The sequence below is a fragment of the Planococcus sp. S3-L1 genome, assembly GCF_030063085.1.
Taxonomy (GTDB): domain Bacteria; phylum Bacillota; class Bacilli; order Bacillales_A; family Planococcaceae; genus Planococcus; species Planococcus kocurii.
Genome location: NZ_JASISN010000009.1, coordinates 1 through 57,671 on the forward strand (window position 1 = coordinate 1; position 57,671 = coordinate 57,671).

The following is a 57,671-nucleotide window of genomic DNA, read 5'->3' on the forward strand; positions in this document are numbered from 1 at the left end:
CATGTATTAGGCACGCCGCCAGCGTTCGTCCTGAGCCAGGATCAAACTCTCCATTATAGAGTAGTGTTGATTGCTCAATACTGCTGGCGTATCGCCGTCCGAAGACGCACGATTCGCTTTGATCTGCTCAATGCTGATCAGTAAGTTGTCGTCACGAACACCGAGAAGGAAAACAACTTTGCTCTGGTTGCCAAAGGCAACCTTCGCAAAAGCCGTTCTCGCACCGAAGTGCTCGTGACGTCTTTCGTTGACGTTTTGCTGTTCAGTTTTCAAGGTTCAAGGTTCAAGTTGTTGTTTTTTTAGCCGCGCTCATTGGCGACTTAATTAATATATCTCATCCCAACTTCGTTGTCAATACTATTTCAAAATATTTTTACGAGTTGTCTTAAGGACATATATAAATATAAACCGCCACGAGCAAAAAATCAAGCCTTTATTTTTAAAAAGTACATTTTAATTTTTTGGTAGTCTGCAACGAATAGCGTTATCCCCGCTAACACTACACTTCCACCAACAATTTGAGATACACTTAAATATTCTCCGAGTATGAAATACGCTAGTATAGCTGCTCCTATCGGCTCAAAAAGAATAGCAATTGATATAACATTCGTGCTTACCCATTTTAAAGCCCAGTTAAATAATGTATGCCCTAACAGATTCGGAATAATCGCTAACAACAAAAACCACATCCACTCAGAGGCTGGGTAAGGACCAAAAGATTCTCCTTTGAATACAATATAGAAGAATAATGTTATTGTGCTAACTCCGTAAACCACAAATGTATACGTGACCAGTGATAACCTCTTTCTGACATCTTGACCAAATAATAAATATGCCGTAATTAAAGCACAAGCTATTAAAGCCAACAAATCTCCGTAAAGAGCACTTCCACTCACTTTGAAATCACCGTAGCCAATTAAAACACTTCCCGCAATTGCAATAGCTCCCGCAATAAGCGTCTTAATAGATACTTTCTCTTTAAAGAAGAAGTATGTACCAGCAAAAGCGAACAGCGGTTGCAAGGTTACAAGGACAGTCGAGCTTGCAACTGACGTATAATTAAGCGATTCAAACCATAAAATAAAGTGAAAAGATAAAAACACACCCGCAATTGACGCAAAAACCCAATCTCTTTTGCTTAGCTTTTTGATTTCGTGGGTATATTTTAAAAAGAAGACTGGGCTCATGATCAACACCGAAAACAACATCCGGTAAAAAGCTGTCACTCCTGAATCGGCAGATGTCATCTTAACAAAAATAGCCGATAACGCTACTGAGAATACTCCTATCATAATAGGGATATATGGATGAATAGCCGGTTTTTCCATACCTACACCTCTTCTTCTATATTAACTTCACCGACGACACACTTAACAAGTTTGCCACGTTCGCTAAAGAGAATCAATACAAGACAAAAAAATGGAGGTTTTTTTATGGAGTTTTTCAGCGCAATGCAAATTTCTTCATATGAAACTTTCTTTAAACTTGTCATAGCCGCTCTCTTAAGTTTAGCAATCGGACTGGAAAGGGAATTAAAAAGAAAGCCTGTCGGATTAAAAACGAGTATCGTTATCTCTACGTTCAGTTGTTTACTAACCATCATCTCGATTGAATCTGCCTATATTGCACAAGGTAGCGAGTATGCTAATGTTAATATTACAATGGATCCCTTGCGTCTTGCCGCACAGATTGTTTCAGGTATTGGTTTTTTAGGGGCTGGCGTAATTTTAAAACGTGGCAACGATTCTATTTCAGGACTTACGACTGCGGCCATGATTTGGGGAGCTGGAGGAATTGGGATTGCAGTTGCTGCTGGCTTTTATATCGAAGCCGTAACTGCGGTCTTACTCGTCCTGATTGGAATAGAAGTTTTGCCTCACCTACTTTTTAAGTTTGGGCCAAAACGTTTGAAGATGGTTGAAGCAAATTTAAAGGTAGTTGTCACTGATCGAACATCCATACGGGAGGTGCTAAATGAATTAAAAATAAATGGGTCCGTGATCGAAAGCATTTCAATCGCCTACTCAGATGAAGTAGGTTCTTCTTTCTTTCATGAACTTCGGATTCGTATGTCTGTCCCTCACGACAAAGACACCATTGATTTGTACCAAGAAATATCAGACATGAAAAATGTTGTGCATGTTGAAATCGAATTAATTTGACCGAGGAGGATTTTTATGAAAGAGTTTTTCGGATTATTGAAAAATGGCAATAAGCCGTCTTTGACGGCAGCAGTCATTAATACGTTTATCGCAATTATGAAAGGTGTGGCGTTTTTCTTCACAGGGAATGTCGCCATGTTCGCTGAAACAATGCACTCTATCGGAGACGCAGCGAACCAGTATTTCGTTTTTATTGGCTCTGCACTCTCTAAGAAGGCGCCGACCAAGCAATTTCCAAATGGTTTCGGGCGTCTATTGAACATCGTTCTCTTAGGTGCCGTCTTGATTGTTGGAATCATGGCATATGAAACTATTATCGAAGGCTGGCATCAAATGACAAAACCAGTCGAAGCAGAAGGATTCATCATCAGTGTTGTGGTATTATCCATCGCAATCATTCTTGAATTTTTTGTTCTTTATAAAGCCGGAAAAGAAATCCTTCACGAAGCAGGCGTTAAAGGTGGAGCTCTAGCTCCCTTGACTACAAGTTTTTCTCACTTGAATCGAGCGAAGCCTGCAACTAAATTAGTGTTTTTAGAAGATTTGGTTGCAACTGCAGGTGGGGTCCTTGCCTTAACCGCTGTATTAATCGCGCATTACACTGGCTTTCTTCAAGTCGAAGGTGCTGCGTCTATTGCGATTGGCTTTATGATGTTCTATGTTGTCGCAAAAGTTTTCATGGATAACGCACGTGGCGCCATTGGTGAAACGGACGAACATATGGTAAACCATATTGCACACTTGTTGAGTGATCATTCAGATGTTCGAGACATTCAAGAGTTAGAAGTTGTTAAAGAAGGAGAATTTCTTCATGTTGAAACTAAAATTGAAGTTGATCCAAATTTAAACGTGATACAGGCCGATGCTTTACAAGAGCGTTTAGCCGAGCTTATCCTCAGCCAACCAAGTGTTGACGACGTCATTGTTTCTCTCGATGCAGATGATGGTGAAACACATTGGAAGCATTTAAGTAAACGACCAAAAAAACTTAATCCAAATTAAAAAAGGATTGGCGCTCAGCGCCAATCCTTTTCTTATAGTGATGCTTGTAAAATTTCTTTCACATCTTCATCTTTTAGTTTTGCAAAGTTACCGAATTCTCCATAGACCATCGCTTTCTCTACCATTGCATCAATTTTTGAATCATCGATGTCGTAGTAGTCCAAACGAGTTGGTGCTCCTAATGAAGTCCAGAATGCAGATACGCGATCGATTCCTTCATAAGCGATTTCTTCCTCAGACTTACCTGCTGAATCTACGTCAAAGACACGAACTGCCATTTGAGCAAAGCGAGCTGGATTTACGTTTACGTTATGACGCATCCATTGCGGGAATAAAATTGCCAATCCACCAGCATGTGGAATGTCATAAACTGCAGACACTGCATGTTCAATGTTATGCGAACCCCAGTCTCCTCTATAGCCCATTTCAAGGAATTTGTTCAATGCCATTGTTCCTGCGAACATGATTGTTTCGCGGTGTTCATAACTTTGAAGATCTTCCATTAATTTTGGTGCAGTTTCAATTACCGCTTTTAATACACCTTCACACATACGATCTTGAACCGGTGTGCTCGTCGCATCGTTAAAGTATTGCTCGAAAATATGAGACATCATATCAACAATTCCGTAGACCGTATGGTTTTCCGGCACTGACAATGTGTAAGTTGGATCTAGAATTGAAAATTGCGGGAATGACAACGGGCTTCCCCAGCCGTATTTTTCTTGTGTTTCTTCATTCGTAATAACTGAACCTGCGTTCATCTCTGAACCAGTAGCAGCAATTGTCAAAACTGTACCAAATGGCAGCGCTTCTTGTGGCTGTGCTTTGCGAGATACTAAATCCCATGCATCGCCGTCGTATTTAGCGCCGCAAGCAATCAGTTTCGTGCAGTCAATAACTGAACCGCCTCCAACTGCTAATAGCATATCGATGCCTTCTGTTTTGCAAATTTCGATTCCTTTTTTAGCAGTCGAAATACGTGGATTTGGCTCAACTCCCGCTAGTTCAAAAACTTCAAGTTTCGCTTCAGCCAAAGTTTTAATCACTTCATCGTAGAGTCCGTTCTTTTTAATACTGCCTCCACCATATACAAGTAGAACTTTTTTACCAAATTTAGGTAATTCTTCCTTAACTGCTTCAAGTTGGCCTTGACCAAAAATAAGTTTTACTGGGTTATAAAATGAAAATGCGTTCATCCAATCATCCTCCTCTATTCAAATAATAGTATGTAGTCTCTTATAGAAAAAAGCAAAAGATTGAGACTAAAAAACCGCCTGGAAAGGATTCCAGGCGGTTTTTTCATATCTTATACCCATCCACGGAAGCGTGAAGCTTCAGCAGTTCTACGAGCACCGACCATGTAAGCAGCTAAACGCATATCGATATTACGCGTAGTAGCGACATTATAAACATTTTCAAATGCATCAATTAGCTTTTTGTTAAGCTTTTCGTCCACTTCTTCTTGTGTCCAATAATAACCTTGGTTATTTTGCACCCATTCAAAGTAAGAAACCGTAACTCCACCAGAACTTGCTAAAACGTCAGGCACCAAAAGGATTCCGCGTTCTGTCAAAATTTTAGTAGCTTCAGCAGTCGTAGGACCGTTTGCTGCTTCAACCACAATAGAAGCTTTAATGTTATTCGCATTTTCTACCGTAATTTGATTAGCAATCGCTGCCGGTACCAAAATATCGCAATCTAATTCAAACAACTCTTTGTTTGTGATGGTGTTATCAAATAAAGTTGTAACCGTACCGAAACTATCACGACGGTCCAATAAATAATCAATATCTAAGCCATCCGGATCATGCAAGGCACCGTAAGCATCTGAAATTCCAATTACTTTTGCTCCAGCGTCGTGAAGGAATTTCGCTAAGAAACTTCCTGCATTACCAAAACCTTGAATGACAACACGTGCCCCTTGCATATTTAGGCCGCGTTTTTTCGCAGCTTCGTTAATACAGATAGTAACTCCTTGTGCAGTCGCTTTGTCCCGGCCTTGAGATCCACCAAGAACAATTGGCTTACCTGTAATAAAACCAGGGGAGTTATACTCATCGATTTTGCTGTATTCGTCGTACATCCAAGCCATAATCTGTGAGTTGGTGAATACATCTGGTGCTGGAATATCTTTGTTCGGCCCAACAATTTGACTAATCGCGCGAACGTATCCACGACTCAATTTCTCAATCTCGTGCATGGACATTTCACGTGGGTCGCAAATGATGCCACCCTTCGCTCCGCCATAAGGCAATTCCACAATTCCACATTTTAATGTCATCCACATTGATAAAGCAATTACTTCATCACGATTTACATCCGGATGAAAACGGACTCCACCTTTTGTCGGTCCAACTGCATCACTGTGTTGAGCGCGGTAACCTGTAAAGACTTTTGTTTTGCCGTCATCCATACGCACTGGAATGCGTACTTCTAAAAGCCGCATTGGTTCTTTTAGAAGTTCGTACATCGCATCTTCGTAGCCAAGCTTATCTAATGCAGTTTTAATAACATTCTGTGTAGACGTCAACAAGTTCAAGTTTTCAGCCATTGTATTAGTTCGCCTCTTTATATTTAATATTTACTCATATTCTAGTGTAACACATGTCAAGATTTGTGTGCCATGCAGAAATTAATTAGCGAATACTTTTTGAATGCGTTCAATCGCCCAATCCAATTCTTCTTTTGAAATAATTAGTGGCGGTGCAAAACGGATAACCGTATCATGTGTTTCTTTGCATAAAAGACCTAACTCTTTTAGTTGTTCACAATATGGTCTTGCTGCTTCAGTCAATTCCATACCGATGAACAATCCGCGACCTCTAACTTCTTTAACAGAAGGGTGTTTGATTTCACGCAATTTGCCCATGAAATATTCACCTAGTTCTTGAGAGCGCTCAGAAAGTTTTTCATCAAGCAATACTTCTAAAGAAGCTACTGAAACTGCACACGCAAGCGGATTGCCACCAAAAGTAGAACCGTGTGATCCTGGATTGAATACACCAAGAATGTCTTTGTCAGCTACCACACATGAAATTGGGAATACTCCGCCCCCAAGTGCTTTACCTAAAATGTACATGTCCGGGTTTACATCTTCCCATTCGCAAGCAAACATTTTACCTGTACGAGCAAGTCCACACTGAATTTCGTCAGCAATAAACAACACATTATTTTCACGACAAAGTTCTCTCGCAGCTTTTAAGAAGCCTTTTGGTGGCATGATAATTCCAGCTTCACCTTGAATTGGTTCGATTAAGAAAGCAGCTGTATTTGGTGTAATAGCATTTTTCAATGCTTCTAAATCACCAAAAGGAATTAAGTTGATACCCGGAAGCATTGGTCCGAAGCCTTTACGGTATTCAGGATCCGAAGATAATGAAACAGCTGTCATTGTTCGGCCATGGAAGTTTCCGTCACACGCAATAACTTCTGCTTGATTTTCTGCAACGCCTTTTACATCATACGCCCAACGACGCGCAGTTTTGAAAGCGGTCTCAACTGCTTCCGCACCAGTGTTCATCGGCAACGCCATTTCCTTACCAGAAATATCGCAAATCATTTCATACCAAGGAGCTAATTTATCATTGTGGAATGCGCGTGAAGTCAATGTAACACGGTCCGCTTGATCTTTTAATGCTTGAATAATTTTCGGGTGACGGTGCCCTTGGTTTACAGCTGAATACGCTGACAGCATATCCATGAATTTATTGCCTTCTGGATCTTTTACCCAAACACCTTCTGCTTCTGTAATAACGATTGGTAGCGGATGGTAGTTATTAGCCCCGTATTTTTCTGTTTGTTCAATGATTGTTTGTGTCTGTGTCATGTAATTTCCTCCTTTTAAAAAAAGGCAGACAGTCGTCCGCCTTTTAATGAATGATCATACCCTTTGGTTATAGATTAATACATTTCAGAAGTAGTTTTTGCTTGCATATGAAGACCGATGTAATCAGGTCCGCCTGCTTTTGAATCAGTTCCAGACATGTTGAATCCACCGAATGACTGATATCCTACGATTGCGCCTGTGCAGCCGCGGTTAAAGTATAAGTTACCTACGTGGAAATCTTCACGCGCTTTTTCAAGGTTAGCACGGTTGTTTGTAATTACTGCACCAGTCAAGCCGTATTCTGTGTTGTTTGCAATTTCAATTGCATGATCGAAATCTTTTGCTTTCGTTAGACCCACCACTGGACCAAAGATTTCTTCTTGCATGATACGTGCTTGTGGATCAAGATCAGCAAAGACAGTTGGGTTTACGAAGAAACCTTTAGAATTGTCTCCGTCTCCACCAGCTACAAGACGTCCCTCTTGTTTCCCAATTTCAATATAGCTCATGATTTTATCGTACGAGTTGCCGTCGATAACTGGGCCCATATAGTTTGATTGATCAGTTGGGTCACCAATCGTCAATTCTTTTGTCAATTCGATAACGCGTTCAAGAACTGTATCGTATACATCTTCAACGATGACTGCACGTGATCCAGCAGAACATTTTTGTCCACTAAAGCCGAATGCTGATTTTACAATTGATTGTGCTGCAAGTTCAAGGTCTGCTTCTTTATCTACGACCATTGTGTTTTTGCCGCCCATTTCAGCGATCAAGCGTTTCATCCAAATTTGTCCTTCGTTCACTTTAGCAGAACGTTCTGCAATGCGAAGACCCACTTCTTTTGAGCCTGTGAACGAGATAAAGCGAGTGTTCGGGTGATCAACTAAGTAGTCGCCAACTTCAGATCCTGGTCCAGGAATAAAGTTAACAACACCTGCAGGCATACCTGCTTCTTCAAGAACTTCAATGAATTTGTAAGCAACCACTGGAGTTGTTGAAGCTGGCTTCAATAGTACAGTGTTACCTGCTACCATCGCTGCAACAGCCGTTCCAGCCATAATTGCAAAAGCAAAGTTCCAAGGTGAGATTACAACGCCTACACCTAAAGGAATGTAGTCATAACGGTTGTCTTCGCCCGGACGGCTTTCTACATGCATGCCGTCTTTCAGACGTAGCATTTGGCGCGCATAGTATTCCATGAAATCAATTGCTTCAGCTGTATCAGCATCTGCTTCGTTCCAAGGCTTACCTGCTTCTTTAGTCAAAAGTGCTGAGAATTCGTGTTTGCGACGACGCACAATTGCAGCTGCTCTCATCAAAACGTCAGCGCGAATTTCTGGTTTTACTTTTTTCCACGTTTTAAATGCTTCGTCAGCTGCTTGCATCGCTTTCTCAGCTAGTTCTTTGTTTGATTTTGATACTCGACCAATCAATTCTTCTTTGTTTGAAGGGTTGAATGAAATAATTTTATCTTCAGTAGTGATGCGTTCTCCACCAATAATTAACGGATAGTCTTGTCCAAGATAAGCTTCAACTGTTTTCAAGCCCTCTAGGTAGTCTTTGCGATTTTGGTCAACTGAGAAATCTGTGAATGGTTCGTGTTTGTAGGGAATCATGTAAATCCTCCTTGAGTTTTAAGTAAGCGCAAAAAAAATTTGCACTTTCAAACTGTTTCCACTTATAATAATGCAAAAGATTGTTGCATAATTCAAGTGTTTTCGTTTAAAAAATCAAAATAATTTTGGAGTGAGCGTTTTGAAGACTGAAAACATCGACTTATCCCCGTTCTATAAATTTGCTGGAGAGCACGTGGCTATTGGTATTCATGCCATAGATATGAAAGGTAAAACTATTTTATATAATAAAAAGATGCGTGAAATTGAAGGATTCGATTTCGAAGAACTTGCCGATCGTTCACTGCTTGAAATGTTTCGTTTTGATCAACATGAGAGTACGTTACTCCAAGTTTTGCAAAGTGGCACGCCTGTTTTCAACGTCAAACAAACGTATTGGAATCGAAAAGGGCAAGAAATTACGACGATAAATGATACTTACCCGGTAGTTGAGGGAGATGCATTAATTGGGGCAATCGAATTATCACGTGACGTCACTACACTTGAAAAAGTAATTTATCAACCTTTAAGAAAATACGATGAGCCTATTACTTTCTCGGCAATTACTGCTGTTTCTAAGAGTATGAGAAAAGTGATTGATACTGCCGAAAAAGCCGCTACCGCTAAATTACCTGTTCTTCTTGTAGGAGAATCAGGGACTGGTAAGGAACTAATTGCCGAGGCTATTCACTGGGCACAGTCTTCGGTTAGACAGATGTATACGCTGTACTGTCATGGAACAGATGGTACCATCATCGATCAATTAGGCGAAGATATTAAAAAAATGGGCGATGGAACGATTTACTGTGAACGAATTGATTTGTTGCCTTTGTCTTTGCAAGAGCAGTTATTGATTATGGCTGAAGAACGTTCACGAGGAAATACCTATTTTATTGCGAGTGTTGGTGAAGATCCGGTTGAATTGATTACTTCACACAAGTTGCTGAAGGATTTGTATTATTTCTTTTCGTCGATGACCATTAAAGTAGAACCGCTGCGTTCACGGAAAGAGGACATTTTGCCGTTTGTTGACGATTATTTTTCTCGCCACCGAATGAAAGTAGGTTCGGTTGTTCGCGGATTGGATTTAGAAGTGACTGATTTGCTTCATGCTTATGACTGGCCAGGAAATTTAAAAGAACTTGAAGTGCTGCTCGATGAAATAACGTCGATGCTAACAACACAAGAAATTATAACCGTAGACATGCTGCCTTATCACTTTAAACTAAAGACCAATTTGAACGGCGCACAAAATCCTGAAGATTTTATTGTTCAATCCACCACAGAGTTGCTGCCACTTGAGGATTATTTGTTTGAAGCGGAAATGTATTATTTGCAAAAAGCGATGGATTTACATAGTGGCAATGTGACAAAAGCCGCTGCCGCTCTTGGCATGAGCCGTCAAAACTTGCAGTACCGTCTACGTAAAATCAAAAAAAACGAAGCACAGACATGATGTCTGTGCTTCGTTTTTTGTTTATTACTGTTGACCAGAACGCTTGATCCACTCTTCCATTTTTTCTTTCAAAGAGTTAAATCCTTCAGAATCACTTTCGTTCACATGTGACTGAAGAGATTGTTTTGGTTTTTCAGTTTTTTGAGCTGCTACTGGCTGCTCTTGAAGTGCACGGATTGACAAGCTAATTTTTTTAGATTTTTCATCAACTTCCAATACTTTCACGTCAACTTCTTGTCCTACTGCCAAATACTCACTAACTTCTTTTACGTAACCGTGAGTGATTTCTGAAATGTGGACCAAACCTTGTGTTTGATCGTCTAAAGCTACGAATGCGCCGTATGGCTGGATTCCTGTAACTTTACCTGAAACCTTATCGCCTGTTTGGTATGTTTTTGTCATGTTTACCCGCTCCTAGTCATATCTAATTGTCCTGTACACCTATTGGCATCTGTATATTATAGCACAACTATATGCTGGGAGCAAAATCAGTATTCATTTATATTCGACATTCTCCAGCCATCTTTGGTTTTATCCATGTTAAACATTTCAGGAAACAGATTTCCCTGTGCCGTTGTATAGTATTGTATTTCCACTGTCCCTCCACGTCCCAGTGGATGATTTGGAGTAAAATGGCTCCTAAATGTCAATTGTGCCAATTCAGAAAATGGCCGGAAATTTTTCAATGCTAATAAATCGACAAACTCTTCATCAGTCAAATGGGTTTCTATCATCAATTTTTTCATCATTGGAACGTCTTCATTTTCAACAGCCTTGAAAAACATGGCTGCAACTTCGGATGGCTTAGCCTCCGTTAGAAGTTGTGCTTGGAAATCAGTAGCAAACGATGCATACAAAGACTCAACGGCTTGATTGAATTGTTGATCTTCTCCTTGCAAATCGTAACTTTCATATTGGCGATAGTCGATTTGCCAAATTTGATCTTTTTCTGTAACCAACAGTAGATCCAATTGTTCATCAAACTCATACATGTCAATTCCCGGATATATATAAACCTTGTCTTTTACTCTTTGTGTATATGAACTATTAGAAAGTTCAACCCATCTCGCTGTTTTCGTCAGCTCAGGAATTTTCCTCCACTCTTTAATGAATGTTTCAAGTGTTGGCTTTGACGGACTGTCCGCTAACAGGTGCCATTGCGTGGTTGCATCTTCTTGTTTGTTGGCATAGTGATACATAAACAAGACATCCAACGGCGATACACCTGATAAAAGCTGTAAATCATAGGACGCTTCAAATGATTCATACAAAGATTGGATGCGACTGTAATCAAAATCTTTCAAATCAACAAATTCGTCTTCAAGCTTTAAGTTGCCATTGGGTAATTTGTTGGCCAATTCGCCTGACTTTTCCATCGCTAACGCATCCATCACATGATGAAACTCTAATTCGTCATAGATTGTCGAAGTGGTCCAATCGCTCGCTTCCATTTCTTTTAAAATGGGCAGCATGATAAACGCCATCGGATTAGAAGAAGCGATACTATTCCAGGCAATTCGGTAATCCATTTTTACTTTTCCTTGCTCATCAAAGACCGGCGAATTGTCGCTGCCCTTAACTAATTGCCAAAAAATTTGCTGATAAGCAATTTCGATGTGACTTAACAAAGCCGAACTTGGTCCCTCTTCAAGCAATGCCGCTTCCATAGCAAACAAATGATAAGGAATGCTTTCAAGAGGTAGCAAAAAACCACTATTATCAAAATAAGGTTCACTGCTAAGTAAATGCAAATATTGCCCGGCGTGCAGATCTCCCATAACAGGTTGCTGTTGCGTAAGATTGTCGACATTTCGAACCGTTCTAAAATAACTATTTTTCGGGTGGGCAATTGGCGTTAAATTATATTCTGGTAATGCCTCTACAACTAAACGTAATTCTTCCGGATAACTACTAGCTTGTGCTAACAGTTTTTCGGGTGACAATTGATCCATCACAATCGTTGACTCTAACTCTTGTTGGTATTTTAGGAGCAGGTTGTCTACAAACAAACGTAATTCATCCGTTTTCGCTGCATAATCCAATAAAAAATCTTCCGTTTCAGTGCTCAACATTGGGTTCGGACCAGCTAAAGAGTCAACCATTCCTCTCGGTGTTTCAATCTTCCTAAAAAGACGATCGACAACAACTTGCATGTGAATGGGATCGTCTTTTAATGACTTTTGCATGTTATCGCTGAAAACCCGCTCCATTTCAACGTCTGCCTGTTTAACGTATGCTAATTGTTCAAACTGTTGCGGCGTCATTCCTAAACGTTCGGGAGCTGTTTTCTTAATGGTGTCGTATTGCGACTGCCAATCCGTCATCATCTTATCAGTCACTATTTCAGATTGTTCGAGTTCTGTTGCGCCTGAAGTTTTTGCTTGTTGGTCGTTTACAGTAAAACTGATGCCGATGACGAGCGCTAGAAAAAGACCTGCAGTCCCAAGAAACATCGTTGATTTTTTGCCCAGTGGCTGCGGTGTGGAAGACGTTTTTACACTTTCCAGATTTAGTGTTTCTTCATCTGACCGCTGAATATCTAGTTCTATTGGTGATAGTGGGACAAAACGTTGATAAGATTTCTGGAGCATGGTCAACCTTTGCACCAATTGCGTTTCATTTAAATTCATCGTAAGCCGAATCGTACGCAGTCCCTCATCAATAGCTTGCTGTACTTGTTGCTCTGAAATCTCTAGTATGGCCGCTATGTCACGAAGCGAAAAATGATGAAAATAAAATAAAACGATAGGCACTCGCTGAGGCGGTAGTAAATTTTGTAATTCGTCGTGCAGTTCTTGATCTTCTTGAAAACTAAGAATCATCGGAAGATCCGTGCTTTCACCTCGGATTGGCTGTATTGAAACGCGTTGAATCAGTAACTGATAAAGTTGGATTTTTGCTTGTTCCGGCGTAAGTTGTCCAAGGTGTTTTTGCAGTTCTAGCAAACTAGTTTTTTGGAATTCTGGCAGTGTCGGGTAGCGGACACCCAATTGATAAGCAAAGCGGCCCATGTCAGGAAAAGCACTCTCAACCCAACAATAAAGCGAGGCTGTATCCCCTTTTTGAGCTTGTCTAAAATGATCGTTTGCGGAAGTCATTGCCACACTCCTCTTATAGTTGGAATAATCACTTTTTTACTAATTCTTGTTTATTATACGACTCTTCCTACAAAACGTTTCAAATACTGCTATTTTTTTTTGTGTAGCTCGTGTAAAATGAGGAAATCTATATGAGATAGGAGTGACGAATTTGGAAAAACGCGATCAATGGAGCTCTAAGCTAGGCTTTATCTTAGCGGCAGCAGGAAGTGCTATTGGCTTAGGAGCTATTTGGAAGTTCCCATACGAAACTGGCGCAAATGGTGGCAGTGTTTTTATTCTGCTGTTCATTATAAGTACGATCGCAATTGGATTACCGATTCTACTCGCTGAATTTGTCATTGGCCGCAGAGGTCAGGCAGATGCGGTCACTGGATTGAAAAAACAAGCCCCTGGCAAGCCTTGGTATTTAATCGGCTGGTCTGGATTTATCTTTTCGTTCCTCATTTTGTCTTTTTACAGCGTTGTGGGCGGATGGGTATTGTCTTACCTAGGTCGTTCTATTCTATTCCAATTGTCTGATCTGGGGGACGACGAATTTGCAGAACTGTTCACAGGTATTATTACAAATCCATGGGAAGTGCTGCTTGCACAAGCTGCCTTTATGGGATTGACGGTGTGGATTGTACAAGGTGGCATTAAAGGAGGCATCGAGCGTGCTAGCAAAATTATGATGCCTGCTCTATTGATTTTCTTTGTAGTACTCATGATTCGGTCGTTGACACTTGATGGTGCGATGGAAGGTGTACGCTTTATGTTCGTTCCAGACTGGTCTTTCTTTAACTTTGAAACGGCATTGGTGGCACTCGGTCAAGCCTTTTTCTCACTAAGTGTCGGTGTGGCAGGAATGATTACTTATTCATCCTACTTATCAAAATCAGAAAATCTGACGCGTTCTTCTATTAGTGTTGTGTCATTAAATATCGTTATCTCAATTATGGCGGGATTGATCATCTTCCCAGCTGTTTTCTCTTTAGGCTATACACCTGACCAAGGTCCAGGGCTAGTATTTATCATTCTGCCTGCGATTTTCGATCAATTGTTTATGGGACAATTTTTAATGATCATTTTCTTTATTCTGTTGTTATTTGCAACATTAACCTCTTCTATTTCCATGCTGGAGATTACCGTTTCCATTGGCGTCAAAAACAAATACGATCGCCGTCGTCGTGTTGCGCTAATTTTTGGCTTGATGATTTTCATCGTCGGAATTCCAAGTGCTTTGTCGTTTGGCGTTATGCCGCAAGAAGTTTTCTTCGGTTTCACATTTTTTGACTTCGTCGATACCTTGACTAACCGAATCGGATTGCCCTTAGGCGCTCTATTCACTGCATTATTTGCAGGTTATGTTTTGACAAAAGAAGACGTCCATAACGAACTTCCGCAACAAAAACTATGGGTCGATATCTGGCGAGTAGTAGTTCGCTATATCGCACCGATCGCTATTATTGTTGTTTTCATTCAAGGAATTATTGCCATTTTTTGACTCAGCTGTTTGAAAAATGCCACAACTTGTCCTATCGAAAGTTTTCACGACATGATAGTATATAACTTATAGAAGAAAGTTTCTTATGAGAAGGAGTGCATGATTATGAAAAACGACTTACACGCTCAATTAAAAGCGCTTCGCGAAGAACGCGGGCTATCATTAGACGAACTGGCTTTAAAAACAAGAATTGGTGTTGCTAAACTGCAAGCCTATGAAAGTGGCGAAGAAGTACCATCAACTCAAACAATCATGATTCTTTCAAATGCATTAGAAGTTCCTGCTTCTAATTTAGTAGACGGATTAGAATCTAACTAAAACAAGAAAAGAGCTTTCAGCGAATTCCGCTGAAAGCTCTTTTCTTGTTTTAAATAATGTGTTTGGCTTCGTATTTAACTGCCAGCAGTTTGTAGGAAATGTCCACACATTGCTCTAACGGAATCCATTTTCCAAACGACAATTCGTAGCTAGTTTGAATTGTTTTTGCGAGATCTGAAGGATGGTCTAAAACCTGCAATTGAGCAACCACATCTCCAATTTCTTTACCATATAATTCGGAGCCAATAGCAAAAGGATCCCAATACTTCATGATTGCAACCGCTCTTCTGTTCATTTCACTCGTGTCCATTTGTTTTCACCTGACATTTCTCTATTGTTAAGGGCTATAATAGCACATAAATAGAAAAAGAAAAGCAGAAAAAAACGATTAGACCGTTTTTCGATGCTCTCTTATTGCTGAAGAATTTTAATAGAGTCAATGGTCACATCTGTAACTGGCTTTTCAGCTTCGGTTTCAACTGCTGCGATGGCGTCTACTACATCCATTCCTTCAATCACTTGACCGAATACGGTATGTTTGCCATCAAGCCAAGGCGTGCCTCCTCGTTCTAGGTAAGCGTCTTTAACTTCCTGCGGGTATTCGGTTGCAAACATATCCGCTGTTACTTCTGGTGCTTGGACAATGAAAAACTGGCTGCCATTCGTGCCCGGTCCTCCGTTAGCCATCGCTAAAGCTCCCCGAATATTAAACAGATGGTCGTTAAACTCGTCTTCAAACGGCGCTCCATAAATACTTTCACCACCGCCACCTGTACCCGTTGGATCTCCTGTTTGCAACATGAAATTTTCAATGACTCGGTGGAAAGTCAGACCGTCGTAATAGCCTTCTTCTGCATGTGTCAAAAAGTTTTCCACTGCTTTTGGTGCAATGTCCGGAAACAGTTTGATTTGCATAGCGCCCATGGACGTAGTCACTTCAACAAGCGCTTCGTTGTCTGCAACTTCTGTTGATAATTGCGGATAGCCGTCCACTTCCACTTTCGCACTTTCGGTTGTTGTTGTTGTTGTTGTTGTTGTTGTTTCCTGTTCTTCTTGTCCTGAGCATGCACTTAGGAACAACGCTAATAAAACTGGTGCCACAATTATTTTTTTCATCTTTTTCACCCCGTTTTATTTTAGCATAGTTTCATTCAACAAAAGAACTCGCTTTGTAAGCGAATAGCGTATACTGACAGGAGACAGAACAGTTTGAATTAATCAATAAAACCTAGCTCTTTCTTCGTGTAACGAAGTATTATATAATGAGAACAGATGCTTTGTTCAGAAAGAAGGGTTCTTTATGGACACTCAGAAAAAGAATTTCTTTATTATTATGTTCACTAACTTTTTAGTAGCTGGTAGCACTACCATGATTATGCCATTCTTATCTCTTTATATTGAATCACTCGGGAATTTCACAGATGAATATGTGCAACGTTGGTCTGGTCTAGTGTTTGGCGTTACGTTCGTTGCGGCTTTGATCATGTCGCCTATTTGGGGACGCATTGCTGATAAATACGGCTTTAAGCCTATTTTAATCATTAACGGCTTTGGTATTGCCATTAGTATTTTTTTAATGGGAACCGCTGATTCCGTCTCAGAACTGTTTATGATTCGTTTGTTCATGGGTGTAGTAACTGGATTTATCCCGACTTCCTTGGCTTTTGTCAGCTCTCAAACTTCCAAAGAGACAGCAGGGAAAACTCTCGGCACGCTTCAAATGGGCAGTGTATCCGGCACATTGTTCGGTCCAGTTCTCGGCGGCTTAATGGCAGATGCTTTTGGTTTTAAATATACATTCTTGATTACAGCTACTGTCATTACCATCGCTGCATTGTTCGTCGTGTTTGGCTTGCACGAAGTTAAACGACTGAAAGTAAAAGGTGCTCACGTTTACGCACCGAAAACAATCGTCAACGGAATTTTAAATCACCGTTTAATGCTCAACGTTATGATCATCACAGCATTGATTCAAATTGGGAATTTCAGCATTCAGCCCTTGTTGTCGCTATATGTGGCAGAACTAACAGAAGGAAGTACGCAAGTCGCTTTTCTAGCGGGTATTACTTTCAGTGCCACTGGCGTAGGGAACCTTCTTTTTGCTCGGCGCTGGGGACGACTAGGCGATTCTATCGGTTACGAGAAGGTATTAGGTTTTCTACTTTTGCTGTCTTTTATCTTTATCATCCCGCAAGCTTTTGTCACAGAACTTTGGCAACTCATCATTTTGCGGTTGTTCTTCGGAATGGCAGTTGGCGGAATGATTCCAACGACAACTGCTTTGATGCGTCGGGAAGCGCCAATTGAAATTCAAGGAGAAATAATGGGTTACAATACGAGCTTCCGCTTTCTTGGAAACATTATCGGCCCAATGTTCGGTGGGATTATCAGCGGTGTGATTGGCATCTCTTCTGTCTTCATCGTAACGGGCGTGTTGTTTATCTTCGCATTCATCTTTCTACGGTCTACATTAGCAAAACCGCAGCAAGATTTTGAAGACGTCCTGCTCGAACAAGAATTAAAAAATACGTAAACCAGGTTTCTACTAGAAAACCTGGTTTTTTTGTGTCTTTTTTTGATTTCACAAAATTAACTTAATTGGCTTTCTTCCTATTTCTAAAGTTTGCAAAAAGTAAAGCTGATCTTGGTCCATTAGTAGACGGGCGGTGCAAATCCACTCGATTTGCGTTATAATTTCTAATTAGAAACTCATCACGTTTATGCTGGAAGGAGGATTCATTTGTCATTTGTGTTTTTAATCTTTGTACCTTTGCTTGCAGCCTTGTTCATTCCGCTGTTATTTAAGAAATTCGGAAGGATTCACACCGGCTGGTTTGTTTTAGTCGTTCCCGTTATTTTATTCACTTACTACGTCTCATTGCTTCCCACAACGATTAGTGGAGGCAATTTAGTTTCTGAATTCCAATGGATCCCTTCACTTGATATCGCCTTTGTAGCGTATATCGACGGATTGAGCCTGCTGTTCACGTTATTGATTACAGGCATTGGCGCTTTAGTCGTGCTTTACTCTATTTTCTACTTGGACAAACATCGCGAACAATTACATAACTTTTACGTTTATTTATTGATGTTCATGACGGCAATGCTCGGTATTGTTCAAAGTGATCATTTAATCACTCTTTATCTGTTTTGGGAGTTAACTTCGATTTCATCTTTCCTACTGATTGGTTATTGGTATACTCGTGATCGTTCAAGATTTGGTGCCTTAAAATCAATGATGATTACCGTTTTCGGAGGATTGATGATGCTCGGTGGTTTCGTGCTACTGAGTATTATGGGTGATACATATTCGATACGCGAATTAATTCCACAAGCAGCTGAACTCGTAACGCATGATTTCTTTATTTGGGCGCTCGTTCTTGTGCTGCTCGGAGCATTTACAAAATCTGCGCAGTTTCCATTTTACATTTGGCTTCCAGATGCGATGGAAGCGCCTACTCCTGTTAGTGCGTACTTGCACTCAGCGACTATGGTCAAAGCGGGCTTGTATTTAGTGGCACGACTGACGCCTGTGTTTGCGATATCCGGTACATGGATGTGGCTAGTCGCTGGCGTTGGATTGTTTACCATGTTCTGGGGCTCGTTTTTCGCCTTGAAACAAAAAGATTTAAAAGGGATTCTCGCATTCTCGACCGTTTCTCAACTGGGTTTGATTATGTCGTTACTCGGAGCTTCGGCTGCTGGTTATCATGTTGACAACATTGCTGAGACGACATTCAAGTATGCTGGATTCGCAGCGATTTTTCATTTGATTAACCACGCGGTCTTTAAAGGCAGTTTGTTCATGATTGCTGGTATCGTCGATCATGAAACCGGCACACGGGACATTCGCAAACTTGGTGGTCTCATGAGCCTAATGCCGATCAGTTTTACCGTAGCTATGATTGGGGCTTTCTCTATGGCAGGCTTGCCTCCATTTGGTGGATTCCTTAGTAAGGAAATGTTTTTGACTGCCATGCTGTCATTAACGGAATTTGATTTGTTTTCCATGGACGTTTGGGGCATCTTATTCCCTGTTGTCGCTTGGCTGGGCTCGGTATTTACATTTATCTACAGTTTCTATTTTGTTTTCCACACATTTGCTGGCGAACACAAGCCGGAACAATTGCCAAAACCTGCTCATGAAGCACCCATTGGCATGCTGATTTCACCTGTTTTTTTATCACTTCTTGTTGTGGTCATTTTCTTTATCCCAAACCTTGTCGGTGACTGGCTCGTGAAGCCAGCTGTTTTGGCGATGCAACCGTTTCTTTATACATCGCCGGATGAAATTAACATTCATGTTGAAGCATGGCACGGACCTACGCCTGAGCTGTTTATGACGCTTGGAATTGTTGCTATTGGATTCTTGATGTTCTGGACGTTGAGCAAATGGCAGAAGAGCTATGATCTTTTCCCAGATACGTTAACGTTGAATGCTCTGTATGACAGTGTCATGTTCATGAGCGATACGGGAGCAAACCGTTTTTCAAGACTTTACATGACTGGCTTTATCCGTTCGTATTTGGTGTATATGTTTAGTTTCGTCATATTCATTGTTCTTGGAACTTTATTCTTAACGGATGCTTTTGCTATTGATTTTACGAACCTTGCACCCGTTGGATTTTATGAAGTCGTGATTTTAATCGCATTAGTTGGCTCGACACTTACCATTCTTTTCTCTAAGTCTAGACTGACAGGAATTATCGCACTTGGTGCTGTCGGTTATTCAGTAGCGTTATTCTTTGTTATTTTCCGTGCTCCTGATTTGGCTTTAACACAACTTGTTATTGAAACAATTTCTGTTGCTTTGTTCTTGCTGGCGTTTTACCATCTGCCACAGATCAGTCGGAAAGAAGAACGGATGCGCTTCCGTTTTGGAAATGCACTTGTGGCAATAGGTGTTGGAGTGACGGTAACGTTGGTTGCCTTGTCTTCTCTATCACAAAAAGCTTTGCCTTCGATTTCCGAATTCTATAAAGAAACGGTTTATAAAGAAGCTGGCGGTGGAAATATCGTCAATGTGATTTTAGTTGATTATCGTGGGTTTGATACTTTGTTTGAAATTGCTGTATTAGGTATTGCGGGTATCGGTATTATTACGATGATTAAACTACGCTTGACGAAAAAGGAGGATCAGCATGAGAACAAATGATGTAATGCTTCAAACGGCCACAAAAGTAGTGACCTTCATCATTTTGATGTTTGCTGTCCACATTTTCTTTGCAGGACATTATACACCAGGTGGCGGATTTGTTGGTGGGCTGTTAACTACCAGTGCAATTGTGCTATTAATGCTCGCTTTTGATATTGAAACGGTGAAAAAAATACTGCCGATCAATTATGTAACAATGACAGCAATCGGCTTGCTGTTGGCACTTGCTACAGCTTCTGCCTCTATCATCTTTGATGTTCCTTTTTTCACACATGCTTACGATTATTTTGATTTACCGCTTTTTGGTAAAACTTCTCTGCATTCAGCAATGCTGTTTGACGCAGGGGTTTACCTGGTTGTTGTCGGTGTAACGATGACCATTATTCAAACGATTGGAGAGGATGAATAATGGAAATAATTATGTCGGTTGCCATTGGATTTCTCTTTATGGCAGCTGTTTACTTAATGCTTTCGAAGAGTTTGATACGTATCATTATCGGAACGGGATTGCTGAGTCATGGCGCCCATCTTTTACTTTTAACTATGGGGGGACTTGGAGGAAACTCTCCTCCTGTCGTAGCCGATGGCGTCAGTGTCAGCGATTATGCAGATCCCTTGCCACAAGCTTTGATTTTGACAGCCATTGTCATTTCATTTGCTGTTACATCATTTTTCCTAGTGCTCGCCTACCGCTCTTATCAGGAACTCGGTACCGACAATATGGATTTGCTGAGAGGAACTGAAGATTATGAGTAATTTACTCCTTTTTCCAATCATCATTCCGTTGTTTTTTGCTGCTATCCTGATGATGTTCCCGAAAAACTTGAAACTTCAGCGCACGTTAGCTGCTGTTGGAGCTGGAGCAGCTTTACTTTCTGCTCTTGTGCTAGTAGCAAAAGTTAATACAGCTGGTGTTCAAGCGGTAACGCTTGGCAGTTGGCCGGCACCATTCGGTATTTCTATGGTGTCCGATCCGTTATCTGCCTTACTGGTGGTCACGTCTTCGATTATTACATTGTTTGTTATTTTTTATAGTTTTCCAACTATTGGCATCAAACGCGAACAATCTTTCTATTATCCAGCTGTGTTATTTTTAATGGTTGGTGTTAACGGTGCTTTCACGACTGGAGATATTTTCAACTTATTCGTTTTCGTCGAAGTGTTGCTAATGGCTTCTTATACATTAATCGTTCACGGCGGCGAGAAACCACAGTTGCGCGAGTCCATCAAATACTTATTGGTGAACATCATTTCATCTGCCTTGTTTGTAGCAGCTGTTGCTTTTCTTTACTCTGTTACTGGCACGTTAAATATGGCGGATTTGGCGGTCAAGATTCCACAAATAGAAGAAACAGGCATTTTGACTGTGATTGCTGTGATGTTCCTAGTTGTCTTTGGATTTAAAGCCGCTATCTTTCCCTTGTACTTCTGGCTACCGGGGTCTTACTATGCACCTCCGATTCCGATACTTGCATTATTCGGTGCTTTGCTGACAAAGGTTGGCGTCTATGCCATCATGCGTACATATACTTTATTCTTTACGATGAATATCGGCTTTACGCATGAATTACTTGGCATTATTGCCATCCTGACAATCCTTGCTGGATGCATTGGCGCTCTCGCTTACTTTGATGTTAAAAAAATCATTATCTATAACATCATTATCGCTGTCGGTGTTATTTTGTTCGGAATTGCGCAGTTAAATCAACCAGGTATTGATGGCTCTATTTTTTACCTGATTCATGATATGTTGATCAAAGCTGCCTTGTTCTTCCTTGTTGGAATTGTTGCGGTCCTTTTTGGCACAACAGACTTGCGACAAATGGGCGGATTGATTAAAACTTATCCAGTTTTAGGCTGGGTTTATCTGGTCACTGCATTTGGGTTAGCGGGTATTCCGCCACTCAGTGGATTCCCAGGAAAACTTTTAATTGTTCAAGGTGGATTTGAAGGCCCGCAGTTTTGGGGCAGTATTATTATTCTAGCAACTAGCTTAATTGTGTTGTTGAGTGCTGTGCGTATTTTTGTCTACGCTTTTTGGGGAGAACCGGTTGAAACCGTTCCTCTAAAAAAATCAGTTTTCAATCAAATGTTCATTCCAACAGTTGTCCTTGTGGCCCTGACAGTGGCGTTCGGGGTCGGTGCGGAACTCTTCATGCCGCTCATTTCAGGCGCGGGTGAAGTGCTGCTGAATCCATCCATCTATATTGATGCGGTATTAAAGGAGTAGGTACCCTATGGCTTTACAAATATTATTGAATTTCTTCCTAGCCTTTGTTTGGATGTTTATGACCGTGTCCTTTAGTCCTTCAGGATTTGCAATTGGTTTCTTGGTGGGCCTTGGCATCATCATCTTAATGCGACGATTCTTTTCACACAGACTTTATACAGCAAGAGCATGGGCGATTATCTCGCTATTCCTCTTGTTTCTTAAAGAGCTTTTTCTATCAAGCGTTCAAGTTTTGTGGATTGTTATCAAACCGTCTATGAACTTAAAGCCCGCTATTTTTGAACTAGAAACAAAATTGACGGAGGACTGGGAAATTACTCTCTTATCCGCTTTGATTACGTTAACACCCGGAACACTGGTTGTCGGCATATCCGACGACCAGAAAAGGCTGTACATCCACGCGCTCGACTTTGATGACATCGACAATGCAGTTAACTCCATCAAAGATACATTCGAACGGGCCATTTTGGAGGTGAGCCGCCCATGATAATGTTTTACTGGGTTTCACTAATTATCGTCAGCATCGGATTTACTGGACTGCTTTTTCGGCTCGTCAAAGGACCGACAATCGCAGATCGCGTAGTAGCCCTTGATGCTATTGGAATCTCGCTCGTTTCAATCATCGCTTTGCTGTCATTGATTATCGAAACAGAATTCTTTTTAGAAATCATTTTGCTGTTAAGTATTTTGTCCTTTATCGGGACTACCGCTTTTGCGAAATTCCTTGAGAGAGGAGAGATTTTCGATCGAAACAATCATCATTAACATTGTCATCATTGTATTAATGAGCACAGGCGTCATTTTTAGCGTAGTAACGGCATTGGGACTTATTCGCTTGCCAGACGTTTATACGCGCACGCACGCTGCCTCTAAGAGCTCGACACTGGGTGTCCTTTGTGTATTGCTCGCTGCTTTTATCCATTTTTGGTTAATCGAAGGCATTTTCAATACACAATTGATTATCGCGATTGCTTTCTTGTTTATCACTGCTCCTGTAGGTGGACATTTAATTGGACGTGCTGCCTATATGTCTGGCATTAAAGTTACCGAAGAAACGGTACGTGACGACATGAAGGATGCAGTAAAAGAAGCAAAACAAGAACTAAGAGATCGTAAACCAACAGAATTATAAAACAAGCCTGCAGGCACTTTGTCTGCAGGCTTGTTTTATAATTTATTGTTCGTCTGCCATCTTCTCAACTAACATAGCCAGTGTTCTAACCATGGCACCCGTACCACCTTTTGGTCCAAGATCGTGAGCTCCATCTGCATCAGAAGTACCCGCAATATCCAAATGAATCCAAGGCGTGTCTCCTGCAAATTCTCCAACAAATCCCCCACCGAAAATCATATGACCATCGCGTCCCGGTGAATTATTCAAGTCTGCCACATTGCTTGTTCGTATGCGTTTTTTATCGCTTTCTGTTAATGGCAAGCGCCAAACAAATTCTCCACTTTCCAGCGATGCTTCAAGGAAAGTCTCAAAAAATGATTCATCGTTTGTTAAAGCGCCAGTTTTGTCTTTGCCTAATGCGACAATAACTCCACCAGTCAATGTTGCCACATCCACAATGCGTGTTGCGCCCAGTTGCTTCGCATAACTAACAGAATCTGCTAGTACTAAACGGCCTTCTGCATCGGTGTTGAGGATTTCAATGGTTTTGCCACTCATCGAAGTGATCACATCATCTGGTTTAAAGGCATTACCAGAAATCATATTGTCGGTTGATGCAATAACGGCAATGACGTTTTGCTGTGGCTGCAATTCACCAATAATTTTCATGGCGCCAAGAACTGCAGCAGCTCCACCCATGTCGCCTTTCATCCCTACAATGCCGTCTTTTGGCTTGATTGAATAGCCACCTGTATCAAAGGTAATTCCTTTTCCGACAAGTGCCAGTGGGTCTTCAAAGCCTTCTGTTGCCTTGTACTTCAAAACAATGAGGCGTGGCTCTTCGACTGATCCTTGATTGACCGCAAGAATCGCGCCCATGCCCAGTTCTTCAAGTTCCGCTTTTCCTAAAATGTCGGTTTCAAAGCCATAAGCTTCTCCAAGTTCACGTGCATATTCACCCATTGCTGTTGCAGTCAAAACGTTTGCTGGCATATTAACAAGCGTTCGCGCTTCATTGACAGACTGTCCGAAAATAGTGCCTACAGTAGCTGCTGCTTCGACGTCTTCTTGTACTTCTTCTGCCAATAAAGTCAAAGTTTCTAACTCTACTTGCGTTTCATTTGATGTCGTTTTGTAATCATCAAAGCGGTAGCCACCCATTGTAATGGCTTCTGCTGCTAAAAAGGCAACATCTTCAGTGGTGATTCTTTCATTTTCAAACGATTCCATATAAATTGCCGCATGTTTTATCTTTTTCTTGGCTAATTCTTTGCCGACCAATCCGAAGCATGATCGGAGGTCTTCTTCAGTTAACTTTTTGCGATCATTCAATCCGACAAATAAAACACGTGGAATCGCTCCTGAAAGTGTGGGATAGGTAATTAATGATTTCAAATCAAATGATAGATCTAGTTTGATCCACTGTTCTAATTTGCCATCAAAGCGCTTAGTGAATTCACTCCACCCTTTGCTGTTTTCGGGATGTCGGTTTAGACCGACGATCAGGATATCAGCTTTACTGTCGTGCGAATGTTGCTGTAGATTGATTTGCATGTAATTCCTCCTTTTTACGTTCTCTTCCAGTGTAGCATTTAATTCGAAATTCGAGTAGTTCGTGTAACGAAGGAAAACATGCTACTGTTATTGTCTAGGATACATCAGGACAACACATTACACAGAAAGGCTGTATCACCGTGTTTATGGTTATTACTTTAAAACGTTTTTCACTTACAAACAACAACTTAACACAACCAAAAAATCGCCAATCCGGATGACCAGATTGGCGATTTCTTATTAAAACATTTGGTAACCCATTTTACGCAAAATTTTCATAATGAACCCTGACGTAATGGCTCCTGCCCAACCAGCAAGTAAGACAGCAAGATCACTGCCTGTCATGGAAGTAATGGTATCTCCTAGCATCGAAAAAGATTCACCCGGATTCGTGAAATAATCAAAAATACCGACATCATCCACAACTAGCAAGATAACGACGGGATAAACAATCCCCATCAACCAAGTCATGCGAAGCAGCATGTTCAACAAAAAGCCGATTCCGAAAAACATAACATAAAAAAGCAACATAGAAATAATTAATTGCACAATTGTAAATGAACTGTTCATCAACTCTAACCTCCGTTATTCCTTTCATCAGTTTACCCGAAAAAACAAAGGCTTTCAATCCAACAGAACAGAGTTCATCGCTTTGTCACTTATGACCGAAATGCGGAAGCGGCCGCTTAGCTCCGACAGGCGTTAGTTGAACTGGCCGTGTGGCATTTCTTCAGCCACACTGCTAGTTCGGCTTACGTCCCGAGGAGTTGGCCGGTGGAACTGAACAATGCGAAATGCGGAAGCGGCCGCTTAGCTCCGACAGGCGTTAGTTGAGCTGGCCGTGTGGCATTTCTTCAGCCACACAGCTAGTTCGACTTACGTCCCGAGGAGTTGGCCGGTGGAACTGAACAATGCGAAATGCGGAAGCGGCCGCTTAGCTCCGACAGGCGTTAGTTGAGCTGGCCGTGTGGCATTTCTTCAGCCACACGGCTAGTTCGGCTTACGTCCCGAGGAGTTGGCCGGTGGAGCTGGACAATGCGAAATGCGGAAGCGGCCGCGTGCTCCGATTCTAAAAAAAAGCAATCGGCATGACTCAACCGATTGCTCTTAACGTGCAGCTTATTTTTTTCCTGAACCCGAACAGCAGGAGCACGTTTCTGAACCACCCAGTCGTAATTGAAAATATCCTTGACCTGAGCAATAAGAGCATTGATCAACGTTTGTAGCCTTTTTGAAGATCGTCATTCGAAACACCTCCTTCTGTTCTTGTTTGTAATATTCTGATAATATAGCACGATGCTTATTAGAGTGCAAGCTAAAAAATAAATGTAACCGCTGTCATTCAAAAAAATATTATTTTCTCGATTTACCTGAAGCATCTACTCTTTTTTAAAAAAGAGTTTGTAGTCCGAATAGCCAAATACTTTACCTGGATCTACGTTCTCAATTGGTTCTAACCCATCTTCTAGTACGTAAGAAACCATTTCTTTAAGCATCACAGAAGCCTCTGCATCATTCGATAATTCTGCAGGCATTAACCAATCTGCTGAATACAATTCGGCTAACTGTGCACGAATTGGCTGTTTTTCATTTTTTGCTTTCAATAAAAAAATGGCCATGTTGTCACTAACTTTTCCTTGAATAACGCCTGAACGAAAACCAATCATCCTGACTACTTCACATTCAATGCCCGTCTCTTCTTTAACTTCTCTTAAGGCAGTTTGGTCAATCGTTTCAGTGCCCTCCACAAATCCCGCTGGAAGCGACCACTTCCCGTGCAGTCCGCCATATCTTTTTTTCACGACTAGCCACTGACCTTCGGAATTTACAACAAGTGCAGCCGCTCCTAGCCAAACATTTCCTCGTTTATTAGTTGCCATGACCATTCTCCTTTTTACTTACATTAGACCAGTCTGTGATACAGACTATCTAAAAACACAATAAGCCCTATCAAGGTACAAAAAAAGCTCCCCGCTAAGGGAGCTTAAACTGTTTATCTTATAAAACGTTGAATTTACCTTTTTTCAAAACAAGCATAGGTCCGCCAATCATGAACAATGCGCGGTTATCAATCATTTTTTTCATGAATGACGCTCTTTTACCTGTTACTTTTTTGCCGAAGACAACACCAATTGCATCGTCATCACCAAGTGAACAAACTGTTCCTTTTAGATCTGGAACAAATTCAATCGTTGTTTCACCATTCATCAATGCTTTCAGGTTTTTCGCTACGCTTTCACCTTGTTGCATAGCAATCTGTGCAGTTGGTGGGAATGGACGATTCGTTTCTTCGTTGATCATTAATGCACAGTCACCAATAATGAAAACATCATCGTATCCTGGAGCACGCAAATCTTTATCGACTTTAACGCGAGCGCGCATGTTTTCGATTGGAGTGGCTTCGATCAAACGGTTACCACGGACACCCGCAGCCCAAACGACCGTACCAGCTTTGATGAATTCAAATTCGTCATCGCCTTTTTTAATTTTAACGCCTTCTGGAGTCGCTTCTACAACAGGTGTACCAATTGAGAATTCGATTCCTTTAGACTCTAGATGACCTACTGCATAGTTGACAAGCTCTGGATCAAATCCAGGCAATACCATTGGTGCAGCTTCTACACAAACAACACGCACTTTTTCACGTGGCACGTCAAACTCTTTGCAAAGTTCAGGTACGCGGTTCGCTAATTCACCAAGGAATTCAATTCCTGTAAATCCAGCTCCTCCGACAATAATCGTCAAACGGCTATCATCTTTAACAGGCTCTGCAGACCATGTAGCAAATTGGAATTCAATATGCTCACGAATATAACGTGCAGCTTTTACGTTGGCAATAGATAACGCATATTTATCGAGGCCTTCAATTCCGAAAGTCTCTCCTTCAAAGCCAAGCGCAATAACAATGTAATCATATGTGAATTCACCATTGTCTGTAGAAACTTTTTTACCTACTACATCAATTGCTTCAACAGTTGCTTGTACAAATTTTACTTTCACGCCATCAATAACATCTTTGATATCGTAACGCACTTGTTCTGGAAGCAAAGTTCCTGCAGCAGCTTCATGGAGCCAAGTACTTTCATAATGATATTCATTTTTGTTGATTAATGTAATGTCCGCAGCATCTGTGCCAAGAACTTTTTGCAAGTTTACTACAGTAGTCAATCCACCGTAACCTGCTCCTAATACTAATATTGACGGTCTTTTCAACACAATCGCAACCACCTTCAAGTCATTTTTTAATCGAATATCGACAAAGCCTTTTAGCCTTGACGCCCCGATAAACACCTATCCTCTATACTAGACCTAAACCCTTCTGATTTCAACTGAATAATGTGTTTATACTAATCCTGTCCATAATAAAAAGCCGGTTTGTCACCGACTTTTAACAATTTTCTGGAGTACCTGCTTTTTTAGCTGTTCGGAAGGAAGTTCCACAGCCACATGATGCAATGGCATTGGGATTTTCTATTGTGAATCCACCACCCATTAATGACTGTTTATAATCAACTACTGTACCTTGTAAAATCGGTGCGTCTTCTTTAGCAATTAGAATGGGAATTCCAAATTGCTCATACCGATCATCTGCTTCACTTTTGGTTTTTTCAAACCCCATACCATATGTCAATCCGCTGCATCCGCCGCCTTTAACAGCAACACGCAAAAAGGATCCTTCTTCTTCGTTGTGACGCATCATTTCTTTAATTTGGAATGAGGCTGCTTCTGTAATTTCTACTACTTCTGTCAATCTGATCACCTTCCTCTAACTCTATCATAGCAATCATTTCTATCATTGTTCAAGCCGTTAACCTTAAATTAAAATGCTATCGAACTAAGAATAATTACTTCCATTTATTTATATAGAAAAAGAGACCTAAAAAGGTCCCTTAGCATTAGAATACTTGTTCTACTTCTACAATTCCAGGAACTTCTTCCACTAACGCGCGTTCAATTCCTGCTTTTAATGTAATGGTCGAGCTTGGGCAGCTTCCGCATGCGCCGAGCAGACGAAGTTTTACGATGCCATCCTCTATATCAACAAGTTCACAGTCTCCACCGTCACGCAAAAGGAATGGACGTAATTTATCTAAGACTTCCATTACTTGATCTTCTAGCAAAGCTTCAGTCATTTATATCGACTCCTTTCATTATAATCATTATAATGTGATTAGCAGGAAAAAGCCACTAATGAATTCACAGGGGGTCCAAATTATGAAGAAACAATTATCGATAGAAGTCTACGGAACCGATGTTATTTGCGCAAGTTGTGTCAATGCACCTTCGTCAATTGATACGTATGAGTGGCTAGAAGCCGCCATCTCAAGAAAATACAAAGATCAGCCATTTTCAATTACCTATATCGATATTGAGAAACCAATTGAGCTAGACCACCAAAAAGATTATGCACAACGCATTATGGACGATGAATTTTTTTATCCTTTAGTAGTAGTTGAAGGTGAAGTTGTTGGAGAAGGTTATGTACAACTAAAACCTGTTTATCGTGAACTTGAAAAACATGGTTTTTCAGAAGTTGAATAAAAATGAGTAAAGGGTTTGGAATAGCCATATTCCAAACCCTTTTTCTTTAGCCATTTACTCTCTTTCATAAAAAACTGTAGACAACTCGAACGAGTTAAGTTTGCCTACAGTCAACATGCTTTAATTAGCCGTTATGCCATTTGTACATCCACAATACGCCGGATTTCATTAAACGAGCAATACGACCAGTAACTGTGCGATCTGCTAAGTAAGCAAATCCTTGTTTTTTCCCTAAAGAACCTAGGAAGCCTTTTAGTTTAATTTCAGGCATTGTTTCAGGCAACGCCTCGCCTTTCCATGTTGCTTTCAATATTTTAACGATTTGCTCTGCTTGTTCTTCTGCTAGCTGTGCAGAAGGTGCCATTGGCAAGGCAGCACAGTCTCCTACCACATAGACATTGCTGTTGTTCGGCAGTTGATGATATTGATTGATGACTACGCGTCCACTAGCATCACTTGCCAACCCTAAATCACGGACTGGCTTGACAGGCTGAATGCCTGCAGTCCAAACAACTGCATCAACAGGAATCGTTTCTTCATGATTATGCAGTAACTTTGGTTCTACTTGTGTGATATTCGAATTCGATACCACATCTACGTTATGTTTTTCAAACCATTTTCTAACGAAATCACTCAAACGTTCTGGGAAATCACGTAAGATTCGTGGACTCCGGTCAAACAATTTAATATTCAAGTCTTTCCGACTTTCACGCAGTTCACTGGCTAGTTCAATCCCACTAAGACCTGCGCCTACTACACCAACTACAGCACCAGCAGGCAGTCCTAATAACTGTTGATACGTAGCACGTGACTTACCAATCGTCTGAATGCTGTAAGTAAATTCTTCAGCTCCTGGTACGTTGTGGTATTTGTCTTCGCACCCTAAACCGATTACTAAGTCATCGTAGGCTATGCGTTCTCCATTCTCCATAAAAATACATTTTTCTTGAAGGCCGATTTCCAGTATTTCTCCGTTAACTACTGTTAGGCGTTCGTGTTCTGGAAACGGTACGCGGACTTCATGGTCTGACTCTGTACCAGCAGCTAACGCATAAAATTCCGTCTTCATGCTGTGGAATGGTGTCCGGTCTATCAAAATTATTTCGGTATCCTGTGGAAGGCTTGACGGCAACAAGCGGAGCAAAATCCGCATATTGCCATAACCGCCTCCAAGTAAGACTAATTTTCTCATAAAAATCTCCTTTAACTTTCATCTGTCAGATCAATTTCTCACATATGAGTATAGCTGATTGTGATAACTTTCACAATGCTTTCACCAGAAATCAATTAATTGACTCCGGCCACAAAAAAAGGTAGGATTTCGTTGTAGTGAGGTGACTTAGAATGAAACCAATTGTTGAATTTTGCATTAGTAATATTGCCAATGGTGCACAAGATTCTTTTGAAAAACTCGAACGAGATCCCAATCTCGATGTTTTGGAATACGGCTGTTTAAGCTATTGCACAAAATGTTCCGAGTCTTTGTACGCACTTGTTAACGGAGAAATCGTCGAAGCAGACTCTCCCGATGAGTTGACGAAAAAAGTTTACGAATTCATAGAGGAAAACCCATTATTTTAAGCCGTTCAAAAACGGCTTTTTTCAGTATATGGAGAAATTGGAACACTTAATTTCTTGGCGCTAAACGACTTAACCCGGCGATGCGGCTTTGTGCTGCATCGCCGGGCTTTTTCTTTTGGCAGTTGTTTTTATAGCTCCCAAAACCCTAGATTTTCAATTGTAAAGCTTGGTGGATGTTCTTTTTTCAATACATAATCTGTGCTACTAACACCTGTATTAACGTGAATGGTATCAATGCCAAAGCGTATGCCCGCTTGAATATCCGTATCATAGTTGTCTCCAATCATCACCATTTCGCTTTTTTCAAAACCCGATTCATGTTGGATGGCTTCTAACATATGAATTTCTGGCTTGCCAATAAACACAGGCACTCTATCTGTCGAAGCAGCTACCATTGTTGTGAATGCGCCATTTCCTGGCAAAAATCCTTGTTCAGAAGGAAAAGCCAGATCTTGATTTGTTGATAAAAAAATAGCTCCTTTGCGAATTTCTAAACAAGCGGTTGCTAATTTATCATACGTAACATTTCGATCAAGTCCCATTAATACGATGCCGGCTTGTTCTTCTACTCGTTCAAGCCCTTCTTGATGCAAGGCTTGATCTAAGCCGTGAGAACCAACTGTGTATACAGTCTTTTTTGGATACCACCGTTTAATGTATTTGGCTGCTGCAATTGCGGAAGACATAATACGTTCTTTTTTAGCAGCAATCCCAAAGCCCGCCATTTTGTCTTGGAGTTGCTGTTGCGTCATAGATGCGTTATTCGTAATAAAAAAAGGTTCAATCCCCCGTTGTTGCAGGCGTTTAACAAAGTCTACCGCTCCTTCAACCGCTTCAGTTCCCCGATAAATGGTTCCGTCTAAATCTAGGCAATATGCTTGATAGTGTTTTCTACTTGTCATCATTTGTCTCCGGTATAAACGCTGAAACTGGACCTAATTCATGAACAAGGTAATGCTCGACTCTCGGTCCAAACGCTTTCAATGATTCAAGATTCGCATCAAGTGCTGCGATAATTTCTTGTTGATCTACTTTCATAAACTCTCGAACTAACATTTTTCGCAAAGCAATGACATCCTTAAACGGCTGATCCATGTCTGCTGTAATTACTTTTTCATCAACTAAAATATCGATTATGTCATCATAACTTCCAGGGTCACGCATAATAAAGCCATCAATCATCGAGTTACCGACATCAATGATCGACTCAATAATGTTTGCCCCGACACGTTCTAGCGCAAGTAAGTCATTAAATGACGTCCATTGCTGCTTTTTTTCGTAAAATTCCAATAAAGCATTCATGTACTGAATCGTTTCAGTAATTTTTCTGCGGTCAATAAAATACATAAAAATACCCTCCAATAGGCGTTTGAAAATCCTCAATTTCTTTCTTTATCATATCATATTGCCCCAAAAAAACCCCCTTGCGGATTACACATCCGCTTCGGGGGTTTGCTGTTCGGGTTCTTCAATTAAAGGAGCTGCTTTTCCACCTTTTTTTATAACGAAATAAGCGCAACCAAAATTACAGTACTCGTAAAGATAATCCTGTAAAGTACTAATTTTTGTATCATAGGTTGCTTTGTGGTTCGTGTCTTCAAAAAAGCCTTTCAACCGCAACTGTCCATAGCCCCAGTCTCCCAAAATATAATCATATTTCGACAAAATTTCGCTATAGCGTCCTGTTATGGCCTCCTCTTTGAATCCTTCTCGGTGATCTATTAATATGTCGTATTCCCATTGATCCAATGTAATCATTTTTCCACCATCCATTAGCTGTTTGTAGCAGCTGCTTGCACTTCTCCGAGGCGCTGACGCTCTTTAGCAGCTGCATTGACTTGCTCATCCGCATGGTAGCTGCTTCGAACCAAAGGGCCTGCCTGGCAATGCGAAAACCCTTTAGTCATCGCAATCTCCCAAAATTCTTTAAATTCCTTTGGCGAATAATATTTTTGTACCATTAAGTGTTTTTTCGAAGGCTGAAGGTATTGACCGATTGTCATGATATCGACATCGTTCGCACGTAAGTCATCCATCACCTCAATAATTTCTTCTTTTGTTTCCCCCAAGCCGATCATTAATGAGGATTTTGTTGGAATTTCCGGATGCATTTCTTTTGAACGTTTTAACAGTTCCAGTGATCGGTCGTACTTAGCACGCGCTCTGACTCTTGGTGTTAAACGGCGTACCGTTTCTATATTATGATTTAAAATATCCGGTTTTGCATCCATTAGACGTTCCAGATTTTCATAGACTCCACCCATATCAGACGGCAAGACTTCGACTGTTGTAAATGGATTGGCACGTTTAATCGCACGGATTGTTTCAGCAAAAACAGCTGAACCTCCATCTTTTAAATCGTCTCGTGCAACTGCTGTAATGACTGCGTGTTTGAGATTCATCATTTTTACAGAGGCTGCCACACGTTCAGGTTCTTGAAGATCCAATTCATTCGGTAGTCCTGTTTTGACTGCACAAAAACGGCAGGCTCTTGTACAAACAGCACCTAAAATCATAAAGGTAGCGGTTCTCCGGGTTCCCCAACATTCGTGGATATTTGGACATTTCGCTTCTTCACAGACGGTATTGAGGTTATTTTCTCTCATCATCTTTTTTAAATCTGTATAGTTTTCATTGGTGTTGAGTTTGATCTTTAACCAATCGGGTTTTCTAAGATGCTCTTGTTTTGTTGACATGCACATCGTCCCCTGTCTATCTGATTTGTGAATGGAATCCTATTGTACTCCAAATGTATCATAAAGGTTTGCTCCTCACAAGTTCACGTCTCTCTTTAAAGACATGAAAAAGCCCAGAAACCAAAAGTTTCTGGGCTTGTAAATTATACGTTATTTGCAGCATTTTTCGACTTGTTCTTTTTGCTGCTACTGACTGCGTGAATGATGCTAGCAGCCAAGCCACCCCAAATAATGACCATGCCGATAATCATTACCACAATTGAACTTACAGTCATATGATACTCCTCCTTTTAATTGCGCTCGTCATATTCTCCCTGTTCTTTATGCCATTTTGCAAGAGAGAATAGAACTCCGAAAATGATTGCAGCGGAAGCAACTGCTACGCCTCCTGATAAGGTAAACATATCTGAGTACCCTTCGTAGTTTCCAGTTTCAGTATCAAACTCTTTCAGAATGTTTAGCTTGAGTAAACCGAACATCATATAACCTAAAACGATTGGTGTAATGATGCCGAGACTGAATTTCCACCAGCCACCCAAATGAATATCCGAGATTTCGTTAGCATGTGCTTTAAGTGTATCTGCTTTGCGGAACACCCAAACGACTAGCACCACTTCTACTAGACCGATTGCTGCAACACCAAATTGGTTGATAAAGTAATCTGCAAGATCCAAGAAGAACAATCCGCCTTGTGTTGCAAAGAGAATTGAAATCAATGCTGCAAGTCCGCCTCCGAAAAGAACAGATTTTCTACGAGAAATACCGAACTTCTCAGAAAACCCAGCGACATAAGTTTCAGTAATTGACATCAAAGACGTCAATCCAGCGAGTGTTAACGACAAGAAGAACAATACGCCGAACAATCCGTTGAATCCTGGAAATTCATTGATAATTTGTGGGAATACCACAAATGCCAATCCAACACCGGCTGTTGCTACTTCACTTACTTCAACACCTTGTTGCGATGCCATAAACCCAAGAGCTGCGAAAACACCGATACCAGCTAATAATTCAAAGCTTGAGTTGGCAAAACCTGTGATAAAAGCGTTATTTGTAATGTCCGACTTTTTAGGAAGATAGCTTGAGTACGTAATCATAATGGCAAATGCGACAGATAAACTAAAGAATATATGTCCATAAGCTGCGACCCAAACCGACGGATCCATAATAGCGCTAAAATCTGGTTGGAAGAATGCTTCTAGTCCTACCAATGCCCCGTCCAGTGTAACTGCACGAATAACTACTGCCAAGAAAATGACGACTAAAGTTGGAATGAAAATCCGGTTAGCCACTTCAATTCCTTTTTTCACTCCTGCAAGCAAAATTCCGAGTGTAATGACCCAGACCAGCACTAGAGGAATAAATACGCCCCAAACAATTCCACCTGTTTGCCCTGGGCTAACTGTCAGTTGCAAAAATTCATTGAATAAGAAATCTTGTGTATCTGTGCCCCATGCCTGATTGATTGAAAATATAGTATAGCGCATTGCCCAAGCGATAATAACGGCATAGTACACAGATATAATGAAGGACACAAATACTGCCCACCAACCAAGCCATTCTAGTTTTTTACCACCCATTCTAAAGAATGATAATGGTGCAGAACCTCGGTACTTATGACCAATCGTAAATTCAAGGATTAAAATTGGTATACCGGCAGTTAATAATGCAAATAGATATGGTATGAAAAAGGCACCCCCACCATTTTCAAAGGCAACATACGGAAAACGCCAAATGTTACCTAAACCTACTGCAGAGCCGACAGCTGCCATGATAAAGCCGGCACGTGTACCCCATTGCGAACGTTCCATCACTCTTCCCCCTCTGTATTCCCATTCTATTTACATAAAAATAGGAATTTTGTTTGTTTTCAGATTATTAACTAATCTAAAAATAGTATACCGAGAGAGCGCTTTAATGTAAAGACGATTTCACAATATAATTCGAAAAAACTATTGCAGCAAAAGTAAAAAGACAGAGAAATAGCTTCTCTGCCTTGATTTCATTATATATTTTGTTGTTTTTCAATAATAGTTGTTCGTTGTGACCAGACAACAAAGAGAACGGCTAACACGGCTAAGACTACGCCTAACGAAATCAATAGCGAACCAGTGAAACCTATGACAATGTACCCAATTGCAGCAATACCTGCAGCGGTTAACGCATACGGTATCTGAGTTAAGACATGGTCCATATGATTGCTTCCCGCTCCTGTCGAAGACAAGATCGTCGTATCGGAAATCGGTGAACAATGATCACCAAAAACCGCTCCTGCTAACACTGCTGATAACGCTGGCAATAATAAGGATGGGTCAGCCTCAATCATAATTGTACCGGCAATCGGTAATAAAATACCGAAAGACCCCCACGATGTTCCTGTAGAAAAAGCCATAACACCCGCTAACACAAACAGTAAAACGGGAAGAATAGCTGTCGGAACATTGCCTTCAGACACAACGCCTGCTAAATATGCACCCGTTTCAAGTAACCCGATCAAAGAAGTCAGCGACCAAGCAAAAATCAAAATTAGCACTGCACCCATCATTGATTTGATACCTGCCCAAATGCCTTTGCCAATCCAGCCCACATTAGCTGTTTCGTTCTTTTTCATTTGCATAACGTATAAGATAATGGACGTTAATGCGCCTAGCACACCACCTGTTAATAAGGAAGCTGGCACATCCGTATTTTCAAAAATCAACCAAATATCAAATACTTGATCTGCGTTCTGATAGCCCGTCCAAATCATTGCTCCTACTGTACCAACGATCAACAATAAAATTGGTAGTAATAAATCTCTCACATGTCCATGTGAATGAGTTGGAAAATCTTCTTTCATTTCACCTGGAATGGTTTTGTTAGGATCAAAAAGTTGACCTTCCGTAATCGCAAGCACTTCATGTTTTTTCATTTCACCAAAATCAACATCACGAATAGCAACAAAAAAGACAATAGCTAGAGAAGCGACTACATAAAAGTTCATCGGTGCCATCCATAAGAAAGCTTCTAATGCGGAATATTCAACAAAAGTTTGTCCTGCTAAAATCGTCGCAATAATCCCAATAATTGCAGCTCCCCAACTTGATACGGGAGAAACGACACAAACAGGCGCAGCAGTCGAATCGATAAAGTATGCGAGCTTAGCGCGTGACACTTTGTAACGATCAGTAATTGGACGTGCAACTTGTCCTACAGCTAAAGCATTGAAATAGTCATCGATGAAGATCACAATTCCAAGAACTACTGTCAGAACCTTCGCCCCTCTTCGCGACTTGATACGTGTGGAAGCCCATTCAGCGAAAGCATGACTGCCTCCTGATAAACTAACGAATGCTGTAATAATGCCAAGCAACAACAAGAAAAGAATGATAAAGACGTTATAAGCATTGAAACCTTCATTCCAAAAAATAATCGTAAATGATGTTACAAGCTCTTGTAAGGCATCAAGTGGTGCAAACCATGTCAATATTACAGCTGCTGCTACAATACCGGTACCTAGCGACAATAGCACACGACGCGTTAAAAGTACCATAACGATTGCAATAATCGGCGGCAAAATCGAAAAAATTGTATTCTCCATAAAAACTCCTCCTAATTTTTGATGGGTGAAAAATGAGATAAAAAAAGCCGACCTCTCCAATTGGATAAAGTCAGCCTTCTACAATTCGTCTGTGCATTAGAACATCAAACAACCCTGTAGCTCCCCATTTAAGCTGTTGCTCAAATGACAGTGACATTCTTATTTAGAATGACCCCAATCCATCTTCTTAGACCTAGAAAATCGATTTCGGCAAAACTTCCTTTCAGATGCGTTCAACGCGGTCAAACTCGCGCATCTTACTGATCAGTCCTGCAGCCTCTACCCACCAATATATATTTCTTTATTAGCATAGCCCAAAATCACCATAAAATCAACTGCGTTTATATTCCGAATAGGCCTTCTACTTCAAGGCTTTGCTATGAAAATACTCGCTAAACACATCACGCAGAAACTCTGGCATAAAATATGTCTTAGCCGCTCTTTTTAAGCTTGGGAAAAAGTAGCCAAACGTTAACATGTCTAACGTAACCAACCGGTAAGTTTGATCGTGCACTGCTAGTTGCCCATTGATATAAAACCGGTGATTCATAATTTCCATATTCAAATGAATCATCTTGCCAAATACCGCGCCGCGGAATCCCATTCCTTTTAACTCGAGCTGTGGCCATTCTGAGTTCAAAGACTGCAAATAAATCTCCTTTAACTCTGCTCCGCTTAGCTCGACAAGACAAGGGTTGATTGGATGAGGCAACATTTGATGAAAGTTGTAGCGAGTCATCGCACCTTTTGCCATATCTTCCATAAATATTCCGGCATTAAATAACGCACAATCGGCTTCTGTAAATTCAATCAGCGCTTGTCCAAACAAAGTTGCCAGCTCTGAATCTTTAAACCACTTTGCTTTTAGCGTCTTGTCGCTATGAAAAACTAACTCGTTCATTTGTATTTTTCCCTGCTCGATTAGCAGTTCATCAAATCCTTCTTGTTCTTCGCGTAACCGAGACACTTCAACGAGTTGCGCAGTGGTTTTTTCAAATGCTTCTGCTACAGCAATATGACCAACGTAAAAACCGAATTTTCCTGCAGCACCTAGCAAAGTGTTCCCTTGCCATTTGCCTTCATGAAAAACATGATGCGTATGTGCCCCCAAAATAATATTGATTTGTGGACAAAGATCCACCAATAACTCGTCTTCTTTAATGCCAAGATGTGATAAGCAAATAATTAAATCCGTGTGTTCTTCAATTTCTTTTACTGCTTGAATAATAGATTCTTTGGCATCTGTAAGTCGCCAACCCAGTTTATGATAAAAAGGTGTAAACTCTGCGGTTGCACCTACTAATCCAATCCGTGTTCCGTTTGTTGTACGGATAATATGATAGGGCTTAGCCCATTGAGGTCGATTGCCACGCAAATCAAATAAATTTGACACCACCACTTTAAAATCGGCTTGAACATACAAATCAGCAAGCTCTTCTTTTGACAGTGTAATGCCTTCGTTATTGCCAATCGTCACAGCATCGTATTGCGCTTCGTTTAGCAATTGCACATTGCCTTTGCCTGCTGTGCCTTCTGTATAAGGATGCGAACGATCAACATGGTCACCAATATCTAAAATAAGACAGACGTCGCCTTCTTCTTCGTGCCATCTTTTTCGTTCAGCTAAAAACGATTTAATCTGTGGCCAATTTGTAAAATGGCTATGCAAATCATTCGTATGATAAATATGAATAGTTTCACTCATGAAAACACCTCTTTAAGAACTAAATATTCCTTCGTAAATCGATCGCAACCCGAGAATCAAAAGGACAATACGCAAAATGGTCACCAGCATTTCCGAATTCAGGCGCTTGTTTAACTTCGCACCTATTTTCGCACCCATGTATGCACCTGGAACAACGGCTAGCGTATAAATCCATGGCACGTTTCCTAATGAGATATGGGTAACGGAGTTGACAAGTGCTGATAAAAACACCATAAACATAGACGTCCCAATGGCTACATGTGGTGGGAATAAGAACAATAAAATCATCGCAGGCACGATAATTGAGCCACCACCGATACCGAACAACCCTGAAGCCACTCCAACAAAAAAAGTTAATAACAAGGCAAACCAAATTGGATAGCCATAAATATATTCTTTATTTTGATTGTCTATAAACGTTGTTTTACGACCGTTGTCCACGAACCAGCGAACCGATTTGAGCCGGTCGCGCAACAGTAAAAGCAACGATAGAAAAACGAGAAGAATTCCGAAATACAGATTGAATGACGGCAAATCCAAGTTTTTATTAACAAAAGCACCAATGATTGTACCGGGTGCACTTCCTGCAAAGAAAATAAGTCCGCTTTTATAATCGACTGTTCGAACTTTCATATAAGCTAAAGTTGAAGACAAGCCTGTGAAAATCATCATGATGACTGATAAGCCAACAATTTTCTGAGGCGAAAGGTCCGGAAAAAATGCAAAACTGGTGCCTAGAAAAAGTAAAGCTGGAACCAGTATAACGCCACCACCAAGCCCTATCAATGCACCCACTATGCCAGAAGCCACTCCGACAAGTGCCATAACGATGAAAACCATTAAAATCCTCCTTCAAATAAATCCATTTGCTTTGGTGAAAGTCCGTCAAATGATAAATCATTCATATTCTGGAACTCTTTAGCGTCACCTGCTGCATGGCCTCCTGAGTTATTATTAAAAATCACGTAGATCGTTTCTGCTGTTTGCGCCAATAGATTTACAGCACGACTGATCTCGCCCAGTTCTTCTTTATTATAATCATAGAGATAACGAACTTCCCGCCAGTTTTGTCCATGCCCTGGATTTAGCCAGCCATGAACATTGCGACCGTGAATACGAAGTAGCACTTTGTCTGTTCTTGAAGAAATTGGAACCAGTGGAATTGAGCCATCTCCTGCCTGCGGTTCGTCACACACTGTGTGAATCAACTGATTATCCCGTAAGAAGTCCACGGTTTTTTCACTCATCCCATTGGCATACCAGGATTGATGACGAAATTCGATTGCCAGATCAAATTCTTTTAAACGCCCGGTAATCTCTCGAAGTTGATCGACATTGTCTTTTTGGCAATCAAACCACGGCGGAAACTGAAGCAGTACCATTGCCAGTTTCCCAGCTTCTTTTAATGGGCGAATGGATTTTCTAAACGCTTCAAACATGTCATCGCGTGAGTCAAATGGATTTTCTCCACGCAGATGTCCTGTCATTCCTTGATAAGCTTTTACTACAAACTGAAACGACTCTGGCGTTTCTTCCATCCACTTTCGAATATTTTTTTCCGGCTGAACTGCATAAAAGGAGGAATCCAATTCTACAATTGGAAAATGAGCACTGTAATCGATCAATTTATCTGTTTTCTTTGAGCCAGGGCTATAGACATCTGGATGATCTCCCCACCCCGTCAAACCTACATAAATCATCGTCCCGCCTCCATTTCTGGTTATTATTTTATGATAGCATAGAAAAAATAGAACGTCTTTTTTAAAGGGAGTTTCTTTAGATCAATTGAGAGTTTAGGGAGAAAATATTATTTTAGGTTACTAAGATAGCCGTCTAGTTAGAAGTATTTTAATTCCACCGAATAGCATAGGAAGCAATTAAATCTTACAAAACACAAAAAGACTGTCACCAAAAGTCATATTTCATGACCTTTTGGGACAGCCCGTTAGTTATTCGTCTATTAACCGATCGAGCCTTCCATTTCGAACTTGATTAAACGGTTCATTTCTACCGCATATTCCATTGGAAGTTCTTTCGTGAATGGTTCGATAAAGCCCATTACGATCATTTCTGTTGCTTCTTGTTCAGAAACACCACGGCTCATCAAGTAGAACAATTGCTCTTCAGATACTTTTGAAACTTTCGCTTCGTGCTCCAAAGAAACGTTATCGTTTAAGATTTCGTTGTATGGAATTGTATCAGAAGTTGACTGATTGTCCATAATTAACGTATCACATTCAATGTTTGAACGTGCGCCGTCCGCTTTACGTCCAAAATGAACGATTCCGCGATACGAAACTTTCCCGCCTTGTTTTGAAATTGATTTCGAAACAATTGATGAAGATGTATTTGGAGCCAAGTGAATCATTTTCGCTCCAGCGTCTTGATGCTGTCCTTTACCAGCGATTGCGATCGACAAAGTCATGCCGCGTGCGCCTTCACCTTTCAAGTAAATAGCTGGGTATTTCATTGTCAATTTCGAACCGATGTTGCCATCAATCCATTCCATTGTTCCGTTCGCGTCAACAAATGCACGCTTTGTTACAAGGTTAAAGACATTATTTGCCCAGTTTTGAATTGTCGTATAACGGCAATAAGCATCTTTTTTCACAATAATTTCAACAACAGCAGAGTGAAGTGAATTCGTTGTGTAAACAGGAGCTGTACAGCCCTCTACATAATGAACGCTTGCGCCTTCATCAACGATAATTAATGTACGCTCAAATTGGCCCATGTTTTCCGAGTTGATACGGAAATAAGCTTGAAGTGGAGATTCTACTTTAATGCCTTTTGGCACGTAAATAAATGATCCACCAGACCAAACTGCCGTATTCAACGCTGCAAACTTATTATCTGCTGCTGGAATTACTGACTGCCAATATTCTTTGAAAAGGTCTTCGTTTTCACGAAGAGCAGAACCGGTATCTTTAAAGATAATCCCCATGTCTTCCAATTCAACTTTCATGTTATGGTAAACAACTTCAGATTCGTACTGAGCCGAAACACCAGCCAAATACTTTTGCTCTGCTTCTGGAATACCTAACTTATCGAATGTGCGTTTGATTTCTTCAGGAACTTCATCCCATGAAGTTTGGCTCGCTTCTGATGGTTTTACGTAATACGTAATTTCATCAAAGTTTAGTGAACCTAAATCGCCGCCCCATTGTGGCATTGGCATTGAATAGAACAATTTTAATGCTTTCAGACGGGATTTTAACATCCATTCTGGCTCATCTTTAATTTTTGAAATTTCTCTTACAATATCTTCAGTCAGGCCACGTTTAGATCTAAAAACTGATACATCTTTGTCGTGGAACCCATATTTATAATCACCGATTTCCGGCATTTTTTTCGCCATCGTCGTTCCTCCGTTCTATATTACGATTTTTCTTCGTTTTGCACGCCTTTTTCCATGGCTTTCCATGCCAAAGTCGCACATTTGATACGGGCTGGAAACTGAGAGACGCCTTGCAATGCTTCAATGTCACCAAGATCAATCGAATCATCGTACTCTTTGCCAAGCATCATATCTGAAAAAATGCTGGAAAGTTTTAATGCCGTATCAATTTCTTGCCCTTTGACAGCTTGCGTCATCATTGAAGCAGAAGCCATTGAAATCGAACATCCTTCACCGTCAAACTTCGCATCTTTGACAATGCCGTCTTCGACCTGCAAAGTCAATTGGATGCGATCTCCACAGGTCGGATTGTTCATTTCAATACTAACGCTATCATTTTCAAGCGTCCCTTTGTTGCGGGGCGTTTTATAATGGTCCATAATAACACGTCGGTATAATTGATCTAAATTATTAGAAGACATCGTTGAAATACTCCTTTGCCGAACGCAGGCCTTCTACTAAACGGTCAACATCTGACTCGCTATTGTATAAGTAGAAGCTCGCGCGTGCTGTAGCTGAAACTTCCAGCCATTTCATTAAAGGTTGCGCACAGTGATGACCAGCGCGCACCGCAATGCCGCTCATGTCAAGAACAGTTGCAACATCATGTGGGTGAACATCATTCAGATTGAATGTGACAATCCCTGCCCGTTTTTGTGGATCAGTTGGACCGTAAATAGCCAATCCTTCAATCAAGCTCATTTTTTCCATTGCGTAAGCAGCCATTTGATGTTCATGCTTTTCAATTTCATCTAAGCCGATTTCATTGAGAAAATCGATTGCCGCACCTAGTCCAACAGCACCTGCAATAATGGGTGTACCGCCTTCAAATTTCCAAGGCAACTCTTTCCATGTCGAATCGTATAACCCCACGAAATCGATCATTTCTCCACCAAATTCGACAGGTTCCATATTATTTAATAACTCTTTCTTGCCGTAAAGAACGCCAATTCCAGTAGGGCCACACATTTTATGACCCGAAAATGCAAAGAAATCACAGTCAAGTTGCTGAACATCTATTTTCAAATGCGGCGCTGCTTGAGCACCATCAACAACCATTACTGCACCATTTTCATGAGCAATCTGTGCAACTTCTTTCACTGGATTCATCGTGCCGAGAACATTCGAAACATAAACCATCGAAACGATTTTAGTTCGCTCTGTTACAACTGCACGGACCTGCTCCAAGGAAATCGTGCCATCTTTTTCAAGTTCAACGTATTTTAAAATGGCGCCGCGTTCTTTAGCCAATTGCTGCCATGGAATAATATTAGAATGGTGTTCCATATAAGTAATGACAATTTCATCGCCTTCTTGGACATTGGCTCTTCCGTAGCTTTGCGCAATGAGGTTCATGGCAGTTGTCGTTCCTCGCAGGAAAATAATTTCTTCCATCGAATTAGCGTTGATGAATTTCCGGACTTTTTCGCGTGCGCCTTCATAGTGTTCGGTTGCGCGATTCCCGAGTGTGTGAACGCCTCGGTGCACGTTGGCATTATCCAATTCATAATAATTTTTTAATGCTTCAATTACTTGAATCGGCTTTTGTGAAGTAGCAGCACTATCCAGATAAATCAGTGGGTGACCATTTATTTCTTGGTTGAGTATTGGAAAATAGCTTTTTATCTCTTGGTTGATCATTAGCGGACTTTCCTTTCGATAACCTCCGTCAATTGCTTTTTAACGCCTTCGATTGGCAATACACGGACAACCGGTGCCAAGAAACCGTGAATAACAAGACGTTCAGCTTCCTGTTTTGTAATACCGCGGCTCATCAAGTAATACAATTGAAGCGGATCTACGCGTCCAACTGATGCCGCATGTCCTGCTGTTACATCGTCTTCGTCGATTAACAGAATCGGGTTAGCATCGCCACGTGCTTTTTCACTTAACATCAATACGCGTGATTCCTGTACTGCGTTAGATCTTGTCGCACCGTGTTCGATTTTACCAATGCCGTTAAAGATAGCAGAAGATGAGTCTTTCATAACGCCATGCTTCAGAATAAAGCCTTCTGAATCTTTGCCCCAATGAACAACTTGAGTTGTAAAGTTTTGTTTTTGCGCTCCTCGTCCAACGACTACACTTTTGGTATCGCCAAAAGAATTATCGCCGATCAAGTGCGTTGTGTTTTCAGAAATTGTATCGCTATCATTCATCATGCCTAAAGCCCATTCAATACGTGCATCACGTGCTACAACACCGCGACGGTTTACATACGTAATAAAGCCTTCTGCTAGCGTGTCTACAGCGCCGTACGTAATTTGTGCGTTATCTTCAGCAAAAACTTCTGACACGATGTTTGCCAAGCCATTCGCGTGTGAAACTGTTGAGTAATAGTTTTCCACATAAGTTACTTTACTGCTTGTATCCGCAACAACGATAACGTGGTTAAACAATGACGCTTCTGCATCATCATGATAGAAAACTACCTGTACAGGTTCTTCTACAACAACGTTTTTCGGAACATAAAGGAATGCTCCGCCGTTCATCAATGCAGCATTTAACGCTGTCAATTTGTGCTCGTCCGTTTTCACGCCTTTAGTCATAAAGTATTTCTTAACCAAATCGCCATGTTCACGTAGAGCTGTAAAAATATCCGTCAAAATAACACCTTGTGCCGCAAGTTCATCAGAAACACGTGAAAATGCAGGTGTATTGTTGTGTTGGATATAAAGGTTTTTTTGCTCTAAATCTACGATAGCTTTAACATCTTCTGTTAAATCTTCAAGTGAATCGAACTTTGCACTTTCAACCGTGTGTACCGGGAAATCTGTAAAGTTCCAGCTAAGAATTTTTGTTTTATCTGGTTTTGGCAATGGCAAGCTTTGCGCTTCCCCAAACGAACGAAGACGAAGCTCAGTAAACCATGAAGGTTCACCATTCATTTCTGAAAAAGAGCGCACATCCTGCTCGGTCATTTTTAAATTTGTTTCAACCGTCATGCTAGTCTCTCCCTTCAATTATGCTTGTCCTACAGTCTCGTCTTCAATGCCAAGTTCAGCTTTGATCCAGTCATATCCTTCAGACTCGAGTTTAAGAGAAAGTTCTTCTCCGCCTGATTTAACGACGCGGCCTTGCATCATAACGTGAACATGATCAGGCGTAATGTAGTTTAGTAGACGCTGATAGTGAGTGATAATCAGGCAACCAAAATTTTCGCTTCTCATTTGGTTAATGCCATCTGAAACAACTTTTAATGCATCAATATCAAGTCCAGAGTCAATTTCGTCTAGAACAGCGATTTTAGGTTTGATCATCATAAGTTGTAAAATTTCATTACGTTTCTTTTCTCCGCCTGAAAAACCTTCGTTCAAGTAACGTTGCGCCATTTCTTGTTCCATATCCAAAACTTCCATTTTGCTGTCTAGTTCACGAATAAATTTCATCAATGAAATTTCAGATCCTTCTTCGCGACGAGCGTTCATTGCAGAACGCATAAAGTCAGCGTTTGTTACGCCAGAAATTTCGCTTGGGTATTGCATTCCTAGGAAAAGACCTGCACGAGCGCGTTCGTCAACTTCCATCTCTAGAACGTCTTCACCGTCAAGTGTAATTGTTCCTTGAGTTACTTCATATTTAGGATGACCCATAATAGCAGATGCTAAAGTAGATTTGCCCGTACCGTTAGGCCCCATAATTGCGTGAATTTCACCTGTATTAATTGTTAAGTCTACACCCTTTAAAATCTCTTTGTCTTCGATTTTAACGTGTAAATCTTTAATGACCAAAGTTGACATGTAAATACCTCCATAAAGTTAATGTTGAATGGCGAACCATTCTTAATTAGTATCATTCTAATCTTAACTCATATTCACCTTACTAGCAAATCATTAAACTACTAAAAAAATGACGATAAAACAATTTAGATTGCTGCATTTATCACTTATTTGTAAAAGCCTAGTGTGACAACTGTCACACCTTCATATTTTCAATAAAAGAATCCTAATTGAGAAATTATATCATTAAAAAAGCCAGCATCCGAAGATACTGGCTTCATGTTGTTATATGCTCTGCTTAGTCTCGATGAACCTGCCGCTCGATCTGACTGGCTACTTTTTGGCCTAGCTGATAATCTTGCTCACGACGTTGTTCTACTTCGAGAATTTTGTCCGGGTCATTTTGATATTCGTCAATTCCGAAGCCATGCGCATTTCTAAATGCATGCTCCATTTTATCGGTCTTCTCAATGCCGTTCGATTCAATAATGAACCATTCCTTTCAATCTGTTGATTTAACGCTTACCTTTTACAGTATACCCGATAAAAGAGCAAATAAACACTAAAATAATCAAACTAATCTGAAAACAGATCTTTTGCCTTATACATAACTTCATCAAAAAGCCCTCTGACATTTAGTTGTCAAAGGGCTTTCTACTTATTGTGAAACTTCGTTCTGAATACTAGAACCGGCTAACCCTTGCTCTGTTAGTAATTCATTTAACATCGTATCTGCTTCGGTGAACTTTTCGTCAGCTGCTTCAAAAGATGCATCTTTCGTTAGTTCTTCCGCTTTTATTTCATAGGACTCACGAATAGCTGTGAATGCTGTTTCAATTTGTTCTTTTTGATTTTCTAATACTGCTGGAATTTCCAAGGTCTCAATAGCAGCAGCTGAATCTTTAGCAGAAACAATCGCTGCGTCTGTCATCGCTTTCAGCTCTTCACCTTCTGGTAATAGGTCTTCTGCTTTCATTTTTTCAAATGTGTTCAGATCTACATCAACTGCATTGATCGTATTTGAAATGGTCAGATAAAATCTCATCATGTCTTTCTTAACATCTTTGCTATCTTCTGAACCGGTAGTAGCTTCAGTTGACTCCGCTGATTGTTCTTCTCCACAGCCAGCCAATAATACTGCCGCCAACAAACCAATTGCCCATAATTTCTTCATGGTGTTTCCCCCTATTGTGTAATATCTTCGCTATAATAGCACAGAAATTATCAATAGAATAGACCTTTCAAAATAGCCATAATTGTTCGAATCGATCGACTATTGCAAACTCTTTTGACCATTTGTGAAACGGTCGACGATGTGTGCTAAAGCACCATCTCCAGTAACATTTGCTGCAGTACCAAAGCTATCTTGCGCCATATAAAGTGCGATCATTAATGCGACCATTGTTGCATCAAATCCTAGCATACTTTGCAGCAAACCAATCGCTGCCATAACAGCTCCACCTGGTACGCCTGGTGCTGCAATCATCGTAACACCCAACATTAAAATGAATGGAAAGAAGCTGCTAAATGTCGGCGCTCCACCTGTTAGTAATAATACGCCGATTGCACAGGACACTAATGTAATAGTACTGCCTGATAAATGGATAGTTGCAAACAACGGAACGGTAAAGTCTGCTACGCGTTCGTTAGCTCCTGACTTGCGTGCTTGACGCAATGTGACGGGGATGGTTGCTGCAGAAGACTGCGTTCCAAGTGCTGTAAAATAAGCAGGCATCATCGTTTTTAAAATTGATAATGGATTCTTTCCTTTTAATGCACCGGCTGCCGAATATTGCAGCAACAGCATTGTCCAGTGAAGTATGATAATCATCACAAAGACGACGGCAAACAACGACAAAATTTCAAATACCGCTCCGCCATACGCCATATTGGCAAATATACCAAAAATATGAAACGGTAATAGCGGAATAATAATGTAAGAAATTGTTTTTTCAATAATTGCCTGAAATTCATCAAAAAACGATACCATTGTTTTGCTTCCTGTAGAAGCCATACCAATACCTAGTAAAAAAGCCAAGATCAATGCGGACATAACACCAAAAACAGGTGCCATATCGAGTGCGATAAACGAAGTCGCTAAAGCATGCTCTGGATCTTCCATACTGCTTAAAGAACCCGCTTTCATAAAGTTAGGTAGAACTGTCGTCGCCACGAAGAATGCTAAGATTCCTGCCGCAATGGTGGAAGCGTATGCAACAACTGTAGCCACCCCCAATAACTTACCAGAACCTTTCCCTAGTTTGGCAATTCCCGGTGCAATGAACCCAAGAATGATTAGCGGCACAACAAAGTTTAAAAAGTTACCGAAAATCGTTGTAAACGTCGCAAATACTCTCACTAATTTTTCTGGTGCTATCAAACCAATTAGCACCCCTAGAACGATTGCCACCACTATTCGAGGCAATAAACCAAAATTGAACTTCATGAACCTGTCCCCCTCATATGAACAAATGCTTCTTTTTTATTATTCAAAAATAGCACAAACCACTCGTGAATGTAAGGCATACAAGAAAACGCGCAATATTTTTATTATTTTGAAAATAATAAAAGGGGGGCTGTCCCAAAAGTCATGAGAAATGGCTGATGTCCATTCCGACGGGCGCTTTCCGTGGGCACGGCCTCAGCCGGCTACACCGTCTTCACCATGTGCTGTTTCCCGCAGGAGTCACCGTCTCCATTCCCATCAGCCGTTCTGGAACAAAAAAGGATACAAAAAACCGTTCATTATTATTCGATGCACCAGCGTCCAACAGATACACACTGTTTTATTCCGCACCTGAAAACTAGCGGTTTCCAGCCTGCCCATGCCAAAGACGGTCATCGCGGTCGCAGGTGGCAGCGAAGAGAATTACCCGTATGCGCTCAGGGATGAAAAAGAGCCACGATTCGACTTTCTCATTCCATAAAGTAACTAGCATTCGCCAGCCACTTTCAGGATCCTCTCCAACCAATCAAAAACAGACGGAGAAAAAGAAAATCTTTTTCTCCGTCTGTTTTATTTTTGGGGCTTATGAGACAGCTCCTTTTTTATTCAATCTACCGGTACTACTGAGCCGCCCCATTCTTCTAAAATAAAGTCTTGGATTTCCTGGGATTGTAATACTTCAACTAAAGCTTTCACATTGTCGTTATCTTCATCACCTGCACGCACGGTAATAATATTTACGTATGGCGAATCAGATGATTCTATTGCAATTGAATCTTCTAGAGGACTGATGCCAGCATCAATTGCATAGTTAGAGTTGATCAAGACTGCATCTCCCTCACCTGATTCATATAATTGAACAAGTAAAGCTGCTTCATAGTCTGGCTCAAGCTGTAAATTTTTCGGATTATCAACAATATCACTCACTTCAGCCGATGTTTTATCTACACCTTCTGCCAATGTGATTAAGCCTTCTACCTCAAGCAGCGATAAAATACGACCCTGCTCCGATACCGAGTTGCTCATCAAAATGGTTGCATCCTGTGGTAGTTCATCAAGAGAAGCATATTTTTGTGAATAAACACCGATTGGTTCAATGTGAATCCCTCCAGCATTTTCAAACTCATAACCATTATCAGCTATTTGAGTTTCTAAGTAAGGAATAGTTTGGAAATAGTTGGCATCAATTTCACCAGACTCTAAATCTTTGTTTGGCAAAATATAGTCTTGATACGTTTCAACTTCAAGTTCAATTCCTTGCTCTTCTAAAAGGGGCTTCGCTTGTTCTAAAATTTCAGCATGCGGTACGTTAGAAGCGCCTATGCGTAATGTCTTAGACTCTTCTTCACTTGCTCCACCGTTTCCACATCCTGCGAGTACTAATGCCGTTAACGCTGTTCCTACTACAAATTTCTTCATCTCAATCTCTCCCTTATGTGTTGTTTTATAGAACGGAAAATCCGTTTTTACCGTTTGTCTGCTTTTATCGTGACCCAATCACCAATGTATTGAATGATAAAGACAATGATTAAGATTAAGATTGTTGCCATCAATGTAACGTCTTCACGACTGCGTTGAAAGCCGTCGAGGAAAGCAAGTGTACCAAGACCACCTGCGCCGATAATGCCGGCCATTGCTGTATAGCCGACCAATGCAATCGCCGTGACCGTAATGCCGGATATCAATGCCGGTTTTGATTCCGGCAATAAAACTTTCCAAATGATGGTGCCGGTTGTTGCACCCATTGAACGAGCCGCCTCGATCACACCTTTATCAATTTCTTTTAGCGCAATTAGCACCATTCGTGCATAAAATGGAGCTGAACCAATGATTAATGCCGGTAAAGCCGCATTCGGTCCGCGAATCGATCCCATCAAGAACAAAGTGACAGGAATCAATAAAATGATCAAGATGATAAAAGGAATTGACCGGAAAATATTGACGAATGCGCCAGTCAGCCAATTAACGAGTTTGTTTGCCCACAATTGTTTCGGTGCTGTTAAGAACAAGATAATACCAAGTGCTAAACCAATAACAAATGTAAATACAGTTGATAATGCGGTCATGTAAAGTGTTTCAAGAGTAGCTTCCCACATGCTGTCCCACTTTACGTTTGGAAATAATGATTCAATCATTGTCCATCACCTCCGCTTGAATATCTTCTGAGCGAAGAAATACCAGTGCTTCTTCAATTTCTGCTTGAGACCCTTTAAGCTGTAAGATTAAGGTGCCGTATGCGCCACGCTGCGTATGCGAGATATTGCCTTGAACAATATTCACTTCCACGGCATGACTGCGAATCAATTTAGTTAAAATGGGTTGTTCGGTTTGATCGCCAACAAAAACCAATTTCACCAATTCGCCAGTTGGGTATAATTCCCGCAGGTTTTTGATGGTTTCCTGTGAATCTCCACTGTCGGCTACTTGCGCAACAAAGCGTTTCGTGATTGCCTCTTTCGGTGATTGGAATACATGTAAAACGTCGCCAAGTTCTACAACTCGTCCGCCTTCCATTACAGCCACACGGTGGCAAATTTTCCGGATGACGTGCATTTCATGAGTAATCAATACAATTGTCAATCCCAATCGCTTATTGATGTCTACTAACAAGTCAAGAATGGCATCTGTTGTTTCTGGATCGAGTGCTGATGTCGCTTCGTCACACAACAAGACTTCTGGGTCATTTGCTAATGCCCGGGCAATACCGACGCGTTGTTTTTGTCCTCCTGATAGCTCAGAAGGATAGGCGTTTTCACGACCCGTCAATCCGACTAATTCAATTAACTCCTGTACACGATTTCCGCGTTGTGCTTTTGCCACTCCGGCAATTTCTAGCGGAAATTCAATATTTTCTCTCACTGTACGAGACCATAGTAGATTAAAATGTTGGAAAATCATACTGACTTTCTGACGTGCCTTGCGTAATTCTCCGCCTTTAATCGCTGTGATAATTTGTCCATTAATCTCTACAGTTCCTGACGTTGGCTTTTCTAACCCATTCAACAATCGGATTAAGGTACTTTTACCTGCTCCACTATAACCAATAATACCGAATATCTCTCCATCAGAAATGGATAAGTCCACTTGATCCACAGCTGTTAAAATTGCCTTGCCTGTATCGAATTTTTTTGTCACTTGCTTTAACTCAATCATTCTTCCAACACTCCTAAATCTTAAAAATAAAAAACCCTTCCGCGCATAACTGAGCAGAAGGGCAAACGTATAGTATACGGAAACCAATCTCTCATCGTCCAAAGCTTTCGCTTTGTGTGATTTGGCACCATTTCATTTTCATGACGGTTGCCGGGCTTCATAGGGCACTTCCCTCCACCACTCGTAATAAGAGTTTTGATATAAAATTTTCGGAAAACTTAAGGACTGTATTCTATTTGACTCTTCGCTTGTTGTCTAGATTTCAGACAAGCAATTGGTTTTTTTATCAGAAGACTAATTTACCATGACCGACTGTATTCGTCAACAGGTTTTAACTTACTATACAAGTATGGCACTGATTGAAAAGCATAGATTTTCTCTTTTAGTTTGCCACCTTCTGTTATAAGTAAGCACGGTACACTCTCCACTTCGTAGAGATCCGCTATTTCTTGAACGTAATTTAAATTTGCTTTGCCCATTGGAAGATCCGGTAACAATTCGGTGACGACTGATAGCATCTTAGACGCAACCTGGCAAGTTCCACACATTGGCGCGTACAAATAATAAGCCGTTGATTTATTCGTATTCTTTTCTTTGATCCATTCTTTGTGCGTCCATTCATTCATTTTCTTCATCCCTCTGTTAATAGCTTATTTACCTGGATATTCGCTGTGATGAGCACATCCATCAATATCCGGAGTGGTGTTGCTGCAACTTCTTTATAATTTCGGTTAATGTAAAAATGACGAGCTTCAGGAAATTCACGCTTGACGAGTTTTCTCAGTTTTTCTCCTGAAGAGTCTGCATCTACTAGTATGATCATATCCTGACCTTCGTACGGTAATAGTAACTCTTCCAGTCTCGATGCACTTACTGTACCATTTGTACAAAGAATGGTCACGGGTTCTGCAATGAGTGGTGTAATCCTCGACTTATCACTGAGTCCTTCGACAACAATCACCTTTCCCATAACACTCACCCCATCAAATATAAAATAAGAAAAGTTCTAAGACTTAGTGGTAAAAGAAAACTTTTGTTTTATTGCGATAAAGCTCTTTATATAAGTCGAACTAATGATTTCCACTTGTTGATATTCCGTAAAACAGCAGTGCTTTCGAGCCCACAGGATGTGGATTATGCAACCCGTTCCTTTGCTGAGCCCAAAGCAGTATAGAAAAGTCGGTTTCTTTTACCAACTTATCTAGTTTTAAAATACCAATAGAACAGGCTGACGTCCATTTCCATGACTTATGCGAACTGCTGACAACACTTATCGGTCATAAAAAAAAGCGCCAAGATAGGCGCTTTTCAGTAATTACTCGTTGGTCATTTCTTTGTATTCGTCTGCTGTCATCAATGCATTAACTTCTTCTTCAGAAGGGGCTTCGATTACAACCATCCAAGCCTGCTCGTAAGGAGACTCGTTCACAAATTCTGGGCTATCTTCAAGTTCAGAGTTAACCTCGATTACTTTTCCGCTAATTGGCGCATACAATTCTGAAACCGTTTTAACGGATTCAACACTGCCGAAAGGCTGATCTTTTTTTAGCTCGTCTCCAACTTGTGGAAGTTCAACAAAAACGATATCCCCTAGTTCCGCTTGTGCGAAATGAGTGATACCGATACGTGCATTGCCATCTTCGGTTTTAACCCATTCATGTTCTTTTGAATAACGAAGTTCTGCTGGTGTGCTCATCTTGACCCCTCCAAATTATGTAGTTCATTCACATTCAGTTTGACATAAACAGCCACGAAATACAAGATGGTGCTACTCGCTTACAACCAGCTATTTTGATAATCTGCTTCTTTAAAGCCAAGTGTCACTTTTTTGCCATCCCAAGCCAAGGGACGCTTGATCAACATGCCATCAGAAGCAAGTAGTTCCAATTGCTGGTCTTCGCTCATAGTCGATAACTTATCTTTTAAACTAAGTGAGCGATAAACCAAACCACTCGTATTAAAAAACTTCTTCAATTCTAAACCACTCGCTTGATACATTTGAGCTAATTGTTCTTTAGTTGGTGGGTTTTCCGCAATGTGTATTTCATTGAATTCCACTTTGTTTTGTTCTAGCCAACTTTTTCCTTTACGGCAAGTCATGCATTTTGGATATGCGTAATAAGTAATCACCTTAAAACCTCCCTTTTTTCTAAGCTTACCAAAGAGAAGCCTTGTGGTCGATGAATAAAAACAGGCAACCCCCAAATTAACGGAGTTGCCTGTTTCATAAAACTTCTTACACGACGTATTTCTCTACGTCAATTAGCTTAACAGCAGCTTCACGTTTTTTCGCAATAACGTTATAAGGAGTTGAACGCGTTAATTTGCGCAACGCTGAAAGCATCATGCGTTGATTATCGCCTTCGATAGCCGCGATCAATGTTTCTTTCGCATCTCGCTCGATCTGATCAAACGCTTCTTGACAATAAATTTGTGTATACAACAGTTTTTGTTTTGCTTTTTCTTCACCTGAAGCGGCAATTGCTTTTTCAGTACGCAACACGACAGATTCCATCGCAAAGACGTTGCTGACGATATCGGCAATGTTCACTAGCACTTCTTGTTCGGCCTCTAGTTTTGTGCCGTATGTTTGTGCCGCTAGTCCCGCTGCGAGCAATGCAATTTTCTTCGCGTTTTTCACCAAGTATTTTTCTTGGTCTAATGCATCTGTCCCTACTTCTTCAGGCATCATCATTAACAGCTCTTCTTGTAACTTTTGAGCGTGTTGCAATAACGGCAATTCACCTTTCATTGCTTTACGCAACAATGTACCTGGTACGAGTAACCGGTTGATTTCGTTGGTGCCTTCGAAAATACGGTTAATGCGTGAATCGCGGTAAATGCGCTCAATTTCATATTCTTGCATAAAGCCGTAACCACCATGCAATTGAACGCCTTCATCGACGATATAATCTAACGTTTCTGTACCGAAAAACTTATTTAACGAACATTCTACCGCAAATTCAGCAATTGAATCTGCCACTAGCTTGCCGTCTGCTTGTTGCTCGTCTGTAAACCCGCTCATTCGGTCTTCAAAAAGGCCAACAGTACGGTAAACAGAACTTTCAACTGCATACAATTTAGAAGCCATTGTTGCTAATTTTTCGCGCGTCAAGTTGAAAGACGAAATCGGTGTTTTAAACTGCTGGCGTTGGTTCGTATACGGAATTGTCAATTCCATTGCACGTTTCGAGGCACCAATTGTCCCTACTCCTAATTTATAACGACCAATGTTCAAAATGTTAAACGCGATAATATGGCCACGTCCTGCTTCGCCCAAAAGATTTTCCACAGGAACTTCAGCGTCTTCAAGAATTAACGTCCGAGTTGAAGACGATTTGATACCCATTTTCTTTTCTTCAGGTCCAACAGAAACACCTGGGAATTCACGTTCAACGATAAACGCAGAGAATTTGTCTCCGTCAATTTTTGCATATACAACAAAGACATCCGCAAATCCAGCATTGGTGATCCATTGTTTTTCACCATTCAAGACGTAATGAGTACCCGCTTCATTTAATTTCGCTACTGTTTTCGCACCCAATGCATCAGACCCTGAACTTGGTTCTGTTAATGCGTAAGCTGCAATCATTTCGCCAGTTGCTAGACGTGGCAAATAGCTTTGTTTTTGCTCTTCGTTACCAAAAAGAACGATTGGCAATGAACCAATTCCTACGTGGGCTCCGTGAGTAATTGAGAAACCACCTGCTTTGGACATTTTTTCAGCAATTAGGGCCGAAGCAATTTTGTCTAATCCCAGACCGCCGTATTGTTCAGGAACATCAGCACCTAGAAGGCCAAGCTCACCTGCTGTTTTTAAAAGACGAACCGAATGCTCAAATTCATGGTTTTCTAACTTTTCAACAACTGGCATTACTTCAGTGTTGACGTAATCTTCTGTTGATTTAGCGATCATTTTTTGCTCTTCAGTAAAATCTTCCGGCGTAAACACACGCGACAGGTCTGCATCTTCGATTAAAAAGCTTCCGCCTTTGATCAATGTTTTTTCTTGTTCCATGATGAATTCCTCCTAGTTTTTACTTGCTTATAGTGTTATAGGTTGAAGAATTCGCTTCAAGCGGACGCTTTCCTGGGGGGCCGGCTGAAGCCGCTTCCCTCGCTTTGCTCAGTCCAGGGTCTTCATCTCGGCCTGATCCCCAAGGAGTCGCCGCCTTCCGCTCATTCTTTTAAATTTTAATGGCGAACTTTCTCTTCTTTTGATAGGTATCGAGTTTTAATATCTTTTCGACAGACAGCTAATAGCTTAGGCGCGTCCACGGGCTAGGCGAAGCTATGAGACGAGTGCTTTTCTCGGCTCATGGCGGGAGCCATGCCCAAAGCGGCCGAAGCGACTATTACCCTACGCCTATTCTCTACAGCATTTCAAAGACGCCTGCTGCGCCCATTCCTCCGCCGATACACATGGTTACAACACCGAATTGTTTGCCTTGGCGTTTTAATTCACTCATCATGCGAATGGTTAAAATAGAACCTGTTGCACCTAGCGGATGTCCGAGAGCGATGGCACCTCCGTTAAAGTTGACTTTGTCGATATCAAGACCTAAGTGACGAATAACACCAAGTGATTGAGAAGCGAATGCTTCATTTAGTTCCCATACATCAATGTCATCAATTGTTAAGCCTGCCAATTTCAAAGCTTTTGGAATAGCCACGATTGGGCCAATTCCCATGATTTCTGGTGGGACACCGCCTGTTGCGAATGAACGGAATTTAGCAATTGGTTTGAGTCCAAGTGCTTCTGCTTTTTCGCGGTCCATCACGAGCAATGCGCCTGCACCATCAGACGTTTGTGAGGAGTTCCCAGCTGTCACGGAGCCGCGTGCTGAGAAAGCAGGGCGCAATTTTCCGAGTCCATCCGAATTGGTTCCGTGACGAACACCTTCGTCCATTTCGAACATAGACGTTTTTTCTTGGTATTTATTGTTTTCGTCAACATAAGGTTTTGTTACTTCAACAGGGACGATTTCATCATCAAAGTTTCCAGCTGCAATAGCTGCTGCTGCCTTTTCATGAGAGCGAACTGCAAAGGCATCTTGGTCTTCACGGCTCACACCGTATTTGGTCGCAACTTGTTCTGCTGTATGGCCCATGCTCATGTAATATTGAGGTGCTGTTTCAGCTAGTTTTGAATTGGGACGAATGACGTTACCCATCATCGGTACCATACTCATTGATTCGACACCGCCTGCAATAATGGCTTCGGCTGAACCGACCATAATCCGTTCTGCTGCGTAGGCAACCGACTGAAGACCTGATGAACAAAAGCGGTTAACGGTTACGGCTGAAACCGTATCGGGCAATCCTGCAAGTGCTCCGATGTTACGCGCGATGTTCATGCCTTGTTCTGCTTCTGGCATGGCGCAACCCATGATTAAATCATCGATCGGCCCGTCATAGCCACCAGCTCGCTGTAGCGTTTCTCTGACAACTAAAGCACCGAAATCATCCGGTCGCACAGTCGCTAAAGAACCTTTTGTCGCTTTTCCGACCGGTGTTCGAGCACTGGCCACGATTACTGCTTCACGCATGTGTATTTCCTCCTTTTATCCTCAACGATTAATTACGTAATGGTTTTCCTTTGACCAGCATATGTTGCATACGTTGCTGGGTTTTCGGTTCTGCGACTAGGCTTAAGAACGCTTGGCGCTCAAGATCAAGCAAATATTGTTCATCTACTTTTGTGCCGTATGGAACTTTGCCGCCTGCTAGAACAAATGCTAGCTTTTTAGCGATTTTTAAATCGTGTTCGCTAATATAGCCGGATATAAACATACCTTCTGCACCTAAAAGTAGCGTTGCATAGCCAGGTTCACC

General features: G+C 41.0%; 61 protein-coding genes and 2 riboswitches (1 of these 63 running past the window's edge). Of the genes, 15 read left to right on the forward strand and 46 right to left on the reverse strand.

Translation table 11 applies throughout. The features are described 5' to 3' along the window. Positions 1 to 6 precede the first annotated feature (6 nt). Both QMF37_RS10035 and QMF37_RS10040 read right to left on the reverse strand, forming a co-directional pair. Complete coding sequence (locus QMF37_RS10035; protein WP_283478214.1) at positions 7 to 273, reverse strand: hypothetical protein; 267 nt, start codon at positions 271 to 273, stop codon at positions 7 to 9. Between the two features lie 152 nt (positions 274 to 425). After that, positions 426 to 1,328, reverse strand: a complete 903-nt coding sequence (locus QMF37_RS10040) for a DMT family transporter (protein WP_078080250.1) — start codon at positions 1,326 to 1,328, stop codon at positions 426 to 428. 105 nt (positions 1,329 to 1,433) lie between these two features. Between QMF37_RS10040 and QMF37_RS10045 the strand changes: the two genes are divergently transcribed. Both QMF37_RS10045 and QMF37_RS10050 read left to right on the forward strand, forming a co-directional pair. Further along, entirely contained in the window at positions 1,434 to 2,162 is a 729-nt protein-coding gene (locus QMF37_RS10045) for an MgtC/SapB family protein (RefSeq protein ID WP_058385835.1), read from the forward strand. A gap of 15 nt (positions 2,163 to 2,177) precedes the next feature. Further along, entirely contained in the window at positions 2,178 to 3,164 is a 987-nt protein-coding gene (locus QMF37_RS10050) for a cation diffusion facilitator family transporter (RefSeq protein ID WP_078080249.1), read from the forward strand. A 32-nt stretch (positions 3,165 to 3,196) separates the two neighbouring features. On the opposite strand, the gene QMF37_RS10055 is transcribed toward QMF37_RS10050, so the two are convergent. The 4 genes from QMF37_RS10055 to pruA form a co-directional block, all read right to left on the reverse strand. Beyond that, positions 3,197 to 4,360, reverse strand: coding sequence for an iron-containing alcohol dehydrogenase (locus QMF37_RS10055; protein WP_071153804.1), 1,164 nt, complete (start codon positions 4,358 to 4,360; stop codon positions 3,197 to 3,199). A gap of 110 nt (positions 4,361 to 4,470) precedes the next feature. Then, a complete protein-coding gene (locus QMF37_RS10060) occupies positions 4,471 to 5,715 on the reverse strand; it encodes a Glu/Leu/Phe/Val family dehydrogenase (protein WP_058385838.1) in 1,245 nt (414 codons plus the stop codon). A gap of 81 nt (positions 5,716 to 5,796) precedes the next feature. Continuing rightward, complete coding sequence (locus QMF37_RS10065; protein WP_283478222.1) at positions 5,797 to 6,990, reverse strand: ornithine--oxo-acid transaminase; 1,194 nt, start codon at positions 6,988 to 6,990, stop codon at positions 5,797 to 5,799. 74 nt (positions 6,991 to 7,064) lie between these two features. Further along, entirely contained in the window at positions 7,065 to 8,609 is a 1,545-nt protein-coding gene (gene pruA, locus QMF37_RS10070) for an L-glutamate gamma-semialdehyde dehydrogenase (RefSeq protein WP_071153803.1), read from the reverse strand. Between the two features lie 139 nt (positions 8,610 to 8,748). Here pruA and QMF37_RS10075 point away from each other — a divergent pair, with 139 nt between their 5' ends. Then, entirely contained in the window at positions 8,749 to 10,062 is a 1,314-nt protein-coding gene (locus QMF37_RS10075; protein ID WP_078080248.1) for a sigma 54-interacting transcriptional regulator, read from the forward strand. Between the two features lie 24 nt (positions 10,063 to 10,086). Here the strand turns inward: QMF37_RS10075 and yugI are convergent, their stop codons facing one another. Next, entirely contained in the window at positions 10,087 to 10,464 is a 378-nt protein-coding gene (gene yugI, locus QMF37_RS10080) for a S1 domain-containing post-transcriptional regulator GSP13 (protein ID WP_058385842.1), read from the reverse strand. An 86-nt stretch (positions 10,465 to 10,550) separates the two neighbouring features. Next, entirely contained in the window at positions 10,551 to 13,160 is a 2,610-nt protein-coding gene (locus QMF37_RS10085) for an RNA polymerase sigma factor (RefSeq protein ID WP_283478228.1), read from the reverse strand. Between the two features lie 151 nt (positions 13,161 to 13,311). On the opposite strand from QMF37_RS10085, the gene QMF37_RS10090 reads away from it, so the two are divergent. Beyond that, positions 13,312 to 14,646: a sodium-dependent transporter gene (locus QMF37_RS10090; protein WP_071153801.1), complete on the forward strand. Its 1,335-nt coding sequence runs from the start codon at positions 13,312 to 13,314 to the stop codon at positions 14,644 to 14,646. A gap of 105 nt (positions 14,647 to 14,751) precedes the next feature. Next, a complete protein-coding gene (locus tag QMF37_RS10095; RefSeq protein WP_058385845.1) occupies positions 14,752 to 14,964 on the forward strand; it encodes a helix-turn-helix domain-containing protein in 213 nt (70 codons plus the stop codon). 49 nt (positions 14,965 to 15,013) lie between these two features. On the opposite strand, the gene QMF37_RS10100 is transcribed toward QMF37_RS10095, so the two are convergent. Both QMF37_RS10100 and QMF37_RS10105 read right to left on the reverse strand, forming a co-directional pair. Next, positions 15,014 to 15,274 carry a DUF1871 family protein gene (locus tag QMF37_RS10100; RefSeq protein ID WP_058385846.1) on the reverse strand — a complete coding sequence of 87 codons (261 nt, stop codon included), beginning with the start codon at positions 15,272 to 15,274 and terminating at the stop codon, positions 15,014 to 15,016. 101 nt (positions 15,275 to 15,375) lie between these two features. Next, on the reverse strand, positions 15,376 to 16,080 hold the full coding sequence (locus tag QMF37_RS10105) for a peptidylprolyl isomerase (protein WP_283478232.1): 705 nt from the start codon (positions 16,078 to 16,080) through the stop codon (positions 15,376 to 15,378). A 184-nt stretch (positions 16,081 to 16,264) separates the two neighbouring features. On the opposite strand from QMF37_RS10105, the gene QMF37_RS10110 reads away from it, so the two are divergent. The 8 genes from QMF37_RS10110 (at position 16,265) to mnhG (ending at position 23,481) form a co-directional block, all read left to right on the forward strand. After that, entirely contained in the window at positions 16,265 to 17,497 is a 1,233-nt protein-coding gene (locus QMF37_RS10110) for an MFS transporter (RefSeq protein WP_283478234.1), read from the forward strand. Positions 17,498 to 17,704: 207 nt separating this feature from the next. Further along, positions 17,705 to 20,119 carry a Na+/H+ antiporter subunit A gene (locus QMF37_RS10115; RefSeq protein ID WP_283478236.1) on the forward strand — a complete coding sequence of 805 codons (2,415 nt, stop codon included), beginning with the start codon at positions 17,705 to 17,707 and terminating at the stop codon, positions 20,117 to 20,119. Beyond that, positions 20,106 to 20,528: a Na(+)/H(+) antiporter subunit B gene (locus QMF37_RS10120; RefSeq protein WP_058385850.1), complete on the forward strand. Its 423-nt coding sequence runs from the start codon at positions 20,106 to 20,108 to the stop codon at positions 20,526 to 20,528. Before QMF37_RS10115 ends, QMF37_RS10120 begins: the two co-directional genes overlap by 14 nt. Further along, the gene (locus QMF37_RS10125) at positions 20,528 to 20,875 is read left to right on the forward strand and encodes a Na(+)/H(+) antiporter subunit C (protein WP_058385851.1); all 348 of its coding nucleotides are present in this window, start codon (positions 20,528 to 20,530) and stop codon (positions 20,873 to 20,875) included. The genes QMF37_RS10120 and QMF37_RS10125 overlap by 1 nt, the downstream gene beginning before the upstream one ends. After that, positions 20,868 to 22,349 carry a Na+/H+ antiporter subunit D gene (locus QMF37_RS10130; protein WP_078080247.1) on the forward strand — a complete coding sequence of 494 codons (1,482 nt, stop codon included), beginning with the start codon at positions 20,868 to 20,870 and terminating at the stop codon, positions 22,347 to 22,349. Before QMF37_RS10125 ends, QMF37_RS10130 begins: the two co-directional genes overlap by 8 nt. Before the next feature lie 7 nt (positions 22,350 to 22,356). Continuing rightward, a complete protein-coding gene (locus tag QMF37_RS10135; protein ID WP_058385852.1) occupies positions 22,357 to 22,836 on the forward strand; it encodes a Na+/H+ antiporter subunit E in 480 nt (159 codons plus the stop codon). Next, positions 22,833 to 23,114 (forward strand): Na(+)/H(+) antiporter subunit F1, encoded by a 282-nt coding sequence (locus tag QMF37_RS10140; RefSeq protein WP_058385853.1) that lies wholly within the window; start codon positions 22,833 to 22,835, stop codon positions 23,112 to 23,114. Before QMF37_RS10135 ends, QMF37_RS10140 begins: the two co-directional genes overlap by 4 nt. Further along, on the forward strand, positions 23,062 to 23,481 hold the full coding sequence (mnhG, locus tag QMF37_RS10145; protein WP_349307302.1) for a monovalent cation/H(+) antiporter subunit G: 420 nt from the start codon (positions 23,062 to 23,064) through the stop codon (positions 23,479 to 23,481). Before QMF37_RS10140 ends, mnhG begins: the two co-directional genes overlap by 53 nt. A gap of 42 nt (positions 23,482 to 23,523) precedes the next feature. Here mnhG and QMF37_RS10150 read toward each other — a convergent pair whose 3' ends face one another. The 7 genes from QMF37_RS10150 to QMF37_RS10180 all read right to left on the reverse strand — a co-directional run bounded on the left by QMF37_RS10150 (position 23,524) and on the right by QMF37_RS10180 (position 29,150). Continuing rightward, a complete protein-coding gene (locus tag QMF37_RS10150; RefSeq protein WP_078080246.1) occupies positions 23,524 to 25,017 on the reverse strand; it encodes a leucyl aminopeptidase in 1,494 nt (497 codons plus the stop codon). 240 nt (positions 25,018 to 25,257) lie between these two features. Next, positions 25,258 to 25,587, reverse strand: coding sequence for a YuiB family protein (locus QMF37_RS10155; protein WP_058385856.1), 330 nt, complete (start codon positions 25,585 to 25,587; stop codon positions 25,258 to 25,260). Between the two features lie 549 nt (positions 25,588 to 26,136). Next, positions 26,137 to 26,262: a YuiA family protein gene (locus QMF37_RS10160; protein WP_169793156.1), complete on the reverse strand. Its 126-nt coding sequence runs from the start codon at positions 26,260 to 26,262 to the stop codon at positions 26,137 to 26,139. Positions 26,263 to 26,396: 134 nt separating this feature from the next. Then, a complete protein-coding gene (locus QMF37_RS10165) occupies positions 26,397 to 26,897 on the reverse strand; it encodes an NUDIX domain-containing protein (protein WP_071153795.1) in 501 nt (166 codons plus the stop codon). Positions 26,898 to 27,015: 118 nt separating this feature from the next. Further along, positions 27,016 to 28,230 (reverse strand): NAD(P)/FAD-dependent oxidoreductase, encoded by a 1,215-nt coding sequence (locus QMF37_RS10170; RefSeq protein ID WP_058386933.1) that lies wholly within the window; start codon positions 28,228 to 28,230, stop codon positions 27,016 to 27,018. A 175-nt stretch (positions 28,231 to 28,405) separates the two neighbouring features. Next, entirely contained in the window at positions 28,406 to 28,768 is a 363-nt protein-coding gene (locus tag QMF37_RS10175) for a HesB/IscA family protein (protein ID WP_058385859.1), read from the reverse strand. A gap of 145 nt (positions 28,769 to 28,913) precedes the next feature. Then, the gene (locus tag QMF37_RS10180) at positions 28,914 to 29,150 is read right to left on the reverse strand and encodes a NifU family protein (RefSeq protein WP_008429467.1); all 237 of its coding nucleotides are present in this window, start codon (positions 29,148 to 29,150) and stop codon (positions 28,914 to 28,916) included. 82 nt (positions 29,151 to 29,232) lie between these two features. On the opposite strand from QMF37_RS10180, the gene QMF37_RS10185 reads away from it, so the two are divergent. Continuing rightward, a complete protein-coding gene (locus QMF37_RS10185) occupies positions 29,233 to 29,559 on the forward strand; it encodes a YuzD family protein (RefSeq protein ID WP_071153794.1) in 327 nt (108 codons plus the stop codon). A 124-nt stretch (positions 29,560 to 29,683) separates the two neighbouring features. Here QMF37_RS10185 and QMF37_RS10190 read toward each other — a convergent pair whose 3' ends face one another. Beyond that, positions 29,684 to 30,751 (reverse strand): NAD(P)/FAD-dependent oxidoreductase, encoded by a 1,068-nt coding sequence (locus tag QMF37_RS10190; RefSeq protein WP_071153793.1) that lies wholly within the window; start codon positions 30,749 to 30,751, stop codon positions 29,684 to 29,686. Positions 30,752 to 30,903: 152 nt separating this feature from the next. On the opposite strand from QMF37_RS10190, the gene QMF37_RS10195 reads away from it, so the two are divergent. After that, positions 30,904 to 31,140: a YuzB family protein gene (locus tag QMF37_RS10195; protein WP_058385862.1), complete on the forward strand. Its 237-nt coding sequence runs from the start codon at positions 30,904 to 30,906 to the stop codon at positions 31,138 to 31,140. A 128-nt stretch (positions 31,141 to 31,268) separates the two neighbouring features. On the opposite strand, the gene QMF37_RS10200 is transcribed toward QMF37_RS10195, so the two are convergent. The 28 genes from QMF37_RS10200 to QMF37_RS10335 all read right to left on the reverse strand — a co-directional run. Then, entirely contained in the window at positions 31,269 to 32,042 is a 774-nt protein-coding gene (locus QMF37_RS10200) for a TIGR01457 family HAD-type hydrolase (RefSeq protein ID WP_283478245.1), read from the reverse strand. Next, positions 32,032 to 32,487, reverse strand: coding sequence for a DUF86 domain-containing protein (locus QMF37_RS10205; RefSeq protein WP_071153791.1), 456 nt, complete (start codon positions 32,485 to 32,487; stop codon positions 32,032 to 32,034). The genes QMF37_RS10200 and QMF37_RS10205 overlap by 11 nt, the downstream gene beginning before the upstream one ends. 84 nt (positions 32,488 to 32,571) lie before the next feature. Beyond that, a complete protein-coding gene (locus tag QMF37_RS10210; protein WP_058386934.1) occupies positions 32,572 to 32,898 on the reverse strand; it encodes a YutD family protein in 327 nt (108 codons plus the stop codon). A gap of 14 nt (positions 32,899 to 32,912) precedes the next feature. Next, positions 32,913 to 33,836, reverse strand: a complete 924-nt coding sequence (gene lipA / locus QMF37_RS10215; RefSeq protein WP_071153790.1) for a lipoyl synthase — start codon at positions 33,834 to 33,836, stop codon at positions 32,913 to 32,915. Between the two features lie 143 nt (positions 33,837 to 33,979). After that, positions 33,980 to 34,111 (reverse strand): methionine/alanine import family NSS transporter small subunit, encoded by a 132-nt coding sequence (locus QMF37_RS10220; RefSeq protein WP_143039520.1) that lies wholly within the window; start codon positions 34,109 to 34,111, stop codon positions 33,980 to 33,982. A 15-nt stretch (positions 34,112 to 34,126) separates the two neighbouring features. Beyond that, the gene (locus tag QMF37_RS10225; RefSeq protein WP_058385866.1) at positions 34,127 to 35,647 is read right to left on the reverse strand and encodes a sodium-dependent transporter; all 1,521 of its coding nucleotides are present in this window, start codon (positions 35,645 to 35,647) and stop codon (positions 34,127 to 34,129) included. Positions 35,648 to 35,841: 194 nt separating this feature from the next. Continuing rightward, entirely contained in the window at positions 35,842 to 37,416 is a 1,575-nt protein-coding gene (locus tag QMF37_RS10230; protein WP_283478252.1) for a Na+/H+ antiporter NhaC family protein, read from the reverse strand. A 109-nt stretch (positions 37,417 to 37,525) separates the two neighbouring features. After that, positions 37,526 to 37,706: riboswitch (Lysine riboswitch) on the reverse strand. Between the two features lie 71 nt (positions 37,707 to 37,777). Continuing rightward, positions 37,778 to 39,121, reverse strand: a complete 1,344-nt coding sequence (locus QMF37_RS10235; RefSeq protein WP_283478253.1) for a bifunctional metallophosphatase/5'-nucleotidase — start codon at positions 39,119 to 39,121, stop codon at positions 37,778 to 37,780. A gap of 12 nt (positions 39,122 to 39,133) precedes the next feature. After that, complete coding sequence (locus QMF37_RS10240; RefSeq protein WP_071153786.1) at positions 39,134 to 39,961, reverse strand: sulfite exporter TauE/SafE family protein; 828 nt, start codon at positions 39,959 to 39,961, stop codon at positions 39,134 to 39,136. Next, positions 39,961 to 40,821, reverse strand: a complete 861-nt coding sequence (locus QMF37_RS10245; RefSeq protein WP_283478257.1) for a DUF72 domain-containing protein — start codon at positions 40,819 to 40,821, stop codon at positions 39,961 to 39,963. Before QMF37_RS10245 ends, QMF37_RS10240 begins: the two co-directional genes overlap by 1 nt. A 260-nt stretch (positions 40,822 to 41,081) precedes the next feature. Beyond that, positions 41,082 to 42,479, reverse strand: a complete 1,398-nt coding sequence (gene sufB, locus QMF37_RS10250) for a Fe-S cluster assembly protein SufB (RefSeq protein WP_058385871.1) — start codon at positions 42,477 to 42,479, stop codon at positions 41,082 to 41,084. A gap of 20 nt (positions 42,480 to 42,499) precedes the next feature. Beyond that, on the reverse strand, positions 42,500 to 42,940 hold the full coding sequence (gene sufU, locus QMF37_RS10255; protein WP_058385872.1) for a Fe-S cluster assembly sulfur transfer protein SufU: 441 nt from the start codon (positions 42,938 to 42,940) through the stop codon (positions 42,500 to 42,502). After that, positions 42,930 to 44,159 carry a cysteine desulfurase gene (locus QMF37_RS10260; protein WP_058385873.1) on the reverse strand — a complete coding sequence of 410 codons (1,230 nt, stop codon included), beginning with the start codon at positions 44,157 to 44,159 and terminating at the stop codon, positions 42,930 to 42,932. The genes sufU and QMF37_RS10260 overlap by 11 nt, the downstream gene beginning before the upstream one ends. Further along, on the reverse strand, positions 44,159 to 45,463 hold the full coding sequence (gene sufD / locus QMF37_RS10265) for a Fe-S cluster assembly protein SufD (protein ID WP_283478261.1): 1,305 nt from the start codon (positions 45,461 to 45,463) through the stop codon (positions 44,159 to 44,161). Before sufD ends, QMF37_RS10260 begins: the two co-directional genes overlap by 1 nt. Positions 45,464 to 45,481: 18 nt before the next feature. Continuing rightward, complete coding sequence (sufC, locus tag QMF37_RS10270; protein WP_281251063.1) at positions 45,482 to 46,264, reverse strand: Fe-S cluster assembly ATPase SufC; 783 nt, start codon at positions 46,262 to 46,264, stop codon at positions 45,482 to 45,484. 271 nt (positions 46,265 to 46,535) lie between these two features. After that, entirely contained in the window at positions 46,536 to 46,691 is a 156-nt protein-coding gene (locus QMF37_RS10275) for a YuzK family famiily protein (RefSeq protein ID WP_169793157.1), read from the reverse strand. Positions 46,692 to 46,895: 204 nt separating this feature from the next. Beyond that, a complete protein-coding gene (locus tag QMF37_RS10280) occupies positions 46,896 to 47,411 on the reverse strand; it encodes a hypothetical protein (RefSeq protein WP_071153783.1) in 516 nt (171 codons plus the stop codon). A 99-nt stretch (positions 47,412 to 47,510) separates the two neighbouring features. Further along, entirely contained in the window at positions 47,511 to 48,683 is a 1,173-nt protein-coding gene (locus tag QMF37_RS10285) for a dicarboxylate/amino acid:cation symporter (protein WP_071153782.1), read from the reverse strand. A 606-nt stretch (positions 48,684 to 49,289) separates the two neighbouring features. Further along, positions 49,290 to 50,102 carry a MetQ/NlpA family ABC transporter substrate-binding protein gene (locus QMF37_RS10290; RefSeq protein WP_071153781.1) on the reverse strand — a complete coding sequence of 271 codons (813 nt, stop codon included), beginning with the start codon at positions 50,100 to 50,102 and terminating at the stop codon, positions 49,290 to 49,292. Between the two features lie 47 nt (positions 50,103 to 50,149). After that, positions 50,150 to 50,818, reverse strand: a complete 669-nt coding sequence (locus QMF37_RS10295; RefSeq protein WP_058385879.1) for a methionine ABC transporter permease — start codon at positions 50,816 to 50,818, stop codon at positions 50,150 to 50,152. Then, positions 50,811 to 51,836 (reverse strand): methionine ABC transporter ATP-binding protein, encoded by a 1,026-nt coding sequence (locus QMF37_RS10300; protein WP_058385880.1) that lies wholly within the window; start codon positions 51,834 to 51,836, stop codon positions 50,811 to 50,813. Before QMF37_RS10300 ends, QMF37_RS10295 begins: the two co-directional genes overlap by 8 nt. A gap of 88 nt (positions 51,837 to 51,924) precedes the next feature. Continuing rightward, positions 51,925 to 52,029, reverse strand: a riboswitch (SAM riboswitch). Between the two features lie 106 nt (positions 52,030 to 52,135). After that, entirely contained in the window at positions 52,136 to 52,462 is a 327-nt protein-coding gene (locus tag QMF37_RS10305) for a thioredoxin family protein (protein WP_058385881.1), read from the reverse strand. Between the two features lie 5 nt (positions 52,463 to 52,467). Beyond that, on the reverse strand, positions 52,468 to 52,806 hold the full coding sequence (locus QMF37_RS10310; protein WP_071153780.1) for a ribonuclease M5: 339 nt from the start codon (positions 52,804 to 52,806) through the stop codon (positions 52,468 to 52,470). Between the two features lie 345 nt (positions 52,807 to 53,151). Next, positions 53,152 to 53,532, reverse strand: a complete 381-nt coding sequence (gene gcvH / locus QMF37_RS10315; protein ID WP_058385883.1) for a glycine cleavage system protein GcvH — start codon at positions 53,530 to 53,532, stop codon at positions 53,152 to 53,154. Positions 53,533 to 53,612: 80 nt separating this feature from the next. Further along, complete coding sequence (locus QMF37_RS10320) at positions 53,613 to 53,966, reverse strand: arsenate reductase family protein (protein ID WP_078080244.1); 354 nt, start codon at positions 53,964 to 53,966, stop codon at positions 53,613 to 53,615. Between the two features lie 106 nt (positions 53,967 to 54,072). Beyond that, positions 54,073 to 55,854, reverse strand: a complete 1,782-nt coding sequence (locus tag QMF37_RS10325; RefSeq protein WP_058385884.1) for an acyl-CoA dehydrogenase family protein — start codon at positions 55,852 to 55,854, stop codon at positions 54,073 to 54,075. A 355-nt stretch (positions 55,855 to 56,209) separates the two neighbouring features. Continuing rightward, on the reverse strand, positions 56,210 to 57,385 hold the full coding sequence (locus QMF37_RS10330; protein WP_078080243.1) for an acetyl-CoA C-acetyltransferase: 1,176 nt from the start codon (positions 57,383 to 57,385) through the stop codon (positions 56,210 to 56,212). A 28-nt stretch (positions 57,386 to 57,413) separates the two neighbouring features. After that, on the reverse strand, positions 57,414 to 57,671 hold the end of the coding sequence (locus tag QMF37_RS10335) for a 3-hydroxyacyl-CoA dehydrogenase/enoyl-CoA hydratase family protein (protein ID WP_078080242.1). It continues 2,127 nt past the right edge of the window; the window shows 258 of its 2,385 coding nt (coding positions 2,128-2,385); its start codon lies beyond the right edge, outside the window; the stop codon is at positions 57,414 to 57,416.

Excerpts from the sequence above, each read along its gene's own strand:
- QMF37_RS10040 (WP_078080250.1), bottom strand. The coding sequence starts at position 1,328 with ATGGAAAAACCGGCTATTCATCCATATATCCCTATTATGATAGGAGTA.
- QMF37_RS10045 (WP_058385835.1), top strand. The coding sequence starts at position 1,434 with ATGGAGTTTTTCAGCGCAATGCAAATTTCTTCATATGAAACTTTCTTT.
- QMF37_RS10050 (WP_078080249.1), top strand. The coding sequence starts at position 2,178 with ATGAAAGAGTTTTTCGGATTATTGAAAAATGGCAATAAGCCGTCTTTG.
- QMF37_RS10055 (WP_071153804.1), bottom strand. The coding sequence starts at position 4,360 with ATGAACGCATTTTCATTTTATAACCCAGTAAAACTTATTTTTGGTCAA.
- QMF37_RS10060 (WP_058385838.1), bottom strand. The coding sequence starts at position 5,715 with ATGGCTGAAAACTTGAACTTGTTGACGTCTACACAGAATGTTATTAAA.
- QMF37_RS10065 (WP_283478222.1), bottom strand. The coding sequence starts at position 6,990 with ATGACACAGACACAAACAATCATTGAACAAACAGAAAAATACGGGGCT.
- pruA (WP_071153803.1), bottom strand. The coding sequence starts at position 8,609 with ATGATTCCCTACAAACACGAACCATTCACAGATTTCTCAGTTGACCAA.
- yugI (WP_058385842.1), bottom strand. The coding sequence starts at position 10,464 with ATGACAAAAACATACCAAACAGGCGATAAGGTTTCAGGTAAAGTTACA.
- QMF37_RS10085 (WP_283478228.1), bottom strand. The coding sequence starts at position 13,160 with ATGACTTCCGCAAACGATCATTTTAGACAAGCTCAAAAAGGGGATACA.
- QMF37_RS10095 (WP_058385845.1), top strand. The coding sequence starts at position 14,752 with ATGAAAAACGACTTACACGCTCAATTAAAAGCGCTTCGCGAAGAACGC.
- QMF37_RS10100 (WP_058385846.1), bottom strand. The coding sequence starts at position 15,274 with ATGGACACGAGTGAAATGAACAGAAGAGCGGTTGCAATCATGAAGTAT.
- QMF37_RS10105 (WP_283478232.1), bottom strand. The coding sequence starts at position 16,080 with ATGAAAAAAATAATTGTGGCACCAGTTTTATTAGCGTTGTTCCTAAGT.
- QMF37_RS10110 (WP_283478234.1), top strand. The coding sequence starts at position 16,265 with ATGGACACTCAGAAAAAGAATTTCTTTATTATTATGTTCACTAACTTT.
- QMF37_RS10120 (WP_058385850.1), top strand. The coding sequence starts at position 20,106 with ATGAGAACAAATGATGTAATGCTTCAAACGGCCACAAAAGTAGTGACC.
- QMF37_RS10125 (WP_058385851.1), top strand. The coding sequence starts at position 20,528 with ATGGAAATAATTATGTCGGTTGCCATTGGATTTCTCTTTATGGCAGCT.
- QMF37_RS10130 (WP_078080247.1), top strand. The coding sequence starts at position 20,868 with ATGAGTAATTTACTCCTTTTTCCAATCATCATTCCGTTGTTTTTTGCT.
- QMF37_RS10135 (WP_058385852.1), top strand. The coding sequence starts at position 22,357 with ATGGCTTTACAAATATTATTGAATTTCTTCCTAGCCTTTGTTTGGATG.
- QMF37_RS10140 (WP_058385853.1), top strand. The coding sequence starts at position 22,833 with ATGATAATGTTTTACTGGGTTTCACTAATTATCGTCAGCATCGGATTT.
- QMF37_RS10150 (WP_078080246.1), bottom strand. The coding sequence starts at position 25,017 with ATGCAAATCAATCTACAGCAACATTCGCACGACAGTAAAGCTGATATC.
- QMF37_RS10155 (WP_058385856.1), bottom strand. The coding sequence starts at position 25,587 with ATGAACAGTTCATTTACAATTGTGCAATTAATTATTTCTATGTTGCTT.
- QMF37_RS10160 (WP_169793156.1), bottom strand. The coding sequence starts at position 26,262 with ATGACGATCTTCAAAAAGGCTACAAACGTTGATCAATGCTCTTATTGC.
- QMF37_RS10165 (WP_071153795.1), bottom strand. The coding sequence starts at position 26,897 with ATGGCAACTAATAAACGAGGAAATGTTTGGCTAGGAGCGGCTGCACTT.
- QMF37_RS10180 (WP_008429467.1), bottom strand. The coding sequence starts at position 29,150 with ATGACTGAAGCTTTGCTAGAAGATCAAGTAATGGAAGTCTTAGATAAA.
- QMF37_RS10185 (WP_071153794.1), top strand. The coding sequence starts at position 29,233 with ATGAAGAAACAATTATCGATAGAAGTCTACGGAACCGATGTTATTTGC.
- QMF37_RS10190 (WP_071153793.1), bottom strand. The coding sequence starts at position 30,751 with ATGAGAAAATTAGTCTTACTTGGAGGCGGTTATGGCAATATGCGGATT.
- QMF37_RS10195 (WP_058385862.1), top strand. The coding sequence starts at position 30,904 with ATGAAACCAATTGTTGAATTTTGCATTAGTAATATTGCCAATGGTGCA.
- QMF37_RS10200 (WP_283478245.1), bottom strand. The coding sequence starts at position 32,042 with ATGACAAGTAGAAAACACTATCAAGCATATTGCCTAGATTTAGACGGA.
- QMF37_RS10205 (WP_071153791.1), bottom strand. The coding sequence starts at position 32,487 with ATGTATTTTATTGACCGCAGAAAAATTACTGAAACGATTCAGTACATG.
- QMF37_RS10210 (WP_058386934.1), bottom strand. The coding sequence starts at position 32,898 with ATGATTACATTGGATCAATGGGAATACGACATATTAATAGATCACCGA.
- lipA (WP_071153790.1), bottom strand. The coding sequence starts at position 33,836 with ATGTCAACAAAACAAGAGCATCTTAGAAAACCCGATTGGTTAAAGATC.
- QMF37_RS10220 (WP_143039520.1), bottom strand. The coding sequence starts at position 34,111 with ATGACTGTAAGTTCAATTGTGGTAATGATTATCGGCATGGTCATTATT.
- QMF37_RS10225 (WP_058385866.1), bottom strand. The coding sequence starts at position 35,647 with ATGGAACGTTCGCAATGGGGTACACGTGCCGGCTTTATCATGGCAGCT.
- QMF37_RS10230 (WP_283478252.1), bottom strand. The coding sequence starts at position 37,416 with ATGGAGAATACAATTTTTTCGATTTTGCCGCCGATTATTGCAATCGTT.
- QMF37_RS10235 (WP_283478253.1), bottom strand. The coding sequence starts at position 39,121 with ATGAGTGAAACTATTCATATTTATCATACGAATGATTTGCATAGCCAT.
- QMF37_RS10240 (WP_071153786.1), bottom strand. The coding sequence starts at position 39,961 with ATGGTTTTCATCGTTATGGCACTTGTCGGAGTGGCTTCTGGCATAGTG.
- QMF37_RS10245 (WP_283478257.1), bottom strand. The coding sequence starts at position 40,821 with ATGATTTATGTAGGTTTGACGGGGTGGGGAGATCATCCAGATGTCTAT.
- sufB (WP_058385871.1), bottom strand. The coding sequence starts at position 42,479 with ATGGCGAAAAAAATGCCGGAAATCGGTGATTATAAATATGGGTTCCAC.
- sufU (WP_058385872.1), bottom strand. The coding sequence starts at position 42,940 with ATGTCTTCTAATAATTTAGATCAATTATACCGACGTGTTATTATGGAC.
- QMF37_RS10260 (WP_058385873.1), bottom strand. The coding sequence starts at position 44,159 with ATGATCAACCAAGAGATAAAAAGCTATTTTCCAATACTCAACCAAGAA.
- sufD (WP_283478261.1), bottom strand. The coding sequence starts at position 45,463 with ATGACGGTTGAAACAAATTTAAAAATGACCGAGCAGGATGTGCGCTCT.
- QMF37_RS10275 (WP_169793157.1), bottom strand. The coding sequence starts at position 46,691 with ATGGAGCATGCATTTAGAAATGCGCATGGCTTCGGAATTGACGAATAT.
- QMF37_RS10280 (WP_071153783.1), bottom strand. The coding sequence starts at position 47,411 with ATGAAGAAATTATGGGCAATTGGTTTGTTGGCGGCAGTATTATTGGCT.
- QMF37_RS10285 (WP_071153782.1), bottom strand. The coding sequence starts at position 48,683 with ATGAAGTTCAATTTTGGTTTATTGCCTCGAATAGTGGTGGCAATCGTT.
- QMF37_RS10290 (WP_071153781.1), bottom strand. The coding sequence starts at position 50,102 with ATGAAGAAATTTGTAGTAGGAACAGCGTTAACGGCATTAGTACTCGCA.
- QMF37_RS10295 (WP_058385879.1), bottom strand. The coding sequence starts at position 50,818 with ATGATTGAATCATTATTTCCAAACGTAAAGTGGGACAGCATGTGGGAA.
- QMF37_RS10300 (WP_058385880.1), bottom strand. The coding sequence starts at position 51,836 with ATGATTGAGTTAAAGCAAGTGACAAAAAAATTCGATACAGGCAAGGCA.
- QMF37_RS10305 (WP_058385881.1), bottom strand. The coding sequence starts at position 52,462 with ATGAATGAATGGACGCACAAAGAATGGATCAAAGAAAAGAATACGAAT.
- QMF37_RS10310 (WP_071153780.1), bottom strand. The coding sequence starts at position 52,806 with ATGGGAAAGGTGATTGTTGTCGAAGGACTCAGTGATAAGTCGAGGATT.
- gcvH (WP_058385883.1), bottom strand. The coding sequence starts at position 53,532 with ATGAGCACACCAGCAGAACTTCGTTATTCAAAAGAACATGAATGGGTT.
- QMF37_RS10325 (WP_058385884.1), bottom strand. The coding sequence starts at position 55,854 with ATGGAACAAGAAAAAACATTGATCAAAGGCGGAAGCTTTTTAATCGAA.
- QMF37_RS10330 (WP_078080243.1), bottom strand. The coding sequence starts at position 57,385 with ATGCGTGAAGCAGTAATCGTGGCCAGTGCTCGAACACCGGTCGGAAAA.